A 53,052-nucleotide genomic window follows, 5' to 3' on the forward strand; every position below is an offset into this window, starting at 1 on the left:
GTGAAATTCATGTCCGACGACGGCATCGTGACCGACGAACTGGTGGCGACCGCCGGTGGCAAGCAATATGTGGATGGCGTGTACATGACCTTCGGCGCCGACCCGCGTCTGCTGCCGGACAGCAAGACGGTGGTTGAAGAGTTCCGTAAAAACGGCACCGAGCCAGAAGGCTACACCCTGTATGCCTACGCGTCGGTCCAGGCCCTGGCTGCCGGCTTCAACGGTGCCAAGTCCAACAAGGGTGAAGACGCCGCCAAGTGGCTCAAGGCTCACCCGGTAAAAACCGTGATGGGTGAAAAAGCCTGGGATGGCAAGGGCGACCTGAAAGTCTCCGACTACGTGGTTTACCAGTGGGACAAAGACGGCAAATACCACCAGCTGGAAAAGCAGAAGTAAGGCTGAGTACCACAGACCTAATGTGGGAGGGGGCTTGCCCCCGATGACGGTGTATCAGCCACCCGATGTATAGCTGACCCTCCGCAATCGGGGCCAAGCCCCCTCCCACAGGGGGACTGGGTTGTGATTGAGATCTGTCTTTTCCTCCAGAAGCGCCGCACACCTACCGGTGTGCAGGTGCTCACCGCGTGAGATTGCGTTATGGATGGTATTTTCCTGCAGCAACTGGTCAACGGCCTGACCCTCGGGTCGGTCTATGGCCTGATCGCCATCGGCTACACAATGGTCTATGGCATCATTGGCATGATCAACTTCGCCCATGGCGAGGTTTATATGATTTCCGCTTACCTCGCGGCGATCAGTCTGGCACTGCTGGCTTATTTCGGCATCGAATCCTTCCCGCTGCTCATTCTCGGCACCCTGATCTTCACCGTGGTCGTCACCGGCGTTTACGGTTGGGTCATCGAACGGGTCGCCTACAAACCGCTGCGCAACTCCACCCGACTGGCACCGCTGATCAGCGCCATCGGTATCTCCCTGATCCTGCAGAACTACGCACAGATCGCCCAGGGCGCCAAGCAACAAGGCATTCCGACCCTGCTGGCCGGCGCCTGGCGCGTCGATATCGGCAGCGGTTTCGTCCAGTTGACGTACACCAAGGTCTTCATCCTGGTCGCTGCCTTCGCCGGCATGGCCTTGCTGACCTACATCATCAAGTACACCAAGCTCGGCCGCATGTGCCGCGCTACCCAGCAAGACCGCAAGATGGCCTCGATCCTCGGCATCAACACCGACCGCGTGATTTCCTACGTGTTTGTCATCGGTGCCGCCATGGCGGCCCTGGCCGGCGTGTTGATCACCCTCAACTACGGCACGTTCGACTTCTACGCCGGCTTCATCATCGGCATCAAGGCCTTCACCGCGGCGGTACTCGGCGGCATCGGTTCCCTGCCTGGGGCGATGCTGGGCGGGATCATCCTCGGTATTTCGGAGTCGCTGTTCTCGGGGTTGATCAACTCTGACTACAAAGACGTGTTCAGTTTCTCCCTGTTGGTGGTGATTCTGATTTTCCGTCCCCAGGGCCTGCTTGGTCGCCCACTCGTGGCTAAGGTATAAACATGTCTGCTGCCAAATCGATTGATATCAAAAAAAGTGTGGTCGATACGATCCTCGCCGGGCTGATTGCGTTGATCGTGTTCGGTCCGATCGTCGGCGTGGTGCTCGACGGCTACAGCTTCAACCTGCAACCCGCGCGCGTGGCGATCCTGGTCGCCATCGTGATGGCCGGCCGCTTTGCCCTCAGCCTGTTCCTGCAAACGCCCAAGGGCGTGAAGATTCTGCAGGGCTTCGAGAGCAGCGGTTCGGGCGTCCATGTGCTGGCGCCGGACTACAAGTCGCGGCTGCGCTGGATCATCCCGGCGCTGATCGTGATCGCCATCGTGTTCCCGATCTTCGCCAACAAGTACCTGCTCACCGTGGTGATCCTCGGGCTGATCTACGTACTGCTCGGCCTGGGCCTGAACATCGTGGTCGGCCTGGCCGGCTTGCTCGACCTGGGTTACGTGGCGTTCTACGCCATCGGTGCCTACGGCCTCGCGCTGGGGTATCAATACCTCGGCCTGGGTTTCTGGACGGTGCTGCCGCTGGCGGCCATCGCGGCGGCGCTGGCGGGGTGCATACTCGGCTTCCCGGTGCTGCGCATGCACGGCGACTACCTGGCGATCGTGACCCTGGGGTTTGGTGAAATCATCCGCCTGGTGCTGAACAACTGGCTGTCGTTCACCGGCGGGCCAAACGGCATGCCGGTGCCTTCGCCGACCTTCCTCGGCCTGGAATTCGGGCGCAAAGCGAAGGACGGCGGGATTCCGTTCCATGAGTTCTTCGGCCTCGATTACAACCCCAACATCAAGTTCATGTTCATCTACATCGTGCTGTTCCTGGTGGTGCTGGCCGTGCTGTACATCAAGCATCGCCTGACCCGCATGCCGGTCGGCCGCGCCTGGGAAGCCTTGCGCGAAGATGAAATCGCCTGCCGCTCCATGGGCCTGAACCACGTGCTGGTCAAGCTCTCGGCGTTCACCATCGGCGCCTCCACGGCCGGTCTGGCCGGGGTGTTCTTCGCCAGTTACCAAGGCTTCGTCAACCCGTCGTCGTTCACCTTCTTCGAGTCGGCGCTGATCCTGGCCATCGTGGTGTTGGGCGGCATGGGCTCGACGGTAGGCGTGGTGATCGCGGCGTTCGTGTTGACCGTCGCGCCGGAACTGCTGCGCAGCTTCTCTGAGTACCGCGTGCTGCTGTTTGGCGTGTTGATGGTGGTGATGATGATCTGGCGGCCACGCGGCCTGATCCGGATCAGCCGTACCGGTGTGACCCCACGTAAAGGAGTGGCGCCATGAGCAAGGAAGTCATCCTGTCCGTGGAACATCTGATGATGCACTTCGGTGGCATCAAGGCCTTGAGCGACGTGAGCCTCAAGGTCGAACGCAACTCGATCTTCGCCCTGATCGGCCCCAACGGCGCCGGCAAGACCACGGTGTTCAACTGCCTCACCGGCTTCTACAAAGCCAGTGGCGGCAAGATCGAACTCAACGTGCGCGGCAAGCAGACCAACGTGATCCAACTGCTCGGCGAGCGCTTCGAGGCCATCGACTTCGTGTCGCCGAAAAGCTTCTTCAGCCGCGTGTACTACAAGATGTTCGGCGGCACCCACCTGGTGAACCGCGCCGGCCTGGCGCGGACCTTCCAGAACATTCGCCTGTTCAAGGAAATGTCGGTGCTGGAAAACCTGCTGGTCGCCCAGCACATGTGGGTCAACCGCAACCTGCTCGCGGGCATCCTCAACACCAAGGGCTACCGCAAGGCTGAAAGCGACGCCCTCGACCACGCCTTCTACTGGCTGGAAGTGGTCGACCTGGTGGACTGCGCCAACCGCCTGGCCGGCGAGCTTTCCTACGGCCAGCAGCGCCGCCTGGAAATCGCCCGCGCCATGTGTACCCGGCCGCAGATCATCTGTCTCGACGAACCGGCAGCGGGCCTCAACCCCCAGGAAACCGAAGCCCTCAGCGCGATGATTCGCCTGCTGCGCGACGAACACGACCTCACAGTGGTGCTGATCGAACACGACATGGGCATGGTGATGAGTATTTCCGACCACATCGTGGTGCTGGACCACGGCAACGTGATCGCCGAGGGCGGGCCGGATGCGATCCGCAACGACCCGAAAGTGATCGCGGCCTACCTGGGCGCGGATGAAGAGGAGCTTGTATGAACGGGCCTATCCTCGAAATGAAGGACCTGGACGTGTTCTACGGGCCGATCCAGGCGCTGAAGAAAGTCTCGCTGCACATCAACGAAGGCGAAACGGTCAGCCTGATCGGCTCCAACGGCGCGGGTAAATCCACGCTGCTGATGTCGATCTTCGGCCAGCCACGGGCGGAGTCGGGGCAGATCCTCTACAACGGCGTCGACATCACCCACAAGTCGTCCCACTACATCGCGTCCAACGGCATTGCGCAGTCGCCGGAAGGGCGGCGGGTGTTCCCCGACATGACCGTCGAGGAAAACCTGCTGATGGGCACCATCCCCATCGGTGACAAGTTCGCCCAGGAAGATATGCAGCGCATGTTCGAGCTGTTCCCGCGGCTCAAAGAGCGGCGTAACCAACGGGCGATGACCATGTCCGGTGGCGAGCAGCAAATGCTCGCCATCGCTCGCGCACTGATGAGCCGGCCCAAGTTGTTGCTGCTCGACGAACCGAGCCTGGGCCTGGCGCCGATTGTGGTGAAGCAGATCTTTTCCACCCTGCGCGAACTGGCGGCCACTGGGATGACCATCTTCCTGGTGGAGCAGAACGCCAACCATGCGCTGCGTCTGTCAGACCGGGCGTATGTGATGGTCAACGGCGAGATTCGCCTGACAGGCACCGGCAAGGAACTGCTGGTGAACGAGGAAGTGCGCAACGCCTACCTCGGTGGCCACTGACGCATAAACCTTGTGGGAGGGGGCTTGCCCCCGATGGCGGTGTATCAGTCAGAACACCTGATACTGACCCACCGCCATCGGGGGCAAGCCCCCTCCCACATTTGTTTTTGTGATGTTCACAAGTGCGATCCCAAATTGTGGAAAACAAATCCGGCCACCTTCCAAAGCGCGACAGATAGCCGCCGCAAATCGCTGTTTTGTCACAGTTTTGACTTGTCCCCATCCGCTGTGGAACCGGCTGTGGGTAACGTGGGAGTAGCTGGCTGAAAGCCTTTGATTACGTGGCCTGCAGCGTGATGGTTGTTTTTTGATCAGTGGCTTTTTGGCGACCTGCCGAGGGGTTTGTCAACCTGTTTAAAGACACAGGTATATGACCGGATTATGTCTGTCCAGCCTGTGGATAAGTCTGTGGTTAAACTCTGGAAAGACGTCCGCAGAGGCCGGAATGACTGGCCTGGAGCCATCGTTCGGTTTTTCCTCTCGTGCATGGGCCTACATACCGCCTCGTCCAGGTCAAGCAAAAAACTTTGCAAAACCGCCTGAAAGCCTTGTACACAGCGGCTCTGGGCTTTTTGCACTTGCCCCCAAAGACTGTGGGCGCAATTGTGGATAACCTGCGCGAATATGGCTGCAGGCCACGGTGTGTAAGGCTTTGCGTGGTTTGGTTAAAAACTGATCAGGCGTGCATGGCGTGATGTGCATAGCGGTTGCCGCGACGACGGTGTAAGGGCATTCTGCTGGCTTATTTTTTCCGATGCCCGCAAGGAGAACACCATGTCCAACACGCTGTTTATTACTGGCGCAACTTCAGGTTTCGGCGAAGCCTGCGCCCGTCGGTTTGCCGAAGCTGGCTGGAAACTGGTGCTCACCGGTCGTCGTGCCGAGCGTCTGAACGCGCTGGTCGAAGAGCTTTCCAAGCAGACCGAAGTACACGGCCTGGTGGTGGACGTGCGTGACCGCCAAGGTATGGAAGCGGCGATTGCCGGCCTGCCGCCCGCGTTCGCCAAGCTGCGCGGGCTGATCAACAACGCCGGCCTGGCCGTGGGCACCGATCCCGCGCCCAAGTGCAACCTCGACGACTGGGAAACCATGGTCGACACCAACATCAAGGGCCTGCTGACCACCACCCACCTGCTGTTGCCGCGCCTGATCGCCTATGGCCGCGGTGCCGGGATCATCAACCTGGGCTCCATCGCCGGCAGCTACCCGTACCCGGGCAGCCACGTGTATGGCGGCTCCAAAGCGTTCGTGAAGCAATTCTCGCTGAACCTGCGCTGCGACCTGCAAGGCACCGGCGTGCGTGTGACCAACATCGAGCCAGGGCTGTGTGAAAGCGAGTTCTCTCTGGTGCGCTTCGGCGGCGACCAGGCGCGCTACGACGCCACCTATGCCGGCGCCGAGCCGATCCAGCCGCAGGACATCGCCGACACCATCTTCTGGGTGCTGAACACCCCGGCGCACGTCAACATCAACCGCCTTGAGCTGATGCCGGTGAGCCAGAGCTGGGCCGGGTTTGCGATTGAGCGTGGGGCCAAGTAAGGGGTTAGACCGAGTCGCCTGTATCGGGGGCAAGCCCCCCTCCCACACTGAATTGGGTTCACACATCAATATCTGTGAACCACCTTCAAATGTGGGAGGGGGCTTGCCCCCGATGAGTCCCTGAAGGTCAGCCGAGAACCTTGACCAACCCCTGATAACAGGTCGCCAGGTGATACGGCGTGGTCGACGGCATATCCCGTCGGCTCACGCTGCCCTGGGAATCCAGGCATTCATTCCAGCCCTTGGCATGCAGGAAGTGCTGCTGCAACGCGAGCAACTGGCGCTGCAGCACGGCTTCGCTGCCCGGCCGCAAGGTCAGTGCGCGCAGGTATTCCGCCTGGGCCCAGATGCGTTGGGTGCCGTCGCGCACGCTGCCGTCCAGGGCAAGCATGCCGCTGACCGCGCCGGTCCGGTTATCCACACCCGTTTGCTCGGCATAGGCAAAGGCCCGCGTCAGCGAAGCATGCAGCGGCGTGCCGCGCAGCACGTCGGAAGACTCAAGCAAGAAGAACCACTCGAACTGGTGCCCCGGCTCAAACCAGTTGTCCACAGCGCCCAGCGGTTTTTCCATCATCACGCCGTGCTGGCGCTCGATGAAACGCTGCTGCATGGCCGTCGCCAAGGCCAGCAATGCGGTTTGCACCGCGGCGTCTTCACGCACCGCCAGGGTGGCGAGGAAGCCTTCCGCCAGGTGCATCAGCGGGTTTTGCAATGGGCCGGACTTGAGGGACGACCAATTACGCTCCAGCACCGCCTCGTACAGGCCATCGCCGCTGGCGAAACGTTGGGCGACCACTTCCAGCGCCGCATTCAACACCGACTCCACCAGCGGTTCGCGCACCTTGGCCCAGTAATGGGCGCAGGCGAAGATGATGAACGCGTGGGTGTACAGATCCTTGCGCTTGTCCAGCGGCTGGCCGGCGGGGTCGATGCTGTAGAACCAGCCGCCGTGCTCGGCGTCGTGGAAATGCCGTTGCAGCGAGCGGAACAACACGGCGGCGCGTTCTTCGGCAAAGGCTGCGCCGGGTTCGCCGATCAGGCTGGCGAACAGGTACAACTGCCGGGCACAGGCCATGGCGCGGTAGCGTTGCGGCGGCAGCGGCCGGTGGTCGGCGTCCAGCGCCTCGTAGGGCAGCGCCAGCTCGGCGTTCCAGCCCGGGCCCTGCCAGAGCGGCACGATCAGGTCATGGAAGTGCGTGAGCACGGCATTCAAGGAAGGCTGAAGGGCGGAGCTTGGAGCGATGGGCATCGGCTGGCGTCGTCACGGCAGGGGTGTAGGCGCGCATGGTAGCAGGCTTGGGAACGGTGGTGTCTGCGCCACCGCTATCGGGGGCAAGCCCCCTCCCACATTCGACCGAGTTCCAACTTTGGAATGCAAGCGAATGTGGGAGGGGCGGTGCGACGATTCGACTTGCCCCCGATGAGGCGCTTAATCGCGCCGCAAATCAGCCAGCCAGCAACCAAACCCCGGTCGCCGCCGAAGCCGCCCCGGCAACCCGCACCAACGGCGCCGCCGCAGTCGGCAGCCAGCGCACCACGGCATAACCGACAGCGTGCAACACAGCGGTGGCGCCGACAAATCCGGCGGCATACGCCCAAGGGCTGGACATGTCCGGCAGCTCCAAACCATGGGCCACGCCGTGGAACAGCGCGAACAAGGCCGTTGCCCCCAGCGCCACGAACAACGGCGGGCGCACCGCCAGCGCCACCGCCAGGCCCAGGGCCAGCACCGACGCGGCAATCCCGCTTTCCAGCGCCGGCAACGCCAGGCCTTCAAAGCCCAACAGGCCGCCGAGCAACAGGGTGGCCACGAAGGTGCAGGGCAGCGCCCAACGCGCCGCGCCTTTTTGCTGGGCGGCCCACAAGCCGACCGCCAGCATGGCCAGCAAATGGTCGAGACCGCCCAATGGATGACTGATACCCGCCACCAGGCCGTTGTCGCCGTGACCCGGGTGGGCGAAGGCCAAGGCGGGTGCGAGCAGCAGGGCGGCGGCAGCGAAGAGTTTTTTCAGGCGCATGGACAGGTTCCTTATGGGGTGATCAGGCCGCAGTCAGCAGGCCCTGGCGTTCGATGAAGGCGACGATCTCATCCAGGCCGACGCCGGTTTTCTGGTTGCTGAACACAAAGGGTTTACCGTTGCGCATGCGTTGGGTGTCGCTGTTCATCAGTTCCAGCGAGGCGCCGACCAAGGGCGCCAGGTCGATCTTGTTGATCACCAGCAGGTCGGATTTGCAGATGCCGGGGCCGCCCTTGCGCGGCAGTTTATCGCCGGCGGACACATCGATCACATAGATGGTCAGGTCCGACAGTTCCGGGCTGAACGTCGCCGACAGGTTATCGCCGCCCGACTCCACCAGGATCAGGTCCAGGCCGGGAAAGCGCCGGTTGAGTTGGTCCACCGCTTCCAGGTTGATCGAGGCGTCTTCACGGATCGCCGTGTGCGGGCAGCCGCCGGTTTCCACACCGATGATGCGCTCGGGCGCCAGGGCCTGGTTGCGCACCAGGAAGTCGGCATCTTCGCGGGTATAGATGTCGTTGGTGACCACCGCCAGGTTGTAGCGATCACGCAAGGCCAGGCACAGGGCCAGGGTCAGGGCGGTCTTGCCGGAGCCCACCGGGCCGCCGATGCCGACACGCAGAGGTTGTGTGTTCATGTGCTTCTCCTAGGAACGGAACAGGCGGCTGTACTGGCGCTCGTGGGCCATGCACGCCAGGGACAGGCCGAACGCGGCGCTGCCGAAATGGTTGGGGTCGATGTGGCTGGCGTCCTGCTGGGCGTGTTGCAGCAGGGGCAGCAGTTCACTGGTCAGGCGCTGGGCGGCCTGCTGGCCGAGCGGTAGGGTTTTCATCAGCACGGCCAGCTGGTTTTCCAGCCAGCTCCACAGCCAGGCGGCGAGGGCGTCGTCGGGGCTGATGCCCCAGGCGCGTGCGGCCAGGGCCCAGCCCAGCGCCAGATGCGGCTCGGCGTGTTGTGCGAGAAAATCACGGGCCGCGTCGTCCAGTTCCGGCAGGCCGTTGAGCAGTTGCTGCAGGGAGTACCCCATCTGCCGGCTCTCCTGATACAGCTCGCGGGTCTCGCGACTGGCGCGGTGTTCCTCGCACAGTTGCGCCAGCTGCGACCAATCGCCGGCCACGGCGGCGCGGCAATGCGCGAGCAACAGCGGCGCTTCGAAGCGGGCGAGGTTGAGCAGCAACTGGTCGCTGATCCAGCGGCGGGCGCCGGCCGCGTCTTTGACGCGGCCATTCTCCACGGCCATTTCCAGGCCCTGGGAATAGCTGTAGCCGCCAATCGGCAATTGCGGACTGGCCAGACGCAGCAGCGCCCAGGCTGGGTTCATAAACGCACGCCGAACTGATGCAGCTTCGGCGGGTAGTTGAAATCTTCATCGCCATGGCGTGAATGGTGGTGGCCGCCGCCGTAGGCCCCGTGTTCCGGCTGGAATGGCGCTTCGAGGGTTTCGGTCCGCGCGCCCAGCTGTTCAAGCATGGCCTTGAGCACGTAATCATCCAGCAGGCGCAGCCAGCCGTCGCCTACTTGCAAGGCCACGTGGCGATTGCCCAGGTGATACGCGGCGCGGGTCAGTTCAAATGCATTGCGACAGGTGACGTGCAGCAGTTGTTCAGGGCGCGCGCAGACGCGTACTACACGTCCGTCTTCAGCCTGTAGGAACTCGCCATCGTGCAGCGGCGGCTGGCCACGCTCCAGGAACAGGCCGACGTCTTCGCCGTCGGCACTGAAACAGCGCAGGCGGCTTTTGCTGCGTGCTTCGAAGTTCAGCAGCAACTCGGCGACCCAGAGGGCTTGCGGGGCGATTCGGCGGTGGATCACCAGCATCAGAAGGCTTCCAGCTATGAGCGATAAGAGAGCTAGAGCAAGGGGCTTGCCAATCCCGCGCAGGAGTAGGAATTCCCTGAAGGCGAGCGCAGCGATGCCACCGAATAGGGCGTCAGTCAGCGCCTTTATGCTTCAATTTGGTGCGCGTCTGGAGGTGTGGCACTGGATGGGGGCGTTGTGTGTGGATGTGGCGTGCGGTTTTGCATGAAATTTCTCTCATCTAATTCGCACTGGTGTTTTTTCAGATTTCTCCTACGCGGTATCCGGATTCCGCGTTCAAAAAGTTACGCGCTGTTTCTTTAGGATTTGCGCCGTCTTAACACCACGGCGATTCATCAATGTTCAAGTCACTTTTCTTTTTAATCCTTTTCAGTCTTTCCTGTGTCATCTCATCGGCCTCGGCCAACCTGAAACCCCAATCGACATTCGGCTCTTCGCTGCCTGGTGTCCCAACGTCTTCGGTGGCGAATGTGGTCGACCGCGCCCATGCCCTGCTGGGCACCCCGTACAAATGGGGGGGCACCTCGGCCGAGCAAGGGTTTGATTGCAGTAGTTTCCTGGTCTACCTGTTCAAGACCGAAGCCAACATTCACATCCCGCGCACGACGGCGGCGATGCACCGTTCAACGGCTGCGACCGTCAAGCGCAACGAGCTCAAGCCGGGGGACGCGGTGTTTTTCAAAGGTAACGGGCGCGGTCAGGTCAGCCATGTGGGGCTGTATATCGGCGAAGGGAAATTCATTCATTCGCCGCGGGCCGGCAAGAATGTGCGGATCGATTCGTTGAGCAACAACTACTGGAACAAGAACTACACCGGCGCCAAGCGTTTCCACACGGCGGGTTGACGGCTTACTCGGTGCTGCCGAGGCCCTGCCAGTGCTTGAGGCCAATGAAGATGAAGCGCAACTGCTGGGTGATTTTCGCCTGGGGCGTGAGGTGGGCGGGCAGCGCGTGGGCGGGCGGGTCGATGATGTCGGGCAGGGTGGCGAACACACTTTTGACGATCAGGTCGGCCATCACGTGCAGGCCGTCGGCGTCCAGGTGCTGGAGCTTGGGCATTAGGGTCAGGTCGGCGGCCAGGTCACTGGTGATGTCTTCGCGCAGGGCGCCGATGGCTTGGCGCACAGCCAGGCAGCCACCGTACTGTTCGCGGGCCAGGAACAGGAATTGCGAGCGATTGGCCGCGACCACATCGAGGAAGATCCGCACGGACGCATCGATAATGCCGCCCATCATGAATTCGTTGTGGCGCACCAGGCGGATCGTGGCACGGAAGGTCTGGCCGACTTCGCTGACCAGCACCAGGCCCAGTTGGTCCATGTCGGCAAAGTGACGATAGAACCCGGTGGGCACGATCCCGGCTGTCTTGGCCACTTCCCGCAGGCTCAGGCTGCCGAACCCGCGGCCACACTCCATCAGATGGCGGGCTGCGTCCATCAGGGCGAGGCGGGTCTGTTGCTTCTGTTCGGCACGGGGCAGCATGGCGGGCGGGCTTTGTCGGCAAGTACAGCGACGCACTCTAGCAAAACCGCTTCATAGACGTCGAACTTGGCAGGGCATTGCGGCGTGGATACGTGACACGTTGTGCAGAAAGTCAAAAGCCCGATCCAGGGATCGGGCTTTTTTCCGGGCCACCACAGGCTTAGCTCTGAGCTTGATGCAGGTCTTGCAGACGGTCGGCACCGCCTTCAGCAACACCTTCTGTATAGGCACGTTTGTTGGCGTGTTCAGCACCACCTTCAACCAGGCCTTTTTCTTCCAGGCGGTTGCGGCCGTTTTCGGTCACGCCTTCGGTGTAAGCGCGTTTGTTGGCTTGTTCCGAACCATTTTCAGCAACGGCGCCTTTGGCGTAGTCACGGTTCTCTTGTTCTTGCGACCCGCTACGGGCGAGGGTTTGGCTGAATTGAACGGCATCGGCTTTGGCTTGTGGGATCGCTTGTTCAGCGGCCGGCAGGGCAAAGGCACTGGATGCCAGGACGGACAGCAGCACGGTAGCGAGTACTTGGCGTTTCATGATGGGTTGCTCCTTGGGAGGGCGATTAAGTGGGTACGGGGCTAATGCTACTCTCGATAAGTCGATATAAAAGTTCATAAACCCAATGGTAATAATCAACGGAATTGATTGTTCCCATGGGAGGCTCTAAGTCGAGCCTCTCAAGCCCGCGGTTTTGCACCGTGCTGGGTATTTTCGACACGCGCTTGGGTAACAATGGTGCGTTGGCGTGGGATAAATCTGTCGAAGTGGTCAGAAAAATGGATTTTTTCCGGCAAAACGTTGATTGGGTTAAACCCCGGGAGGGTTTGCCAGTCCTAGCTGTATAAGCTGTCTCAAGGGCTGTGACTCAGCCAGTCGTATTCAGGAGCTCTGTGCAATGACGCGCACTCGTAAAATCGTCGCTTGGTGCTGCGCCAGCATCGTTCTATCAATCGCCGTGGTGGTGTTGTTTTTGCTGTTCTTCGACTGGAACCGCATCAAACCGCCGCTCAATGCCAAGGTTTCCGAAGAACTGCATCGTCCGTTCGCCATCAATGGCAACCTGGCGGTGGTGTGGCGCCGTGAACTGGACGAGGGCGGTTGGCGTGCCTGGGTGCCCTGGCCCCATGTCATTGCCGAAGACCTGAGCCTGGGCAACCCCGACTGGTCGAAAACCCCGCAGATGGTCACGCTCAAGCGTGTGGAGCTGCGTATCTCGCCATTGGCCTTGCTGGTGCAACGCGTGGTGATCCCGCGTATCGACCTCGTCGAACCGAGCGCCGAGTTGCAGCGCCTGGCCGATGGGCGCGCCAACTGGGTGTTCACATTCGATCCCAAGGACCCTAACGCCGAACCCTCCGCCTGGGTGGTGGACATCGGTGCCATCGGCTTCGACAAGGGCCACGTGACCCTCGACGACCAGACCCTCAAAACCCAACTGGACGTGATCATCGACCCGCTGGGCAAACCCATTCCGTTTAACGAAATCGTCGGCGATGCGGATGCCAAAAAGGTCTTGGAAAAAGGCGCGGCCCCCCAGGACTATGCGTTCGGCCTCAAGGTCAAAGGTCGCTACCACGGGCAGACACTCGACGGCAGCGGCAAGATCGGCGGCCTGCTCGCCTTGCAGGACGCGGCCAAGCCGTTTCCGCTGCAAGCCCAGGTGAACGTCGCCGACACCCGCATCGCCGTGGCCGGCACCCTGACCGACCCGCTCAACCTCGGTGCCCTGGACCTGCGCCTGAAACTCGCGGGCGCCAGCCTGGGCAACCTGTACCCGCTGACCGGCGTCACCCTGCCGGACTCGCCGGCCTATTCCACCGATGGGCGCCTGATCGCGCAACTGCATCAAGCCAGCGGCGCGACGTTCCGCTACGACAACTTCAACGGCAAGATCGGCGACAGCGACATCCACGGCAACCTGGCCTACGTCGCCAGCCAGCCGCGGCCCAAACTCAGCGGCACGCTGGTGTCCAACCAACTGCTGATGGCTGACCTTGCGCCCTTGATCGGTGCCGACTCCAACGCCAAGCAAAAAGCCCGTGGCGGGATGAGCAAGCAACCGGCGACCAAAGTGCTGCCGGTGGAAGCGTTCCGCACCGAGCGCTGGCGTGACATGGATGCCGACGTGGAATTCACCGGCAAACGCATCGTCCACAGCACCGACTTGCCCTTCACCGATCTCTATACGCACTTGGTGCTGACGGATGGCGAACTGAGCCTGCAACCCCTGCGGTTCGGCGTGGCCGGCGGCAAGCTCGATGCACAGATCCGCCTGAACGGGCGCATCACGCCGATGGAAGGCCGCGCCAAATTGACCGCGCGCAACTTCAAGCTCAAACAGTTGTTCCCGACCTTCGAGCCGATGAAAACCAGCTTTGGCGAACTCAACGGCGATGCCGATATTGCCGGGCGCGGCAACTCGGTGGCGGCGTTGCTGGGCTCGGCCAACGGTGACCTGAAGATGCTGATCAACGACGGCGCCATCAGCCGAGGCCTGATGGAAATCGTCGGGCTCAACGTAGGCAACTACGTCGTCGGGCGCCTGTTTGGCGACAAGGAAGTGAAGATCAACTGCGCGGCGGCCGACTTCGGCATCAAGACCGGGCTCGCGACCACGCGCTTGTTTGTGTTCGATACCGAGAACGCCATCGTCTATATCGATGGCACGGCGAACATGGCCTCGGAGCAGCTCGACCTGACCATCACCCCGGAATCGAAAGGCTTCCGCCTGTTCTCGCTGCGCTCACCGCTGTATGTGAACGGTCCGTTCATCAAACCGAATGCCGGCGTGAAAGCCATCCCCCTGGCACTGCGTGGCGCCGGCATGGTCGCGCTGGGCGTGATCGCCGGCCCGGCTGCCGGGTTGCTGGCACTGGTCGCGCCGAGCGGCGACGTGCCCAATCAGTGCGCGCCGTTGTTGCAGCAGATGAAGGAAGGCAAGGCGCCGAAGACCGTGAAAGGTTGATTCGGCGCAGTCGTAAGAAAGGGCGCCCCTAGGGGCGCCTTTTTTATGTCAGTGCTGTAAGTGTGCTCTTGGTCTTGCGTAGTTCATTTCTGAAACAGTAAATCCGCCCCTGATTCCCCTTATACCTCCTGCGGCGCCTTCTTATAGTCGGCGGTCACAGTCACTTGGAGGTGGACGCGATGCAGGAGCCTTATGTGTTTATCGCCATAAAGGGCGTAGCCGTGGGCGCTTTAGGTAGCCACACCGGTGAGCAAATAGGCTCCCTCCTTTACAAAGTTTCAGGGAGTGGGCAATGACGCTTGAGTCCATGGGGATAGTCTCGGGGGTTATTATGATGCTGAGTTTCCCTATATCTTTTTATGCTATGTATACAAAGCTGGAAGAGGCCGAGAGTTATTTGCGGTTCAGCACATTTATAGTGATGTTCAAGCACATGTTCAAAGCCGGATTGTTTGAGGGGAGGATGAAGAGACTCTTCGCTGTCGCCCTTGTTATTCTTATGCCCGCGGCTTTTCAATGGAGACGTTTAGTACTCGTTGAAGATGTGAAAGCTATTCCCATAAGACTCAAACTCTGGATGGTCATGCCCTTCCTGCTCACACTGTTTTCCATCACTGGAATGGTCCTGTCATGGCTACTGACTACCTGACGGTCATATCAGGAAAAAAAGAGGAAGTTGGCTAACCTGCCCCCCACAATAACCCGCTATCGCGAGAGCTATAGCGGGTTTGGCGTTACGTCGGACGGGGCTACCGAAGCGGCAACATCAACGTAATCGGCGAAAGTCCCGGACACGGTATAAATCCTGCGTACTTGGTATAGAAACTCGACAGGCGTTCGTTCAGCGGGTGAACAATCATTGCGCTCGACCCAATCGTATTGGAGGCGCTGATTGCCCGTTCAACTGCATCCTGCAGCAGGTCGATGGCATAACCCTGGCCTTGAGCTTCTTGAGTAATCCCCATGCGCCCCAGCAGTGTCACTGGATGCACGCTAGGTGAGTTGCGTTGATGGCTTTTCGGAACGACGCTCTCGCGTGCGATGGAACCGCTCGACAGGGTGTAGTAACCCATGACGATAGCGGTGTCCTTGCGACAGACGACGTAAACAACGGCCTGTTTGGCCGCTTGAGCCTTACGCGCCTGCCTGTGCAGGTAATCGTTGATCGACTGTTCACCCGAATCGAACTGATCCAGGGAGTGTTCATCGTTCAGCCTTTCTGGGGCTTTTAGCTCCACCGTTTGGGTCTTTCTAGAAGTTGTTGTAGGCACTTGTTACCTCGGATCGGGTTGGCGTCCATGGCCTGTTCAAATGCGTCAAATGCAACGTCGTCGAGAAGGAACAGGCGCTTTTCCAGGATGACCTCTTCTGCTTTTTGACAAGCAGCCTCCAAGATAAAGCTGGTTCGATCGCGACCGGACATTGCCGCTGCCAAATCGATCAGGTTCCGTTTTTTTTCGTCCGCTCTCATGTTGATTGGAACGGGCTTGGATTTTTCAACGCTTTCAATGATTGCAGTCATGTTTCTGTCCCACCTTGGAATGGTTACGTTTTTGCGTGGAGGCCTCCTTATCGCGTTAGTGCGTCAAACTTCTGCTTAGTGTTTTGCATGGGGGGGATACCTTTGAGATGTCTCAGTGATTCGCTTAATGTGATCTGTCGTTTGGGAGATCTAACGTTTGATAGTTGAGGCCATGATGGTGGCCTCAGGGAGCATGCTACCGCGCCGTGTAGCTAATGTCTACACGCGTGTATCTTATAGCTATACGTGTGTCAGTCCCATCACTCCCGCTCAGGAATACGCGACGATGCTGCTGAAGGAGGGACGCTGATGTCAGGAATAGTCGTTCCCTACCTGCTCGCGGGGATGGCCCTGTCATGGTTTCTGACGAACTGACGGTCAAAAGGGGAAGCGGTCTAATCCGCTTCCCCCTTTTTAGACGCGCAGTCATTTACAGACTTTCGAGAATATCCGCCATGTCATCCGCATGCTCTTCTTCCTGAGCCAGGATTTCTTCGAACAGGCGGCGGGTGGTCGGGTCTTTGTCACCGATGTACTGGATGATTCCACGGTAGCTGTCGACCGCAATCCGCTCGGCGACGAGGTCTTCGTAGACCATTTCCTTCAAATTGTTGCCGGCCACGTATTGCGCATGGGCGTTCTTCGATAGCAGGTCCGGGTTGAATTCCGGCTCGCCGCCCAACTGCACGATACGTTCGGCGAGTTTGTCGGCGTGTTCGGCTTCCTGGGTCGCATGTTCGAGGAATTCTGCAGCGGCGATCTGCGCCTTCACGCCGCTGGCCATGAAGTAGTGACGCTTGTAGCGCAGCACGCAGACCAGTTCGGTGGCCAGCGAGGCATTGAGCAGGCGAATGATCTCTTCGCGGTCGGCGTTGTAGCCTTCGGTCACGGCGCCGTTTTCGACGTTCTGGCGGGCGCGTTGGCGCAGGGTCGCAACGTCAGTCAGGTTTGCTGCAGTCATCTCAACCTCCTGGGGCTAATCCGGTTTTACGCCACGCTCTGTCGGCGTGATCGCTCCAAGTTGTGAGTCGTGGGCGGGGCAAAAAGTTTTATTGGATTTGCCGGCAGATGTCATCAGCCCGTCGCCGGATTGGGTTAGCCTGCGCTCATCCTTTCTTGATCAAGGACGTTCGCTTCATGTCGCAGTCGTTAGCCACGCGTTACCCCTTGGTGCTGGTGCCGGGCATGCTGGGGTTTGTGCGCCTGGGATTGTTTCCTTACTGGTACGGCATCGTCCCGGCGTTGCGGGCCGGCGGGGCGCAGGTGTTTGCGGTGCAGGTGGCGCCGCTCGATTCCAGCGAGGTGCGTGGCGAGCAGTTGCTCGCGCAGGTCGAGCGGATTCGCCGCGAAACCGGTGCCGACAAGGTCAACCTGATCGGCCACAGCCAGGGTTCGCTCACTGCGCGCTATGCCGCGGCCAAATGTCCGCAGTGGATCGCCTCGGTGACGTCGGTGGCCGGCCCCAACCACGGTTCGGAGCTGGCGGATTATTTCCACACCCATTACCCCCGGGGCAGCCTCAAAGGCCGGATGGTCAGCGCGCTGTTTCATCTGGTCGCCGCCGTCATGAGCCTGCTGGAGACCGGCTACCGAGGCCCGCGCTTCAAGGCCGACCTGCATGCCTCGCACCAGTCGCTGACCAGCGCCGGCGTGGCGGTGTTCAATCGTGAGTATCCCCAGGGATTGCCGCCGACATGGGGCGGGCAGGGCGCCGCAGAGGTCAATGGCGTGCGCTATTACTCATGGTCCGGCACCTTGCAGCCGGGTAAGACCGATCGCGGGCGCAACCTGCTCGATGGCACGAATCGCAGTTGCCGCTTGTTCGCCCGCAGCTTCGTGCGAGAGAAAGGCCAGTGCGATGGCATGGTCGGGCGCTACAGCTCACACCTGGGGACGGTGATCGGCGATGACTACGCCCTCGACCATTTCGATATCGTCAATCAGTCGCTGGGGCTGGTGGGCAAAGGCGCGGAGCCGATCCGCTTGTTCGTCGAGCATGCGCAGAGGCTCAAGGCGGCTGGGGTGTAGGAGATGCACCGCGTTATCGTTCATCGCGGGCAAGCCCCCTCCCACATTGGCCCGCGTTCGCCCTGGCGCCTCGGTCAACTGTGGGAGGGGGCTTGCCCCCGATAGCGATAGCTCAGGCAACGCCCAGCTTACGCCCGACCGGCGTAGTCCAGCGCTCCGACAAAATCACCCCGCCCAACGTCAGCAGCCCGCCCACCAGGTGATACAGCGCCAACGCTTCCTTCAACACCAGCGCCGCGATCAGCGCGGTAATCAGCGGCAGCAGGTTGAAAAACAACGTGGTGCGGCTCGGCCCCAGGGTTTTCACCGAGTGCATCCAGGCCAATGGTGCGAGCATCGAGGCCAACAGGCAGGCGTACAGCACCAACGGAATATTCGCCCAGCCCAGCCCGGCTTTTGCCGAGTACAGAAACAGCGGAAACAGCACCACCACGGCCACCAGCACCTGCAGATACAGCAACACCAACGGCGGCAGGCGCAGCTGCCATTTTTTCAGCAAGGTGCTGTAGACCGCGTAGGCCAGGGTGGCGACCAGCATCATCGCGTCGCCCAGGTTGACCCCGTGTTGCAGCAGCGTGCCCAGGCTGCCGGACGACACCACCACCGCCACGCCAGCGAACGACAGCACCGCGCCGCTCAGCGCGCCGAAGGTCAGGCGTTGGCCGAGGCTGATGATCGCCGCCGTCAACGCCATCAATGGCATCAGCGACAGGATGATGCCCATGTTGGTGGCGCTGGTCAGCGACGCGGCGTAATAGGCCAGGCTTTGATACACCGCCATGCCCAGCACGCCGAGGATAAAAATCTTGCCCAGGTTCGGGCGGATGATCGGCCACTGGGCAATCACCGGCTTGAGCATGAACGGGGTAAACAGCAGCGCCGCGAGCAACCAGCGGTAGAAGCCGATTTCAGCGGGGAAGATCGAACCCACGGCCAGTTTGTTGACCACGGTGTTGCCGGCCCAGATGAAAATGGCCAGCAGGGGATACGCGTATTGCATTGAAAACAACCCAAGGTGTTGGTGAGACGGGAGTATGGCGCAGTACCGACGGGCGAACATCCGTAGTCGGTGAAGATGTTACAAGGTTTGGCTACACTCCTCCGTAGGCCGCGCCCTCCGGTGCGGTAACAGGGAGAAAACTCCATGAAGATGCTGCGAATTCCGTTGTTGATGATGGGCCTGCTGCTGTGTTCCCAAGGCTTTGCCGCTACCGCCCAGCAAAATAAAATGACCACCTGCAATGCCGAGGCCACCACCAAGACGCTCAAAGGCGACGAGCGCAAAGCGTTCATGAAAACCTGCCTGTCGGCGCCCGCCGCCAATGATGCGAAGACGCTGACCCCGCAGCAGCAGAAGATGAAAGATTGCAATGCGTCGGCGAAAACCAAGGCGCTGACCGGCGATGCGCGCAAGACGTTCATGAGCACCTGTCTCAAAGGCTGATCGCGCGTTCGCGCTCGCTGAAGATCAAATGTGGGCGGCTGGCTGGGCCCCCCGGTCTACCTGAAGGGCCAGCCCGCTCCCACGCTTGATCGCATTGACTACCGATCCACTCGCTTGATTGCCTCAAGGCTGGCAGACTGCCCATCCTTTAACGCCGTTCGTTTTGAGGCTGTATGCCAACGTTTTCTCAGCGTCACGTGTTATTGCTGGCCAGTTACATCATCATTTTCGGCGGATTACTGCTGGTTCTGCCGCTGAAGTTGCTGCCCAGCCTGCTGGCCGGGCTGTTGGTATTTGAACTGGTCAACATGCTTACCCCTCAACTGCAACGGCTGATCGAAGGTCGGCGTGCGCGCTGGCTGGCCGTGGCCTTGCTCGGCACCCTGATCGTCAGCGTGTTGACCCTGATCTTTGCCGGCGCGATCAGCTTCCTGCTCCACGAAGCGGAAAACCCCGGGGCCTCCCTCGACAAATTCATGGGCGTGGTCGACCGCGCGCGCGGCCAGCTGCCGCCGTTCCTCGACGCTTACCTGCCCGCCAGCGCCGCTGAATTCCGGGTGGCCATCGGCGACTGGATCAGCAAACACCTCAGCGATCTGCAATTGGTGGGCAAAGATGCCGCCCACATGTTCGTCACCCTGCTGATCGGCATGGTGCTCGGCGCGATCATGGCGCTGCAGCGCATCCCCGACCTGACCAAGCGCAAACCCTTGGCTGCCGCGCTGTTCGATCGTCTGCACCTGTTGGTCCAGGCGTTTCGCAACATCGTCTTCGCACAAATCAAGATCGCTGCCCTCAACACCGTGTTTACCGCCGTGTTCCTCGCCGTGGTGCTGCCGCTGTGCGGGATTCACCTGCCGCTGACCAAGACCCTGATCGTGCTGACCTTCCTGCTCGGCCTGCTGCCGGTGATCGGCAACCTGATGTCCAACACCCTGATCACCATCGTCGCGCTGTCGCTGTCGATCTGGGTCGCGGTGGCGGCGCTGGGGTATTTGATCGTGATCCACAAGGTCGAGTACTTCCTCAATGCGCGCATCGTCGGCGGGCAGATCAGTGCCAAGTCGTGGGAATTGTTGTTGGCGATGCTGGTATTCGAAGCCGCGTTCGGCCTGCCGGGGGTGGTGGCGGGGCCGATTTACTATGCGTACCTGAAGAGTGAGCTGAAGCTCGGCGGGATGGTCTGAGGAGGGAGGACACTGCTCTGCTGTAGGAGCGAGCTTGCTCGCGAAAAACCCAAGAGCACCGCGCGCCGTCAGACAGCCCGCGTTATCGTTGGCGTCCTTCGCGAGCGAGCTCGCTCCTACAGGGGGGCAGTGCGACGGTATCAGCTGCCGTAGCGCTTACTGGCCTCGATCGCCAACCCGCTGCCGATACTGCCGAAGATATTCCCTTCCACATGCCGCGCATTCGGCAGCATCGCCGAGATGCTGTGGCGCAGCGCCGGAATGCCGCTGGAACCGCCGGTAAAGAACACCGTGTCCACCTGCGCCACATCCACCGACGCGTCGCTGAGCAATTGGGTGACGCTGTTGCGCACGCGCTCCAGCAGCCCGTCGATGGCCGACTCGAACAACGTGCGGCTCAGGTCTACGCTCAAGCCCGGCTCAACCCGGTCGAGCAGCACATGGCGGCTGTCTTCGTGGGTCAGCTGGATCTTGGTTTCTTCGACTTCCATCGCCAACCAGTGCCCGGCCCGCTGTTCGATCAGCTTGAACAGGCGGTCGATGCCGCCGGTGTCTTCGATGTCGTAGCGCATGCTGCCCAGGGCCAACTGGGATTTTTGCGAGTACACCGAGTTGATGGTGTGCCAGGTGGCCAGGTTCATGTGATGGCTGGTGGGCATGTACGCGCCGCTTTTCATGCGGCTGCCGTAGCCGAACAGCGGCATCATGCCGGCCAGCGAGAGTTGTTTGTCGAAGTCGGTACCGCCGATGTGTACGCCGCCGGTGGCGAGGATGTCGTCGTGGCGGTTGTCGTTGTGGCGACGGTCCGGCGACAGGCGCACCAGCGAGAAGTCCGAGGTACCGCCGCCGATGTCGACAATCAGCACCAGCTCTTCTTTTTCGATGGTGGACTCGTAGTCGAAGGCCGCGGCAATCGGTTCGTACTGGAACGAGATGTCCTTGAAGCCGATCTTGCGCGCCACGTCGACCAAGGTGTTCTCGGCTTCCTGGTCGGCCATCGGGTCGTCATCGACGAAAAACACCGGGCGACCCAGCACCACTTCTTCGAACTCGCGGCCGGCGGTGGCTTCGGCGCGGCTCTTGAGTTGGCCGATAAACAGCGCGAGCAAGTCGGTGAACGGCATCGCGGTGCCCAGCACGCTGGTGTCGTGCTTGATCAGCTTGGAACCCAGCAGGCTCTTGAGCGAGCGCATCAGCCGGCCTTCGTAGTTCTCCAGGTATTCGTGCAGCGCCAGGCGACCGTAGACCGGGCGGCGCTCCTCGAAGTTGAAGAACACCACCGACGGCAAGGTGATTTTGTCGTCCTCCAGCGCGATAAGCGTTTCCATGCCGGGGCGAATCCAGCCGACGGTGGAGTTGGACGTGCCGAAGTCGATGCCGCAGGCACGGGCTGGGGATGGGTTTTTCATGTCTATCGGGTTCCGGTTGAAAAACGGCCGCGCAGTGTATGCCACCCGCGTGCAGATGCGTAGGCCGACGATCTGTTAAATAGCCGGCGGCGCGCCTTGAAAGAGCGGGGTTTGCCCCCAACTTGTCCAGCATACGGTCGGCGGCTGCAAGGTTATTCGTGCGGTGCCGATAAACTACTCAGACGCATCCATCGGCTTGGGATTGAGTTCAGTCAATCCAAACGCTGCAAACCGGCGCATGCTGTGCCCTTGGCTGTGCGATATCGATGACGGAGGGTGACCCCCCAGATGGACTTTAAAGACTATTACAAGATCCTTGGCGTGGAGCCGACAGCGGACGACAAGGCAATCAAGGCCGCCTATCGCAAGCTGGCGCGCAAATATCACCCGGACGTGAGCAAGGAAAAAGACGCCGAAGCCAAGTTCAAGGACGCGTCCGAAGCCTATGAAGCGCTGAAAAGTGCCGACAAGCGTGCCGAGTACGACGAGTTGCGCAAATACGGCCAGCATGGCCAGCCGTTCCAGGGCCCACCGGGCTGGCAGAGCCGTGGCGGCTATGGCGGCGGCCAGGACACGGGCGACTTCTCGGACTTCTTCAGTTCGATCTTCGGCGGGCGCGGCGATGCGTTCGGCGGCGGTCAGCGCCGCAGTACCGGGCGCAAGGGCCAGGATGTGGAGATGCAACTGTCGGTGTTTCTTGAGGAGACGCTGTCGACCGAGTCCAAGCAGATCAGCTTCCAGGTGCCGCAATACGACGCCTCGGGCCGGCATGTCAGCAACACCACCAAGAGCCTGAACGTGAAGATCCCTGCCGGGGTGACCGACGGCGAGCGCATCCGCCTCAAGGGCCAGGGCGCTCCGGGCGTTGGCGGCGGGGCCAATGGTGATCTGTACCTGATCGTCAAGTTTGCGCCGCACCCCAAGTTCGAGGTCGAAGGCGAAAACCTGGTGATCACCGTACCGGTGGCACCGTGGGAGCTGGCGTTGGGCACCGAAGTCGCGGTGCCGACCCTGACCGGCAAGATCAACCTCAAGGTCCCGGCCGGCAGCCAGAACGGCCAGCGCATGCGCGCCAAGGGCCATGGCCTGCTGAACAAGAGTGGCCAGCGCGGTTACCTGTTCATCCAGCTCAAAGTGGTGATGCCCAAAGAAGCCACCGAGGAGGTGCTCGGGTTGTGGAAGGCGCTGGCCGACAGCGCCGCCTTCGATCCGCGCAAAGGCTGGAACGCCTGACCCGCCAGGGCGGCGGTCTTGCAGAGTTAGGCCCAGGCCCGTGGGGGCCATGAATAAGCTGCTCATTTTCACAATGAGGCGCTATTCATGGCCCACGCTCAAGCCCCGTTCCCTCCGGGCGATGGGGCGCCGCGCCAGCGTGGCGTAGGGCGCGTCAGAACAGAAAGTAGCGCTGCGCCATCGGCAGCACATCCGCCGGCTCACACCACAGCAACACGCCGTCGGCCTTGACCTGATACGTCTGCGGGTCCACCTCGATGTGCGGCAGGTAGTCGTTGTGGATCAGGTCGGTTTTCTGCACGTCGCGGCAGCCCTTGACCACTGCGATCTGCTTCTTCAGGCCCAAGGCTTGCGGCAAGCCGGCGTCCGCGGCGGCCTGGCTGATAAAGGTCAGGCTGGTGGCGTGCAGGGCGCTGCCGAAGCTGGCGAACATCGGCCGGTAGTGGACCGGCTGCGGCGTGGGAATCGAGGCGTTGGCATCGCCCATCAGGCTTGAGGCAATCGCGCCGCCCTTGAGGATCAGCGTCGGCTTGATGCCGAAGAACGCCGGCCGCCACAGCACCAGATCAGCCCATTTGCCGACTTCGATGGAGCCGACGATATGGCTGATGCCATGGGTGATCGCCGGGTTGATGGTGTACTTGGCGATGTAGCGCTTGGCCCGGAAGTTGTCGTTGCCGGGGCCGTCGCCGGGCAGGGCGCCGCGTTGTTTTTTCATCTTGTCGGCGGTTTGCCAGGTGCGCGTGATCACTTCGCCGACGCGGCCCATGGCCTGGCTGTCGGAGCTGATCATCGAGAACGCGCCGAGGTCGTGCAGGATGTCTTCGGCGGCGATGGTCTCGCGGCGGATGCGGCTTTCGGCGAAGGCCACGTCTTCGGCGATGCTCGGGTCGAGGTGATGGCAGACCATCAACATGTCCAGGTGCTCGTCGATGGTGTTGCGCGTGAACGGCCGCGTCGGGTTGGTCGAGCTGGGCAGCACGTTGGGGAAGCCGCAGGCCTTGATGATGTCCGGTGCGTGGCCGCCGCCGGCGCCTTCGGTGTGGTAGGTGTGGATGGTGCGGCCCTTGAGCGCGGCCAGCGTGGTTTCGACGAAGCCGGACTCGTTGAGGGTGTCGCTGTGAATCGCCACCTGCACATCGTATTGGTCGGCGACGTTCAGGCAGTTGTCGATGCTCGCGGGCGTGGTGCCCCAGTCTTCATGCAGCTTCAAACCGATGGCGCCGGCCTTGACCTGCTCGATCAGCGGCTCCGGCAGGCTGGCGTTGCCCTTGCCGGTGAAACCGATGTTCATCGGGAACGAGTCGCTGGCCTGCAGCATGCGCGCCAGGTGCCACGGGCCGGAGGTGCAGGTGGTCGCGTTAGTGCCGGTGGCCGGGCCGGTGCCGCCGCCGATCAGGGTGGTGACGCCGCTGGTCAGCGCTTCTTCGATCTGCTGCGGGCAGATGAAATGCACGTGGCTGTCGATGCCGCCGGCGGTGAGGATCATGCCTTCACCGGCGATCACTTCGGTGCTGGCGCCGATGGCCATGGTCACGCCGGGCTGGATATCCGGGTTGCCGGCCTTGCCGATGGCGTGGATGCGGCCGTTCTTGAGGCCGACGTCGGCCTTGACGATGCCCCAGTGGTCGATGATCAGCGCGTTGGTGATCAACGTGTCGACCACTTCATGGGCGAGCAATTGGCTCTGGCCCTGGCCATCGCGGATGACCTTGCCGCCGCCGAATTTGACCTCTTCGCCATAGACGGTGAAGTCCTGCTCCACTTCGACGAACAACTCGGTGTCGGCCAGGCGGACCTTGTCGCCGACGGTGGGGCCGTACATGTCGGCGTAGGCTTGGCGGCTGATTTTCATGTGTGTGAGCCCTGAGAAAAATGTGTTGAATGTGAAATCGCTATCGGGGGCAAGCCCCCTCCCACATGGGAATGCATTCCAACTGTGGGAGGGGGCTTGCCCCCGATGAGGCCCTAAAGGTCGCCCATGATCCGCCCGGCAAACCCGAACACCCGCCGCCCACCGCCGAAGTCGACCAACTCGACCTCACGGCTCTGCCCCGGCTCGAAGCGCACCGCGGTGCCCGCCGGGATATTCAGGCGCATGCCGCGGCTCAATGCGCGGTCGAAGGTCAGCGCGTCATTGGTCTCGAAAAAGTGATAGTGCGAGCCCACCTGGATCGGCCGGTCGCCGCTGTTGGCCACGCTCAGGCTGACGGTGCGGCGGCCGACGTTGAGTTCGATGTCGCCAGGCTGGATCTGAAATTCACCAGGAATCATGCAGGTTGCCCCAGGGTCTTGTAGTAGATGGCGGTCGGGCTGTAGCGCCCGTCCGGGCTTTGGCAGTAATCGGGCAGTTCACCGACCTTGGTGTAGCGCAGCGCCTGGTAGAAGGCTTCGGCCTCGGAGCCGGCTTCGGTGTCCAGGTACAGCAGGCCGCGCTTGTGTTGGCGCGCGGCGAGTTCCAGGGCGTGCATCAACTGGTGGCCCAGGCCATGGCGGCGGGCGCTGCTGTGGACCAGCAGTTTTTGCACTTCGGCGCGGTTCAGACCGTTGGCTTTCTGGCACAGCGCCAGTTGCACGCTGGCGATCACCCGCTCGTCGCGCACCACCACCCACAGCAACAGGCTGGCGTCTTCGATGCTCGCTTGCACGCCGTGCAAATACGCACGCGCCTGGGCCTCATCGAAGTCGGCCATGAAGCCGATCGACGCGCCGTGCCTGACCGCATCCAGCAACAGCTCGATCAAGCCCTGGCGATAGTGGGCAAAACTTTCAGCATTGACTCGACGCAGTTGCGCGGCGTTCATCGATCTCACTCCTGGGGCGGTTCGGCGCCCGGATTCAAGGTCAGTTGCATAAAGGTCAGATCGAGCCAGCGGCCGAATTTGATGCCCACTTGCGGCATCTGCCCGGTGGTGCTGAAACCCAGGCGCTCATGCAGGCGGAGCGAGGCCTGGTTGCCGCTTTCAATGGCGGCGACCATCACATGTTTGCCGCCGGTGCGCGCGCGTTCGATCAGGGTTTGCATCAGGCGTGGGCCGAGGCCTTTGCCGCGCTGATCGTTGCGCACGTACACCGAGTGCTCGACGCTGTAGCGATAGCCTTCGAAGGGGCGCCAGTCGCCGAACGAGGCGTAGCCCGTCACTTCGTCGTTGTCGACGGCGACCAGAATCGGGTAGCGCTGCGCCTGGCGCGCAGTGAACCAGGCCTGGCGGTTCGCCAGGTCCACCAGTTGCTCGTTCCAGATCGCCGTGGTGTTCAGCACCGCGTCGTTGTAGATGTCGCGGATCGCTGGCAGGTCTTGCTCGGTTGCATCACGAATCATGGCTGGGCCTCACGCGATGGGTTGGTGGACGGTCACCAGTTTGGTGCCATCGGGGAAGGTGGCTTCCACCTGGATATCCGGGATCATCTCCGGGATGCCTTCCATCACCTGCTCGCGGCTGAGCAGGGTGGTGCCAAAGTGCATCAGGTCGGCCACGGTACGGCCGTCGCGGGCGCCTTCCATCAGCGCGGCGGAGATGTAGGCGATGGTTTCCGGGTAGTTGAGCTTCACACCGCGCGCCAGGCGCCGTTCGGCGACGAGGCCTGCGGTGAAGATCAGCAGTTTGTCTTTTTCCCGTGGGGTCAGGTCCATGGTTCAAGGTCCTTCATAAAATGCATTCTTAAATACAATGGAGATCAAGTGTGGGAGGGGGCTTGCCCCCGATAGCAGAGTGTCAGGCCATGCATCTGTAACTGACCCACCGCCATCGGGGGCAAGCCCCCTCCCACATGTTGATCTTCATGTGCTCCAGATTCGCGGTGCCACGGCCTCTCGGCCCAGCACCGCCGGGCGCAACAGCCGCCATAAATCAATCAACCAGCCCCGCGCCAGCAGCGCCTCGCTGGCCAGGCAGCGGGCGACCAGCAAGCCGGGCAGTTGGGTCAGGTCGCCGCGCACCGCGTGGGGCAGGGCGCGGCAGTGTTCGAGTAATTCAGGCTCGATATCACCGGTCAGCAACAAGGTGGCGAATACCGGTTGTCCGTCCAGGCCGATCGGTGAGTCGAGCAAGCCATCGTCGCCCACAATGCGCTGGCGTTCGTGCCAGAGCAACTGGCCGTCGCGGCGGATATCCAGGTGCGATTGAAAGTGCCCGAGGTCGAAGCGCTCGCCGCTGGCCGGGCGGCCCAGGGCGACCACGTCCCAGTACAACAGCCGCGCATCGCCGTGCAGCGCGATGCGTGTGCTGAGTTCGGCCTGGGCGGCGCTGAACACGATGGTTTCCTGAGGCAGCCATTCCAGGGTGGCGCCGGCCTCGACGCTCAGCTCCAGTTGCTGAAACGCCGGGCCGCTGGCGCGGTACCACTTGGCCGCGCCAGGGCTGGTCAATTGCGCCCAGGCGCCCGCGGCGACGTGGGCGCGGATGTCCAGGCGGTCGCCGCCGGCTATGCCACCGGGCGGATGCACGATGATGTGCTGGCACACCTCGGGGCCTTCGGCGTACAGGTGTTTCTGCACGCGCAGCGGGCCGAGGTGGCGGCGCATCACCGGGCGCGTGGTGGCGCCGAAACGCGCGTAGCCGAGTTCCAGCTCGGCGTGCCAGCTGGGGGTGAACAGGGCAGTGGAAACGGGCAGGTTCATGGCGTGTGCTTATCGTTAGGACGCTACAGATTAGATGGTTACGAGACCGCGCACACCGTCGCGTTCCATATTTTCGCCGCGGCCTTGCTGGACGATTTCCCCGCGTGACATCACCAGGTATTGGTCGGCCAGTTCGGCGGCAAAGTCGTAGAACTGCTCCACCAACAGGATCGCCATGTCGCCACGGGCCGCAAGCTTTTTGATCACCGCCGCGATCTCCTTGATCACCGACGGCTGGATACCTTCGGTCGGCTCATCGAGAATCAACAGGCGCGGCCGGCTGGCCAGGGCGCGGCCGATCGCCAGTTGCTGTTGCTGGCCGCCGGACAAATCGCCCCCGCGGCGGTGCTTCATTTGCAGCAGCACCGGGAACAGTTCGTAGATAAACCCCGGCACTTCCCTGGCCTCGGCGCCGGGAAAGCGCGACAGGCCCATCAGCAGGTTTTCTTCCACGGTCAGCCGCCCGAAAATCTCGCGGCCCTGGGGCACGTAGGCGATCCCGGCGTGAACGCGCTGGTGTGGCTTGAAACCGGTGATGGCCTTGCCTTCCCAGTTCACCGCGCCCTCTTTGGCGGGCAGCAGGCCCATCAGGCACTTGAGCAGGGTGGTCTTGCCCACGCCGTTACGGCCGAGCAGGCAGGTGACTTCGCCGATCTGCACCTCGAATGAAAGCCCGCGCAGGATGTGGCTACCGCCGTAATACTGGTGCAACTTGTCGACTTGCAGCATTCTCAAAACCTCCTCAATTCCCTGTAGGAGCGAGCTTGCTCGCGAAAAACCTGAGGGCGCCGCGTGCATTCAGGCTGCCCGCGTTATCGTTAACGATTTTTGCGAGCAAGCTCGCTCCTACAGAAAAGCGAACTCAGCGCCCGAGGTATACCTCGATCACGCGCTCGTTTTCCTGCACCTGTTCCAGCGACCCTTCAGCCAGCACGCTGCCCTGGTGCAACACGGTCACGTGGTCGGCAATCGAACCGACAAACCCCATGTCGTGCTCCACCACCATCAGCGAGTGCTTGCCCGCCAGGCGCTTGAACAGTTCGGCGGTGAATTCGGTTTCGGCGTCGGTCATGCCCGCCACCGGTTCGTCGAGCAGCAACAGTTGCGGGTCTTGCATCAGCAGCATGCCGATTTCCAGGAACTGTTTCTGGCCGTGGGACAGCAGGCCAGCCGGGCGATGCACCGAGGCGGTGAGGCGGATGGTGTCGAGCACTTCATCGATGCGGTCCTTCTGTTCCCCGCTCAGGCGTGCGCGCAGGCTGGCCCACACCGACTTGTCGGTCTTCTGCGCCAGCTCCAGGTTTTCGAACACGCTCAAGGCTTCGAACACCGTGGGTTTCTGGAACTTGCGGCCAATGCCGGCCTGGGCGATCTGCACTTCGCTCATCGCAGTCAGGTCGAGGGTTTCGCCGAACCAGGCGTTGCCGTGGCTGGGCCGGGTCTTGCCGGTGATCACGTCCATCAGCGTGGTTTTGCCGGCGCCGTTGGGGCCGATGATGCAGCGCAGTTCGCCGACGCCGATGTAGAGGTTCAAGGCGTTGAGTGCCTTGAAACCGTCGAAGCTGACGCTGATGTCTTCCAGGGTCAGGATCGTGCCGTGGCGCGTATCGAGGCCCGTGCCGGCGGCCTGGCCGATGCCGATCGCATCGCGGCCGTTGCCGGTGTCGAGAATAGGTTCGAGCATAAATTCCGCCGTCGCAGTCACTCTCATTGTTCACCCCGTTTCTTCAACAGGCCGATCACACCCTTGGGCAAATACAGGGTGACGATGATGAACAACGCCCCCAGGAAGAACAGCCAGTACTCCGGGAACGCCACGGTGAACCAGCTCTTCATGCCGTTGACCACCCCGGCGCCGAGCAGCGGCCCGATCAAGGTGCCGCGCCCACCCAGGGCCACCCACACGGCGGCTTCGATGGAATTGGTCGGTGACATTTCGCTGGGGTTGATGATGCCCACCTGCGGCACGTACAACGCTCCCGCCAGGCCGCACAGCACCGCGCTCAACACCCACACGAACAGCTTGAAACCACGCGGGTCGTAGCCGCAGAACATCAGGCGGTTCTCGGCATCGCGCAGGGCAGTCAGTACCCGGCCGAACTTGCTGCGGGCCAGGCGCCAGCCGATGTACAGGCTGCTCACCAGCAACAGCACGGTGGCGGCAAACAACACCGCGCGCGTGCCCGGTTCGGTGATGCCGAAGCCGAGGATGCTGCGGAAGTTGGTGAAGCCGTTATTGCCGCCGAAGCCGGTCTCGTTGCGAAAGAACAACAGCATCCCGGCGAAGGTCAGCGCCTGGGTCATGATCGAGAAATACACGCCCTTGATCCGCGAGCGGAAGGCGAAGAAGCCGAACACCAGCGCCAGCAACCCCGGCGCCAGCACCACCAGGCACAGCGCCCAGAGGAAGTGCTCGGTGCCGACCCAGTACCAGGGCAATTCGGTCCACGACAAAAAGGTCATGAACGCCGGCAACTCGTCGCCGGAGGCCTGGCGCATCAGGTACATGCCCATGGCATAACCGCCGAGGGCGAAGAACAGGCCGTGGCCGCGGGACAGCATCCCGGCGTAACCCCACACCAGGTCGAGCGCGAGGGCGACGATGGCGTAGCAGAGGATCTTGCCCACCAGCGTCAGGGTGTAGGCCGAGACATGCAGCGCGTTGTCCGCTGGCAGCAGCGACAGCAACGGCAGCGCCAGCAGCACGCCGAGGATCAGCGCGCCGACGGCAATCGTCAGCTTGGGGCCGGCCTTTTGCGTGGCCGTGAGCATCAATGGCTGGTTCATCAGTCGATCACCCGTCCTTTCAGTGCGAAGAGGCCTTGCGGGCGTTTCTGGATAAACAGAATGATCAGCGCAAGGATCAGGATCTTGCCGAGCACGGCGCCGATCTGTGGTTCGAGGATCTTGTTGGCGATCCCCAGGCCGAACGCGGCCATCACGCTACCGGCCAATTGGCCGACACCGCCGAGCACGACGACCAGGAAGGAGTCGATGATGTAGCTCTGGCCCAGGTCGGGGCCGACGTTGCCGATCTGGCTCAGCGCCACACCGCCGAGCCCGGCGATGCCGGAGCCCAGGCCAAAGGCGAGCATGTCCACGCGCCCGGTGGGCACGCCGCAGCAGGCGGCCATGTTGCGGTTCTGGGTGACGGCGCGCACGTTGAGGCCCAGGCGCGTCTTGTTGAGCAGCAGCCACGTCAGCACCACCACGCACAGGGCGAAGGCGATGATCACGATGCGGTTGTACGGCAACACCAGGTTGGGCAGCACTTGAATGCCGCCGGACAGCCACGCGGGGTTGGCCACTTCGACGTTCTGCGCGCCGAACACCAGGCGCACCAGTTGGATCAGCATCAGGCTGATGCCCCAGGTGGCGAGCAGGGTTTCCAGGGGGCGGCCGTACAGGTGACGAATCACCGTGCGCTCCAGGGCCATGCCGATGGCGGCGGTGACGAAAAACGCCACTGGCAGTGCGATCAGCGGGTAGAACTCGATGGCGTGCGGCACGTAGCGCTGCATCAGCAACTGCACCACATAGGTGGAATAAGCGCCGAGCATCAGCATCTCGCCGTGGGCCATGTTGATCACACCCAGCAGGCCGAACGTGATCGCCAGGCCCAGGGCCGCGAGCAGCAGGATCGAGCCCAGGGACATGCCGCTGAAGGCCTGGCCGAGCAGCTCGCCCAGCATCAGTTTGCGCTTGACCTGGGCCAGGCTGGTCTCGGCGGCGGTATGCACGGCGGCGTCGGTTTCCACGCCGGGGGCGAGCAAGGTTTCCAGGCGTGTGCGCGCCAGCGGGTCGCCGGTGCTGCCGAGCAGACGCACGGCGGCCAAACGCACCAGCGGGTCGCTGTCCACCAGTTGCAGGTTGGCCAGGGCCAGGCTGAGGGCGCTGTGTACCTCCTCGACGGTTTCGGCGGCGACACGCTGGTCGAGGAATTTGAGCTGCGCCGGTTGTGCGGTTTTTTGCAGGGTCTGCGCGGCGGCCAGGCGTACCTTGGGGTCGGCGGCGAGCAGTTGCAGGCTGGCCTGTACGTTGTCGATCAGACCGCGCAGGCGGTTGTTCAGGCGCACGGTCTTGGTTTCACCGTTGACCGTCAGTTGGCCTTGTTGCAGCGCGTCCACCAGCTCGATGCGCGCCGGGTCGGGCTGGGCGGCCCAGTCCTGCAGCAGTTTGGCTTGTTGCGTCGGGTTGGCGGCGAGGAAGTCTTCGGCGTCGCCGGCGTGTGCGCCAACAGGCAGCAACAGTAGGGCCGTGAGGATCAAGCGGTAGAGGGCAGTGGGCATAACAAAATGTCCTGAGCATGCACGGGTCGGCTTTATGTGGGAGGGAGCTTGCTCCCGATAGCGGTGGGTCAGGCAATGCATGTGCTGACTGATCCACCGCTATCGGGGGCAAGCCCCCTCCCACATGTCGATCTGCGCTGGGGCTTAGTTACTTTTCACGGCGTAATCAGGTTTTTTGTCGTTGCCGGGAATGTACGGGCTCCATGGCTGTGCGCGGATCGGTTCCTGGGTCTGCCACACCACCGAGAACTGCCCGTCGGCCTGGATCTCACCGATCATCACCGGCTTGTGCAGGTGGTGGTTGGTCTTGTCCATGGTCAGGGTGAAACCCGACGGCGCGGCGAAGGTCTGGCCGGCGAGGGCTTCACGCACTTTGTCGACGTCGGTGGACTTGGCCTTCTCCGCCGCCTGCGCCCACATATGAATGCCCACGTAGGTGGCTTCCATCGGGTCGTTGGTCACGGCTTTGTCCGCGCCCGGCAGGTTGTGTTTCTTGGCGTAGGCTTTCCAGTCGGCGACGAATTTGGTGTTCACCGGGTTCTCTACCGACTGGAAGTAGTTCCAGGCGGCGAGGTTGCCCACCAGCGGCTTGGTGTCGATGCCGCGCAGTTCTTCTTCGCCCACCGAGAACGCCACCACCGGTACGTCGGTGGCTTTGAGGCCCTGGTTGGCCAGCTCTTTGTAGAACGGCACGTTGGAGTCGCCGTTCACGGTGGAGATCACCGCGGTCTTGCCGCCCGCCGAGAATTTCTTGATGTTGGCGACGATGGTCTGGTAATCGGCGTGGCCGAACGGGGTGTAGACCTCTTCGATGTCTTTATCCGCGACGCCTTTGGAATGCAGGAACGCGCGCAGGATCTTGTTGGTGGTGCGCGGGTACACGTAGTCGGTGCCCAGCAGGAAGAAGCGCTTGGCGCTGCCGCCTTCTTCGCTCATCAGGTATTCCACCGCCGGGATCGCCTGCTGGTTCGGTGCTGCACCGGTATAGAACACGTTCGGCGACATCTCTTCGCCTTCGTATTGCACCGGGTAGAACAGCAGGCCGTTGAGTTCTTCGAACACCGGCAATACCGATTTGCGCGACACCGAGGTCCAGCAGCCGAATACCACGGCGACCTTGTCCTGGGTCAGCAACTGCCGGCTTTTTTCCGCGAACAGCGGCCAGTTCGACGCCGGGTCTACCACCACTGGTTCCAGCATCTTGCCGTTCACACCGCCCTTGGCGTTGATCTCGTCGATGGTCATCAGCGCCATGTCTTTGAGCGAGGTTTCGGAGATGGCCATGGTGCCGGACAACGAATGCAGGATGCCGACCTTGATGGTCTCGGCGGCCTGCACAGTCCAGGTCATGCCCATGGCGACAATCGATGCCGATAGGGTGAAAGCCTTGAGCAAACTACGACGCTTCATGGTGCGATCTCCGGGGATTTGATTTTTTTAGTGGCAGAGTTGGAAGCTGAAGAGTGCATAGCAAGGCCTGTGCCTAAGGCCCGAAACCTCCACTTAAATCGTCACGCTGGGTGTCGCGGGCAAGCCTGGTGCACCGCTTTGGCTCGCGGTCGCAGGGTCGTGCAGGCGGGAGCCCCGAAAGAGGGCATGGAGATGCGGTGCCACGCTGCTGTCTGGGTCTTCCGGGATTCGCGCTTTGCATTCAATACACGGGAGAGCCACTGCATCGATGCGCGCTTTGACATGCTCGCGAAACGCGATGCAGTAATGGCCTCACTGGCGTGTGCGATTGGGTGTTTGTGACAGTACTTTTCGTACAGGGCCTAAATAAGTCATACCTATCTACCGTCTCTGAACGAGCGGTGTACTCCATCTTTGAAGGGGTGCGTCACGGCGATTATTTGCCAGGACGCACGCTTTCTTCGATGAGGTGAAACATGAATGACTTTACGGAACTGCCGCAACAAACCCCTGGACATATACCGGTCCTTCCGGCGCTCAGCCCGTTGTTTATGTCGGCCGACGATGCCGCCCGTTGGGCTTATGAGCGGATCGACTACTCGGTGGCCGACAAGGAATACGGGGGTGCCATTCTTAAACAAGGCAACCGCTACTTCGCCACGACGCCAATCGCTGACCAGCAGTTGACCTTCGATCATCGGATCTTGCTGGCCACGGATGCCGACGACAACTTCATCGCGCCCAACGGCTACAGTTGCGAGGCGCTTTACCATTCTCACCCGCCGAACCTGGAGCAGGTGAAAGCGAGAAACCCCGGGATTAGCGATGATCATGCTTCGATGATGATCAGTTTTTTTTCGCCTGCGGACCTGAGTTTTATCATTGAGCACCGCAGCTCGGTGCGCGCTCATTATTTGTGCGGCCCCGAGGGCTCGCTGCTTAAGTACACAACCTCGGGTTCGGCGGCGGAGGTCCTGCTGAGAAAGCGCCTTCTCGGCGAGGAGCCGTTCCCGGCTTCTGCGGATCGGGAGTCATTGATCTGGATGACCGCCGATGCCGGCGACCTGCGGGTAGTGGTGCCCAACCGCCAGTGGGGAGGCGTGCGTGGGCAGATGAAGCGGGGTTGGAGAGTCAATGCCGCCGTGACGCAAGTGACCCAGGAGCAGCCATTTTTCACCCAGGTATTCGCACAGCCTGAATTGGCCGTGATGGCGGCCCTAGCCCTGTCGGCGTCGGCGGCTGGCGAGTATGCCTTCGGGTTTGTACTGAAACACACCCAAAGCGAAAGTTACATCGCGACCTACCCCGAGCTCGCGCCCAGGGCATTGTTCTCTGCCACCGGGCTCTTCCCCGAGCAAGCCTCCGGCAAACTGAAGCTGCCCTCCAACTTTCGGCTCGAAGCCCTCTACTACCGCTCTAAAGCCACGCCAACGGACATCCCCGAAAACGAGTCCTGGTTGTATGCCACATTCCCGACCCCTGCGGAGCTGGTGGCGGCCATCGTGCAGTCAGAAGCGACCCGGGACATACAGAACAAAAGCCGAGGTTTGCGCCTTTACATCGAAACCTCGGATGACGCACTGCTTGAACTCAAGGTGCCAGCGCCCAGTGATGCCGGCGCGCTGGTCAACACCGGCGACGATGGCGTGCTCGGTGACAATGGCGCCCAGGCCGCGCTGAAGGCCGGCAGCCTCAGCCCGCGTGACTATGTGCGCCGGGTGATTGCCGCGACGTCGGTGTCAGTGGTCCAGGCCGGCTTGCTCTGGCGTGTCGTCGGCCCGCTGGACAACCGTTCGGCGGTGTTGAACGGTTTCTATCAGGCGGTATTGAGCCCGCCCTTTATTTCTGCCCACGACGCAGCGGTGTATGCCCACGAGCAGATCGGCCCAAGACGTGAGCGAACCTACGGCGGCTATGTACTCAAGGACAAAGAAGGCCGCTTCTTTATCACCCAGCCCCTGGCCAGCGACGCCAACCCGTTTGCCCTCAGGCTGTTTTTTCCGACGGAGCTACCCGGCCCGTTGATCCCTCCCGAGGCTTACGCGATTCACGGCCGCTACGGCTCCCACCCGGCGCTGTCGATGGTCGACCCCGGCTGGGTCAATCAGCGCAACTGGACGCGCGAAGACGCCCTCATCAACCTGCAGATTTTTGGCACCGCCCAAATCTACGATGTGATCCAGTCGGGGCGCCCGGCGTATATGTCGGCTGCCGAGGACTGCCTGCTGGCGTACACCCCGAGCGGCTCCACGCATGAGGCATTGGTGTCTGCCGGCGCTGCGCCGCAACCGGCCGGCAGCGTGCTGCAAAAACGTTTGGACAGCGGTCTGTTCAAACCCGCGCTGTGGGTCACCCGGTTGGCTGAGGCGGGTGACTTGCGGGTGATCCAAGGCAATGTGTTATGGGGCCCGCGTTCGCCGATCTACAAAGACTGGACGCCCTCTTTCGAGTACGCGCCCAGAACCGGCGCTCCCGACTATGTGACCTATGGCGCGCTGTTCGGCACGGCAGACGAAGCCGCCCGCGATCTGCATGCGCGGGTCCATGGGCGCAACCTGCCGGAGCAGGCGTACTTTGCGTTTATCCTCAAGCACCGGGACAAGGCGTTGTACCTGGCCACCGAGGTGGTGGGCGTCAATGAACGGGTCAAGCTGTTCAATCTCAACAGCGTGTTTGCACCGACAGAAGACAATGACTATCGGTTTCCCGCTGGGTTTTCGCTCTGCGGGCTGTTTCGTTCGCAGCAATGGCAACCGACCGGGCTGTCGCCATCCAGTGCCTGGCTGACCCGCTATTTTGTGATGCCGATGGTGTTGTACGAGGCGCTGTACGAGAGCCAGCGCAGAGGGGTGAAGTACAACGGCGGTAGAAACCTGCCGGTGTACTTTTCAACGCAGGAGGGAGCCCTGTTGAGATTCGTCGCGCTGCCATTTCGCGTGGGCGGCGGCGGGCCGGTGGAAAGTGCCTTTGAACAGGCCGCCAGCGCATTGGCCTCCGGTGAAAAGACGACGCAGACCTTTGTCAGGGAGTGGGCCAACAGCGGCGAGCTTTACGTGGTGCGTACCAGCCAATGCTGGGACCAGCAAGGGCGGGTGTCGCGCACCTGGACGGGTTACGAACACCTGACCCGCCGTCGCGTGGGGCCCGCGTTTGCCAACCCGGACGATGCGGCACGGTATGCCGCGGGCGTTGTCGGTGAGGGCCGGCGCCGCACCTATGGCGGCGTCCTGCTCAGGCTGCCCGATGGTGTGTTCGTCGCGACTGATCCGCTGGTGGTGCCGCCCCAGGGCTTTGCGCTGAACTGGATTTATCCTGACCCGGCGATCGCGCAAGGGCTGTACCCGCCGGGAAGTATCATCGTCGCGCGTTACCGCTCGGTGCTCAAGCAAGAGACACAGATACTGTTTTCGGCCACGCAAAAGGCGGTCTACCAGAGCATGTTGCCCACGAGCGTGCTGTCGAACCTGCTGTTCCGTGAAGTCCACATCAAGCGCGAATATGTGTTTGGCCCCGAGGGGGGCATCCTGCGTTATCAACTGACGGGGTCGGCGGAGGAGGAGGCGCTCAAGCTGACGTTGGCGCCGTTGAACCTGGTCAGGGGGGATGTGGCCGACAATGAAGTCGAACGGCAACTGCGCAGCGGAGCGCTGCTCCCGGTCGACTTCGTCACGCAGGTGGCGAAGGCCGGCGATCTGCGGGTGGTCAACGGCAACCGCCTGTGGGGCCACCCGCGACGGTTGAGCGGGCCGTTCGTGCCGGACTTGGCCGAGGTCGCGGCGCTGGCGATCAAGCAGGTGTTTGCCGATGCGCCGTGCGGTCCACTCTTTACCCAGGCTTACGACGCCGTGCGTCATGTGCAGCGAGTGTCGTCGCCCCAGGCACAGGTGCAGTTCGGTTATGTACTCAAGGATGCGCGGAAAAACCTGTACATGACGACCTTGCCGCTGGTGCGCGCCGATTACACGCGTTTCGAACAGGTCTTCGTCGATGGCCTGTTGCCCCAGGGGTATACGCTGGATGGCTTGTATCTGTGCGCCTCCACCGTGGCGATTGCGCCGGCGAGCGATGACATGGCGCTGAGTTTCTTCTCGCCCCAGGTACTGGCCGGCGCGGTCAATTTTCTCAGCAACCTGGCCGGCAACGGTGCCCTGCCGCTCTACCTGCTGTGCGCCGACGGCGCGCTGCTGAGGTATTCCTTGCGAAAGCACGAGGGGCAAGCGCTGAGCAGCGAGGCCCGAACGCTCGGACCGCAGTTGCTCGAAGGCGCCTCCAGCGTCGCCGACTACGTGCGCGGGCTCGCGACCAAGGGCGACTTGTATGTGCGTGTCAGGAGCACGGTGTGGGGCAAGGAACAAAGCGTCACCGCGCAGTGGCAACCCAAGGCCGCGCCCTGGCCCGCCCAGGACAACCCACACTTCCTGTCCTTTTGCGGGCCGCTGTTCGGTCATGCCGACGACGCCGCGCGCTGGGCCGAAAAACAGCTGGGCGGCTTCAAGGGCCGCGAATACCTCGGCGCCGTGCTGGCGCCGCCAAAGGCGCGGGGGCTCGTGGCGCTTGAGCCGGTGGAGGATCACCGTGCGTGGTTGGTGGACACGATTTCACAGCTGTTCTGGTTCGGTCATCTCGGCTTTGATATCACCCCCGATCATCCGCTGTTCTTCTACACCATCAAAGCGCTCCAGGCGTTTTACAAAGTCATCCCTTTGGGCCTGAATCTATCGGCGCTGGATCAGCGGTTGCTGGACAATTTTGCCGACAAAAATGATCTGCGCCTGTACCTGGACATCATCCGCAGTAACCGTCCGGTCGCCGAGAGTGTCTACCTGGCGTGTCGCGGCGGTGCGCTCCTGAAGTATGTGCCGGGTTTCACGGCGGACGAGACGCGACTGCTGAGTGTCGACTCGTCGCCTTCGCCCAGCGTGCTGGTCAGCGGCTTGCGCGCGGCCGGCACGTTGAGTGTGTTGGAAACCGATACCTTCTGGACGCGACCGGGGGCGCTGGGGGCGGAATGGCAGGTCAAGGACGTACTCGCCGAGCCGGACCCGCAAGCCGTGCTGTACGGCCGGGACAAAGACGAACTCTGACAACGGCGCGGCGCTGACCAAGCCGGCCGCCGTGGATCGCCCGGTCCCCGGCGGCACTTGACCGGCACCCGGGCGTCAAACCCGCGAAGGCTGCGCAAACAGCCGCGACAGCAGCAGGCGATCGAGCGCCCACACGACGATCAGCGACGCGCCCACCAACGGGAAGGCGATCGCCAGCCCGAGCATGATCACCATCGCGGTTTTCCACTTCGGCAGGTCATGACGCAACGGCGGCACTCCGAGGCCGCCCACCGGCCGCCGTTTCCACCAGATCACCACGCCGCTGACGGCACTGAGCAGGATCATCAGGCAGATCAGCAGCACGATCAGTTGATTCACCCAGCCGAACATCTTGCCCTCGTGCAACATCACCCCGGTCTCGGTCGCCCGCGCCACGCCGTTGTAGTGTTCCCAGCGCACATCGGCGAGGACCTTGCCGGTGTACTGGTCCACATGCAGGGTGGCGTCATTGCGCGGGTCGTTGGCGAACACCGAGACAGTGAATACGCCCTCGGCGGTGGTGGGCGGGGTGATGCTGTAGCCGGGCTCGACCTTGCGCGAGGTGGCCAGGTCGACCACCTGTTGCAGGCTGATGGTGGGCGCGGCGGGGGCGGCATGCATCGCGCCGTGGTTCATGTGTTCGGCATGGTCGCCGGACACCGGCATCGGTGTGTTTTCCATGGCCCAGGGCACGGTCTGTTGCGTCGCGGTGTTGAGCACGCGCGCCTGTTGATCGGAGGTCGGCACGTTGTTCCACATCGCCGCCGGGAAGCGGTTCCACAGGTCGGCGTATTGCTTGCCCCAGAAGCCGGTCCAGGCCATGCCGCTGAGCAGCATCACCAGCAACAACGCCGCGCCCCAGAAACCGGTGACGACATGCAGGTCGCGCCAGAACACACGGCCACGGGTGTTGAAGCGCGGCCACAGCACCCCGGACGATGACTTGCCGCGTGGCCACCACAAGTACATGCCTGAGATCACCAGCATCACGCCCCAACCGGCAGCGAGCTCGACCAGGCGGTCACCCACGGTGCCTATCATCAACTCGCCGTGCAGGGCGCGTGCGATGGCTTGCAGGTTGTTTTTCGCGTCCTGCGTGCCGAGCACGGTGCCGCGATACGGGTCGACGAACACCGTCATTTCGCGGCCGCCGTCGTGCATGACGAACTGTGCGCTGCTGGTGGCGTCGGCCGGTGGCAAGTATTTGCTGAGCGTGCCCTGGGGGTAGGCGGCCTTGGCGCGTTGCAGTTGCTCGTCGGCGCTCAGTGCGCGTTCGGCGGCGGGGACGGTGAGCAGGTGGCCGTACATCAGCGGGTCGAGCTGGGGCTTGAACAGGTAGATGATGCCGGTCAGGGCCAGCAGCACCATGAAGGGCGCGACAAACAGCCCGGCGTAGAAATGCCAACGCCAGGCCAGGTTGTAGAAGGAGATTTTTTGTGTGCTCATCAGGGGGGGCTCCGCAAGGTTTTGTTTTTTTGGGGTCAGTTACACCGCCATCGGGGGCAAGCCCCCTCCCACATTTGAAGTGCATTCCAAGTGTGGGAGGGGCGGTGCGACGATTCGACTTGCCCCCGATGCTTTTAGAAGCTCATGTCGACCTTGGTCCAGAGCGTGCGCCCCGGCTCCTTGATGGCCTGCGGATCGTTGGCCGGGTAGCCGAACCCGGCGTTGCCGGCCAGGTTCAAATGCTCGGCGTAGGCTTTGCCGAACAGGTTGTCGACGCCGGTACTGACCTTGAAGTTTTTATTGATGCGGTACGCCGCATTCAGCGAGAACACGCCAAAGCCGCCGCTCTTGTCGTAGTCCTTGCCGACCACGTTGCCTTTGTTCTGATCGATGCGGTTTTGCGCGGCGACCACTCGCCACAGGGCGCCGGCGCTCCAGTCGTCCTCGCTGTAGGTCAGGCCCAGGCGCGCATCCAGCGGCGGCATTTGCGGCAGGGGCTTGCCGTCGCTGCTGTTCTTGCCCCAGGCGTAGGCGAGGGTGGCGTCGGCCTTCCAGTTTTGGGTCAGCTTGTACGCCGCACCCAGTTCGCCGCCCATGATCCGTGCGTCGACGTTGCGCGCCTGGGACGTGGTGCCCATCATTCCGGTCCGGTAGTCGAACAGGATGAAGTCGCGTACCTGCCCGACGTAACCCGAGGCCCAGGCTTCGAGGTCGGCGGTCTTGTATTGCGCGCCGAAGTCGAGCTGGGTGGTTTTTTCCGGTTTCACGCCATCGAACGCGTTGACCGAACCGGCCGCGCCGGTGTTGGGGGAAAACAGTTCCCAGTAGTCCGGGAAGCGTTCGGCGTGGCCTAGCCCGGCGTAGAGCGTGGTCGGGGTATCTGCCAGGTCGTGCTCGTAACGCATGAAGCCCGAGGGCAGGGTGTCGGCGCGGGTGTCGTCGGCGGTCGGGTTGGCGCGTGCCGACATGCCTGAGCCGATGGTCTGGCGGAAGTCTCGGGCCGAGGCGCGATCCAGGCGCGCGCCGGTGATCAGGCGGTCGCGGTCGGCGGCGTACCAGGTCAGCTCGCCGAATACGCCGTAGTTATGGAAGTTGGCGTCCTTGTTGCGCGGCAAATCCTTGTAGGTGTCGACGCCCATGCTGCTGCGCTGGCGGTGTTCGTTGGTCTGCGCATCCAGACCGCCGATCAGTTGCAGGTCGGCCCAGCGCCAGGTCGCCTTGATCCGCGCGCCGAGGGTGCGGCGGTCGACGTTGGAGGCCATGGGGCCTGCCATCATCCCGGTGCCCGACGGGACGCGCAGGCTGTAGTTGTCCATGACGTGGTCGGCGTAGTTGTAGTAGACCTGGGCCTCGACCTTGTCCAGCACCTCGCCGATATTGGATTTTTCGAAGCGCAGCCCCAGGCTTTCGCGCAGGAACTGCGAGCCATCCATGCCGCGCCCGGCGTAGCGCGCCTCGCCATCGCCGCGGCCGGCGGTGAGTTCGAGCAGGGTGTCGGCGTCGGGGGTGAAACCGACCGCGACGTCACCGTTCCACTTGTCGTAGCGCGAGGCGACGGTGTCGTTGTTGCCGTCCTTGTAGTCGTCGGCGTGCGCCTGGTTGCCGATCACCCGCACGTAACCCAGGGGCCCGCCGGCAGCGGCGTCGATGACTTTGTCGAAGCGCCCGTTGGAGCCGGCCAGCACGCTGGCGTTGAGCCGCGTGCCCAGTTCGCCGAAATGCTCGGGCTCGCGCTCGAACAGGATGGTGCCGGCCGACGCGCCCGGGCCCCAGAGCACGGTTTGCGGGCCTTTGATCACGGTGAGTGTGTCGTAGGTTTCCGGGGAAATGTACGAAGTGGGCGCGTCCATCCGGCCCGGGCAGGCGCCGAGCATCATGCTGCCGTTGGTGAGGATGTTCAGGCGCGAGCCGAACATGCCGCGCAGCACCGGGTCGCCGTTGGTGCCGCCGTTGCGCACCAGGGCGAAGCCGGGGATGGTCTTGAGATAGTCGCCGCCATCGCTGGCGGGCACCGGCTGGCGCGGGTCTTTCGGGTTGGTGACCACGGTCAGCGGCGAGCTGGGGGCGATCGCGGTGATCACGGTGGGGCTCAGTTCGTGCTCGGCGTGCTCATCGGTATCGGCATGGGCCTGTGGCATCAAGAGCGCGCCGCACAGAACGGCGAACACGGGAGTGCTTCCCAAACGGGTGTCAGCAGAAAACCTGGACATGAAAAATTCCATCTATCAATCGTAAACAACACGGCCAGCAGCCTGTGGCTGTCTGTCTAACGTCGGCCGGGGTGAAGTAACGGTGTCAAGTGCTTACGCGGCGATGGGTGGGGCACGGCTGCGCGCGCCGGGGAAAATGCTCTGCCGGGCATGGCCCAGGCGCGGTGAGGGGATGAGGGCGTTGGCCGGCGATGGGGCGCCGAGGGTGAGGTAGGACACGCTGCCGGGCAGTGCCGGGCAACTGAAGAGCAGGCTGCAATAGCCGCACTTTTCCCAGAGGACGTGGTGTTCGTCGGGGGCTTGTTTTTGAGGCGGACGGTGTTGCGGTTCGCCGTGGCACTCGGGCATGTCCATGGACATGCTCATGGACATACCGGCGTGCTGATTCATCGGCATCGCTTGGGAAATCAGCGGACCGATAAAGATCATCAGCATGGCGAACAGGCTGATCCAACTGCCGCGCTTAAGGCTCACGGGCCTGCGGCGCGGCGCGGACAACCTGGCGCGAGGGGCGCCCATCGAGTGTTGGCCTACTCGCCGTGTTTATGCTCGTGGGGCGCCATCGGCGGGACTTTCTGCACGGACACTTGCACCTCGACGTCCCCGGCTTTTTCGAAGGTCAGGGTCAGTGGGAAGTGCTTGCCGTCGGCCAGTACGCTGCGGTCTTTGAGGCCCAGCAACATCACGTGATAGGCCATGGGCGCGAAGGTCAAGTCACCCTTGGCCGGCACGGCAACGCTGGGCACTTGTTGCATCTTCATCAATGCGCCTTGCATCACATGCTCATGCAGTTCGGCTTTGTCCGCCACCGGCGTCTTGGCGCTGAGCAGGCGGTCCGGGGTTTCGCCGGTATTGTGAACCACAAAGTAGGCCGCGACGGTCGGCGCGTTGGGGGGCAATTCCTGGGACCAGGGATCGCTGACCAGCAGGTCGCCGGCCTTGAAGTCGTCGGCATTGGCAGCACTGAACACCGGCAGCAGCAATGCGGCCAGAAGCAGGGAAGATTTGAGCATGGCAGTTCTCCAGAACGGTTCTAAACGCAGTTCACTTGCGAAGACCATCAGACCGTTGGAGAGGCGCGCGGGTTAAGGCTCGGCCATTGCTGGCGCGGCGTCGGGGACTGCAATGACGGCGGCGGCAGGCTCTGCGCCGCCTCGAACCGCGTGACATACAACTGCGGCACATGCCCCGGCAACGCCACCAACGGCGCCGAGCCCGAGCAACACCAGCAATGCTGCATGGCGGAATGATCGTCCTGCGCCGGTGCCGGAATGTCCAACTTGCCCAGGGCAACGGTTTTCAGGCTGGCGCCATTGGACGAACAGAAACTGCCCCACAACAGTTGCTGCGCGGGGTCCTTGGACTGCTGCATCGCCCCGGCCAGCGGCATGGCAAAGGCGTTGAACAGCACTGCAAAGCAGGCGATCCAGACGATTGCAAAGCGTTGACGGGCCATGGCGGACAATCCGTAGGGTTAAACGATCAGGCGGGTATTTAGCCTGATCGGGGGGGATAAGTAAAAAGTGGCGGTGTGGTTTGGTGTCGCAGTGTGTCAGAGCGCGGTGGCGTGAAGCTTGAGGCCCAGCGCTTTCATGACTTTCATGATAGTCGCGAACTCGGGATTGCCAGTGCTGGAGAGGGCTTTGTACAAACTTTCTCGTCCCAGGCCGGCGTCGCGAGCGACTTGGGTCATGCCTTGGGCGCGAGCGATATCGTTCAACGCTGTGCGAATCAACAGACCGTCGCCAGCATCTTCTTCAAAGCAAGCATCCAGATAGGCGGCCATCTCAAAAGGAGTCTTAAGGTATTTTGCGGCATCGAAACGGGTAAAGGATTCGCTCATAAGTCACTCCTTGCGGCCAAGATTTTTTGCCATGTGTATTGCACGCTGGATGTCTCGGCTTTGTGTTGATTTGTCGCCGCCCATCAGCAGCAGATAAACCACCTTGTCTCGGAGAGTGAAGTAAACCCGATACCCGGGGCCTTGGTGGATTCGCATTTCGCAAACGCCCTCTCCTACAGCCTCACAGTCGCCGAAGTTTCCTGCTTGCGCCATGCGCAGCCTTGTCACAATGCGTACTTTTGCGAGCGGATCGCGCATTGCTTCGAGCCATTTGACAAACTCAACGGATTCTTCGAACTCAATCATCGCAAATCGTATTTCTTGGGATACAGGATGGCAAGTTGCGACGCGCTGCAACTGCAGTGCATCCCCATCGCGGAAGCGGGTGCAAAACCGCGAGAGGGGAGGTTAGGGCGGGAGCTTTTGGCTGAACTAGCCGGCTGGTTCGGAGTTGGTCGTAAGGTGAATCGTCTTTCTGCTGGGTAAACCAAACAGTGGGTGTTTTGGCTAGGTCTTCGTACAAACAGAAACGTGCGACACCTTGTTTGAGGTTGCTGGTCGCAAACGTGATCGCTAGTCTGCGGACATCGATGCAAACTCAGCGATCATGCGACTGCTACGCCGTTGAACGGGAGCAAGTTCCCACATTGGCGAGGTGTCGTTTAGCGAGACGATATTGCCTGTAGCACCGCAGCCACGGCTGTAAATTCTCGATCCGCCGTAGCCAACACCGGCCGCCTCAACACCAACACCGGCACCCCTCGCTCGCGCGCCACTTCCAGCTTCGGTTCGGTGGCGGTGCTGCCACTGTTCTTGCTGATCAGCACATCGATCTTTTGTCGTTCGAACAACGCACGCTCGTCTTCGATCAGAAACGGCCCACGCGCGCCGATGACTTCGCAGCGTTCATTGCCCGGATACACCTCCAACGCGCGCAGTGTCCAGAATTGCTCCTGCGGGATCTCATCAAGATGCTGCAACGGCTCGCGGCCCAAGGTGAACAGCGGGCGCTTGAAGGGTTTCAGGGCCTCGATCAGCTCGGCCCAGTCAGCGACTTCGCGCCAGTCATCCCCCGCTTGCGGTCGCCATGCCGGGCGGCGCAGGGCCCAACACGGCACACCGCACAACCGTGCTGCCTGGGCGGCGTTTTGGCTGATCTGTGCCGCATACGGGTGGGTGGCGTCGAGGATCAGGCCGATGTGTTCGTCGCGCACGAACTGCGCCAACCCTTCAACCCCGCCGTAGCCGCCGACACGCACCTGGCAGGTGAGGTCGGTCGGCACGCGGCCCACACCGGCCAGACTGTAGATATGTTCGGGGCCGAGGGTGCGGGCGATGGCGAGGGCTTCGGTGACGCCGCCCAGTAGCAGGATCGGTTTCATAGGGGCTTGATCACGTCCAGCAGGGTGATCGGCAGCGCCTGGCGCCAGGTGTCGAATTCACCGAGCGGCTGGGCCTGGGCCACGTGGAGGCGGGTCAGTTCGCCGCCGTGTTGGGCGCGCCAGGCCATCAGGGTCATTTCGCTTTGCAGGGTCACGGCGTTGGCGACCAGGCGGCCACCGGGGCGCAGGTGCTGCCAGCAGGTCTCGAGCACGCCGTCGCGGGTGACGCCGCCGCCGATGAAGATCGCGTCGGGCGTTTCCAGGCCGCCGAGGGCCGCGGGTGCGGTGCCGCGCACCAGTTGCAGGCCGGGCACGCCGAGGGCGTCGCGGTTATGTTCGATCAGGCCTTGGCGGCCGGCATCGGCTTCAATCGCCAAGGCGCGGCAGCTCGGGTGGGCGCGCATCCACTCGATGCCGATGGAGCCGCTGCCCGCACCCACGTCCCAGAGCAATTCGCCGGGCAGTGGCGCCAGGCGGGCCAGGGTCATGGCGCGCACGTCGCGCTTGGTCAGTTGGCCGTCGTGTTTGAATGCCACATCCGGCAGGCCGGCGAGGCGCGACAGGCGTGGGGCATCGGCGTCGGCCAGGCAGTCGATGGCGACCAGGTTCAGATCGGCGACCGCAGCGTGCGGCCAAGCGTGGGCCACGCCATCGACACGCCGCTCAGCCGCGCCGCCCAGGTGTTCAAAGACGCTGAGGCGGCTCGGCCCAAAGCCGGATTCAGCCAACAGCGCGGCAATCGCGGCAGGGCTCTGCCCATCGTTGCTCAACACCAGCAAGCGCACGCCGCTGGCCAGATGTGCATTCAACGCCGTCAAGGGCCGGGCCACCACCGATAACGTCATCACGTCCTGCAACGCCCAGCCCAGGCGCGCCGCCGCCAGCGACACAGAGGAGGGCGCCGGCAAAATCAGCATCTCTTCAGCCGGCACCTGCCGCGCCAGGCTGGCGCCGACGCCGTAGAACATCGGGTCGCCGCTGGCCAGCACGCACACCGGTTCACCGCGTCGCGCCAATAGCGGCGCCAGGGAAAACGGGCTCGGCCACAACTGGCGTTCGCCGCGCACGCACACTGGCAACAGGTCCAATTGGCGCTGGCCACCGATGATCCGCGCGGCACGCAACACGGCGTGCCGGGCGTTTCTGCCGAGCCCTTTGAAGCCGTCTTCACCGATGCCTATTACCGTCAGCCAGGGCGACATATGAATTCCTTGAACGACATCCGACGGGCAGGCTTTTCATGCCGTCGGACAAAGCAGGCATAATACCGCGCCTTGACCCGCGAACCGGTAGCCCCGTGAACCCAATCCCTGCTCTGAACACCTTGCGCCCCTCGGCTTGCCCGGGGTTGCTGCGTATCGTCCAGGCGTTGGACGGCGGCATTTGCCGGATCAAACTGGCCGGCGGCGCGATCAGCGCCGCACAAGCCCATGCCGTGGCGGACGCGGCCCAGGCCTATGCGGGCGGGGTGATCGAGGCGACCAACCGCGCCAACCTGCAGATCCGCGGGATCGGTGCCGAGCAGCAGGCTTTGATCGCGATGCTCCTTGCCGCAGGCCTCGGCCCCAGCACCGCCGCCGGTGACGACGTGCGCAACCTGATGCTCAGCCCCAGCGCCGGTATCGACCCGCAGATGCTGTTCGATACGCGCCCGCTGGCCGACCAGATCCTCGCCACCCTGCAAAACCACACGCGCTTCCACGAGCTGTCGGCCAAGTTCGCGGTGCAACTGGATGGCGGTGAAGCCCTGGCGATGCTCGAACATCACCATGACCTGTGGCTGTCGGCCTTTGAGCAGGGCGGCGAAACACTGCTCGCGTTCGGCCTGGCCGGCTGCCCGGGGTTGGATGCGCCGTTGGCGGCCGTGCGCTTGGAGCAGGGGCATGCCTTGGTGGTGGCGGTGTTGGAGCGGTTTCTGGACCTGGCCACGCCGGCGCAAACACGCATGCGTCATCTGCCTGTGGATAACTTCCTGGTCGGGCTGGACCTGCCGTTATTGCCGGTCGATGGCTTCAAGCGCCCGGCCAGCGGGGCGTGGCTGCACCTGGGAAGTTATCCACAGCGTCAGCACGGTCGGGTCTACGTGACCGCCGTGACGCCGCTGGGTCGACTCGACGCCTCCATGCTCAAGGGCGCAGCGCAACTCGCCGATGAGTATGGCGACGGCACGCTGCGCTTTACCCCCTGGCAAGGCCTGCTGCTGCCCAACGCCAAATGCCAGGATGCCGCCGCGATCACCGCGCGCCTGGAACAGCTGGGCTTCCTCTGCTCGGCCGACCAGCCGCTGGCGCAGCTGATCGCCTGCACCGGCTCCAGCGGCTGCGGCAAAGGCCTGGCCGATACCAAGGCCGACGCGATGCAACTGGCCGCGCTGCGCCCCGGCCACGCGGTACATCTGTCTGGCTGCGCGCGTTCCTGCGCCGCCGCGCACATCGCGCCGGTGACCTTGCTGGCGGTCAGCCCCGGCCATTACGACGTCTATTTTCGCGAAGCAGCCCAGCCCGGTTTCGGCCGGCTGCACGCGCGCACTCTTTCTATTGAAGCGGCGGGCGCCCTGCTGCGCGCTCACCCACGGAGCAACACCGATGATTGATTACATCCGCGACGGTCAGGAGATCTATCGCAACTCCTTCGCCATTATTCGCGCGGAAGCCAGGTTGGAGCGCATCCCGGCCGACCTGGAAAAACTCGCGGTGCGCGTGATTCATGCCTGCGGCATGGTCGAGGCGATCGACGGCCTGCAGTTCTCCGCAGGCGCAGGCAAGGCCGGGCGCGAGGCGCTGGCCGCGGGTGCGCCGATTCTGTGCGATGCGCGGATGGTGTCCGAAGGCGTGACCCGTGCGCGGCTACCGGCCAACAACGAAGTGATCTGTACCCTGCGCGACGAACGCGTGCCGGCGTTGGCGCAGAAGCTGGGCAACACCCGCTCCGCCGCCGCCCTGGAACTGTGGCGCCCGCACCTGGCCGGCAGTGTGGTGGTGATCGGCAATGCGCCGACCGCCTTGTTCTACCTGCTGGAAATGCTCGACGCCGGCGCGCCGAAACCGGCGTTGATCCTTGGCTTCCCGGTGGGCTTCGTCGGCGCCGCCGAATCCAAGGCGATGCTGGCCGCCGACAGCCGTGGCGTGCCGTTCGTGATCATGCAGGGCCGCCTGGGCGGCAGTGCGATGGCGGCCGCGGCGGTCAATGCCCTGGCCACGGAGGTCGAATAATGCCGGCACGCGGACGTTTAATCGGCCTGGGCGTCGGCCCCGGCGACCCGGAACTGATCACCCTCAAGGCCCTGCGCCTGCTGCGCGAATCGCCGGTGGTGGCGTACTTCGTGGCCAAGGGCAAAAAGGGCAACGCCTTCGGCATCATCGAAGACCACCTGGTGGCGCAGCAAACCCTGATGCCGCTGGTGTACCCGGTGACCACCGAAGCGTTGCCGGCGCCGCTGTCCTATGAACAGGTGATCAGCGATTTCTACGACAGCGCCAGCCAGGACGTCGCCGCGCACCTGGACGCCGGCCGCGATGTGGCGGTGATCTGTGAAGGCGACCCGTTCTTCTACGGCTCCTACATGTACCTGCATGACCGCCTGGCCGAGCGCTACGAAGCGCAGGTCATCCCCGGCGTGTGTTCGATGCTCGGTGGCGCCTCGGTGCTCGGCGCGCCGCTGGTGTATCGCAACCAGAGCCTGTCGGTGCTGTCGGGGGTGCTGCCCCATGAAGACCTCAAGCGTCGCCTGGCGGATGCCGATGCGGCGGTGATCATGAAGCTGGGGCGCAACTTCCCCAAGGTGCGCCAGGTGCTCGAAGAACTCGGCCTGGCCGAGCGTGCGCTGTATGTGGAGCGCGCGACCATGGCCAACCAGAAAATCGTCCCGCTGGATCAAGTCGAGCCGATGTCCTCGCCGTATTTCTCGCTGATCATCGTGCCCGGTGAACGGTGGCAAGGTTGATGCGCCCGGCGATCGTCATCCTCGGGCAGGGCAGCCTGGCCACGGCGCGCAGGATTGCGCAGGTGTATCCGGGCGCGGTGATCCACGGCCTGCTGGGCCGGGTCGACGGCGCGGACCAGAGCTACCGCGAATTCGGCGCGACCCTGCGCCAGCTCTATCAGCAAGGCACGCCGCTGATCGCGCTGTGCGCCGCCGGTATCGTGATCCGCACCCTGGCGCCGCTGCTGCTGGAAAAAGGCGAAGAGCCCGCCGTACTGGCCGTGGCCGAAGACGGCAGTGCGGTGGTGCCGTTACTCGGTGGCCTGGGCGGGGTGAATGACATGGCGCGGGAGATTGCCGCGGCGTTGGGCGTGGCCGCCGCGATCACCACCAGTGGCGAGCTGCGTTTCGGCACGTGCCTGCTCAACCCTCCGGCCGGTTATCAACTGGCGGACCTGGAGCTGGGCAAGCGCTTCGTCAGCGACCTGCTTGCCGGCGAAAGCGTGCGTATCGAAGGCGCGGCGCCGTGGCTTGACCAGGCCAACCTGGCGCAGGACCGACAGGCGCGCCTAGCGATCCACGTAGGCAGCGCCGAGCGCGTGCCGGCGGCCAACGAGTTGCTGATTTATCCACAGAGCGTGTGCGTCACCTGCAAGCCCGGCGCGCAATTGGCGCAGCGTGTGCGTGGCGCGTTGCATGCCTCGGGGATTGCCCTGCAGTCACTGGCCTGCCTGTTGGCCAGCGATACCCAGATGGCCGAACCGTCGTTGCACGAAGCAGCGTTGGAATTAGGCGTGCCGCTGCGTTTCGCCGAGGTGGAGCAAGCGGCGGACATCGTTGTTTCGGTCGCCGAGCAGCCCTTGGACGTGTCCCAGGTCGGTCGCCCGCGTGGCCGCCTTGCGGTGATCGGCCTTGGCCCTGGCGCCGCCGACCTGATGGTGCCGGCGGTGAAGGCCGAACTGGCGCGCTGTACCGATGTGCTGGGGTACGAAACCTACGTCCGCATGGCCGGGCCGTTCCGCGACGATCAGGTGCAGCACTGCACCGACAACCGTGAAGAAATGCAGCGCGCCCGCCACGCTTTCGCGCTGGCCGCCCAAGGCCGTTCGGTGGTAGTGGTGTCGTCCGGCGACCCTGGTGTGTTCGCCATGGCGGCGGCGGTGATCGAGGCGCTGCACGAGTCCGACGACCCGGCCTGGCACCAGGTCGAGCTGGAAATCCTGCCGGGTGTTTCCGCGTCCCTGGCCACCGCGGCCCAGGCCGGCGCGCCGTTGGGGCACGACTTCTGCGTGATGTCGCTGTCGGACAACCTCAAGCCCTGGTCGATCATCGAGCAGCGCCTGGACCTCGCGTCCCAGGCCGACCTGGCCCTGGCGTTCTACAACCCGATCTCGCGTGCGCGGCCGTGGCAACTGGGGCGTGCCCTGGAGATTGTCGCGCAACACCGCAATGCCGCAACGCCGGTGGTGCTGGGCCGCGATATCGGGCGGCCGGGCCAGACCCTGCGCGTGACCACGCTGGGGCAACTGACCCCGGAACAGGTGGACATGCGGACCATGGTGCTGATCGGCTCGTCCACCACCTGCGCGTTCCCGCGCGCCGGCGGCGGTGAGTGGGTGTACACGCCGCGCTGGTATGGCGAAAAACCGGCCTCCTGAAAAGCGCCGCGCGAGCGCCGGAAAGCTCCGAATGACGCTGGGTGAACACCTGCCGTGATTCGGGGCTTTTTCTTTTTTTATCGATGAAATCCGGAACTGCCCGTGGGGCGCCCAACGAATGCTGGGCTGCGCTGCGCGAGCGCTGCCGGCAAGGGATGTTTGTCGTGTGGAAAGCCCGTCGGCGCCTGGACTAGTGTGGACACACGCCCCATGTGGGGTGCTTGTGGAGAACTGAAAATGGAGCGACATCACAGAAGGATCAACAGCACCAAGCGGCGCAAATTGATTGCCGCCTATAAGCTGCCCGGCGCGCCGGGGACGCACGCGGCTTTACCGCTGGATACCGAGGACGGCTGCAACGCGGCGGTGGTCAACAATGGCGTGATCTCGTTCGCCGACGGCCTGAGCGGCCTGAACCGCGAATACATCCGCAAAAGCTATCTGTTGGCCAGCAGCTACGTCAGCGATGTCTTGAAGATCAGTCGCGGCACGGAGGGCTGGTACGACGAATTTATCAAGGTGATGATCAGCCTGGGCTGGCTGCCGGTGCGCAGCCGGTTCGAGCGGGTCTCAAGCGCCGGCAAGGGGCTGACGGTGCAACTGGCGGCGCTGAATATCATCGCCACCCTGCTGGCCTCGACCTCACTGGCCGGGCCTCTGCTGACGGCGCTGCCGAAACTGGCCGCCGATGCGCTGGAAACATTGAAACAGATGCCGGCGTCATTCGAGCTGTTCAAGCGCAACAGCAGCGTGCATCAGGGGGGCGATTTTGGCTTGGCGTCCTGCGCCGAAACCGACGGCGAAGTCATGATGGTGCTGGTGACCTACAGCTCCCATGGCGTCAGCAAGCACGTGGGGCTGCCTTTTCTTGAGTGGGACAGTTCCTCGTTCGAGGCCTTCAGCGGGCAAACCTGCCTGGTGCTGAATACCTCGGTGGTCAACGAAAAAACCATCCAGTTGATGCGTGAGAGTGCGGGCGACAAGGTGCAACTGGCGATCGCCAAATACCGGATCTAAGGCACCAGGTAGCCGCGCACCCCGGTAAAGATGATTTGTGCGGCCAAGGCGCACACGAACAAGCCCATCAAGCGACTGACAATCTGCAAGCCCTGGTCACCGAGAATCCGTTCGATACGGTTGGACAAATACAGCACCACGCCCACCGTGAAGCTGGCCAGGGCGATGCTGAGGATGGCGGCGATTTTGTCGTCCCAATGGGGCTGGCTGACGCCCATCACCAGCAGCGCCCCGATGGTGCCGGGGCCGACGGTGAGGGGAATGGTCAGCGGCACGATGGTCACGTCCTGCTGCACGTTATCGGTCTGCACCGCCGACTTGCCCTGCGCCATGCCCAGGGCCGAGATGAACAGCACGCTGCCGGCGCCGATGCGGAAAGCGTCCACGGTGATGCCGAACACGCTGAAAATCACCCGGCCGAACAGGTAGAGCAAGACGCTCGACACCAGCGTCGCCAACGCCACTTTCCAGGCCAGGCGTCGCCGTTCCTTGCTCGAATAGCCGCGGGTCAGGCTGATAAAACAGGACAACACGAAGAACGGGCTGTAGAGCACCAGCATCTTCAGGTAAACGCTGAATAACACGTGGAGCATGGGGGTGGCTCGCGACAGAAGGAGATTGGCGGAGTCTATCAGGCGACAGAGATCAAATGTGGGAGGGAGCTTGCTCCCGATAGCGGTGTGACCGTCAGCTTATTTGTAACTGTTCCAGCGCTATCGGGAGCGAGCTTGCCATCGCCGGCTTTCAGTCGATGCGTAGGTGACTGGTCCACCGCCATCGGGGGCAAGCCCCCTCCCACATAGGATCTGTGGTGTTCATCCATTGTGTGGCAGACGCAGGCTCAGTGTGGGAGGGGGCTTGCCCCCGATGGCGGTGTGACCGTCAGCTTATTTGTAACTGTTCCAGCGCTATCGGGAGCGAGCTTGCCATCGCCGTCTTTCAGTCGATGCATCGGTGACTGGTCCGCCGCCATCGGGGTGTACAGACGGAGACATCCTTTACAAACGAGACCGGGGACATCCTTTACGTTTCTGGGTGCTGGACAGCCGGCTTGCACTGCTGTCTAGCCTACCCAGTGGATAGTTACATAGGTACATGTCCCACACGTTGTCGTCCACTTCTCGCAGTCCAACGGACTCTCCTACCAGTGACT

The 53,052-nt window shown here is 62.7% G+C and carries 52 protein-coding genes and 1 pseudogene (1 of these 53 running past the window's edge); 19 read left to right on the top strand and 34 right to left on the bottom strand.

The genetic code is table 11. The features are described from left to right. The 6 genes from C8K66_RS23920 to C8K66_RS23950 form a co-directional block, all read left to right on the top strand. Window positions 1–396, top strand: the end of a protein-coding gene (locus C8K66_RS23920) for a branched-chain amino acid ABC transporter substrate-binding protein (RefSeq protein ID WP_057003686.1). Its footprint begins 741 nt before the window's first position; the window shows 396 of its 1,137 coding nt (coding positions 742–1,137); the start codon falls outside the window, past its left edge; its stop codon occupies window positions 394–396. 201 nt (window positions 397–597) lie between these two features. Next, entirely contained in the window at window positions 598–1,512 is a 915-nt protein-coding gene (locus C8K66_RS23925; RefSeq protein ID WP_003236186.1) for a branched-chain amino acid ABC transporter permease, read from the top strand. 2 nt (window positions 1,513–1,514) lie between these two features. Further along, complete coding sequence (gene livM / locus C8K66_RS23930) at window positions 1,515–2,792, top strand: high-affinity branched-chain amino acid ABC transporter permease LivM (protein WP_017849725.1); 1,278 nt, start codon at window positions 1,515–1,517, stop codon at window positions 2,790–2,792. Next, window positions 2,789–3,664: an ABC transporter ATP-binding protein gene (locus tag C8K66_RS23935; RefSeq protein WP_102618784.1), complete on the top strand. Its 876-nt coding sequence runs from the start codon at window positions 2,789–2,791 to the stop codon at window positions 3,662–3,664. The genes livM and C8K66_RS23935 overlap by 4 nt, the downstream gene beginning before the upstream one ends. Further along, a complete protein-coding gene (locus C8K66_RS23940) occupies window positions 3,661–4,377 on the top strand; it encodes an ABC transporter ATP-binding protein (protein WP_017849723.1) in 717 nt (238 codons plus the stop codon). The genes C8K66_RS23935 and C8K66_RS23940 overlap by 4 nt, the downstream gene beginning before the upstream one ends. A gap of 774 nt (window positions 4,378–5,151) precedes the next feature. Then, window positions 5,152–5,916 carry an SDR family oxidoreductase gene (locus tag C8K66_RS23950; RefSeq protein ID WP_017849722.1) on the top strand — a complete coding sequence of 255 codons (765 nt, stop codon included), beginning with the start codon at window positions 5,152–5,154 and terminating at the stop codon, window positions 5,914–5,916. Between the two features lie 127 nt (window positions 5,917–6,043). On the opposite strand, the gene C8K66_RS23955 is transcribed toward C8K66_RS23950, so the two are convergent. From C8K66_RS23955 to ureE, 5 genes are all read right to left on the bottom strand, one after another. Next, window positions 6,044–7,165, bottom strand: coding sequence for an AGE family epimerase/isomerase (locus C8K66_RS23955; RefSeq protein ID WP_108526114.1), 1,122 nt, complete (start codon window positions 7,163–7,165; stop codon window positions 6,044–6,046). A gap of 196 nt (window positions 7,166–7,361) precedes the next feature. Beyond that, the gene (locus tag C8K66_RS23960) at window positions 7,362–7,934 is read right to left on the bottom strand and encodes a HupE/UreJ family protein (protein WP_108526116.1); all 573 of its coding nucleotides are present in this window, start codon (window positions 7,932–7,934) and stop codon (window positions 7,362–7,364) included. Between the two features lie 22 nt (window positions 7,935–7,956). After that, the gene (ureG, locus tag C8K66_RS23965; RefSeq protein ID WP_017849719.1) at window positions 7,957–8,571 is read right to left on the bottom strand and encodes an urease accessory protein UreG; all 615 of its coding nucleotides are present in this window, start codon (window positions 8,569–8,571) and stop codon (window positions 7,957–7,959) included. A gap of 9 nt (window positions 8,572–8,580) precedes the next feature. Then, window positions 8,581–9,255, bottom strand: coding sequence for an urease accessory protein UreF (locus C8K66_RS23970; RefSeq protein ID WP_108526118.1), 675 nt, complete (start codon window positions 9,253–9,255; stop codon window positions 8,581–8,583). Then, complete coding sequence (ureE, locus tag C8K66_RS23975; RefSeq protein WP_046384879.1) at window positions 9,252–9,752, bottom strand: urease accessory protein UreE; 501 nt, start codon at window positions 9,750–9,752, stop codon at window positions 9,252–9,254. Before ureE ends, C8K66_RS23970 begins: the two co-directional genes overlap by 4 nt. 338 nt (window positions 9,753–10,090) lie before the next feature. On the opposite strand from ureE, the gene C8K66_RS23980 reads away from it, so the two are divergent. Continuing rightward, entirely contained in the window at window positions 10,091–10,597 is a 507-nt protein-coding gene (locus C8K66_RS23980) for a C40 family peptidase (RefSeq protein WP_026140377.1), read from the top strand. Window positions 10,598–10,601: 4 nt separating this feature from the next. On the opposite strand, the gene C8K66_RS23985 is transcribed toward C8K66_RS23980, so the two are convergent. Both C8K66_RS23985 and C8K66_RS23990 read right to left on the bottom strand, forming a co-directional pair. After that, on the bottom strand, window positions 10,602–11,234 hold the full coding sequence (locus C8K66_RS23985) for a TetR family transcriptional regulator (protein WP_046384878.1): 633 nt from the start codon (window positions 11,232–11,234) through the stop codon (window positions 10,602–10,604). Between the two features lie 160 nt (window positions 11,235–11,394). Further along, complete coding sequence (locus C8K66_RS23990; RefSeq protein ID WP_102618686.1) at window positions 11,395–11,766, bottom strand: hypothetical protein; 372 nt, start codon at window positions 11,764–11,766, stop codon at window positions 11,395–11,397. A 358-nt stretch (window positions 11,767–12,124) separates the two neighbouring features. Here C8K66_RS23990 and C8K66_RS23995 point away from each other — a divergent pair, with 358 nt between their 5' ends. Both C8K66_RS23995 and C8K66_RS24000 read left to right on the top strand, forming a co-directional pair. Beyond that, window positions 12,125–14,194 (top strand): AsmA family protein, encoded by a 2,070-nt coding sequence (locus C8K66_RS23995; RefSeq protein ID WP_108526120.1) that lies wholly within the window; start codon window positions 12,125–12,127, stop codon window positions 14,192–14,194. A gap of 292 nt (window positions 14,195–14,486) precedes the next feature. Continuing rightward, the gene (locus C8K66_RS24000) at window positions 14,487–14,843 is read left to right on the top strand and encodes a hypothetical protein (protein ID WP_046487343.1); all 357 of its coding nucleotides are present in this window, start codon (window positions 14,487–14,489) and stop codon (window positions 14,841–14,843) included. Window positions 14,844–14,943: 100 nt separating this feature from the next. Here the strand turns inward: C8K66_RS24000 and C8K66_RS24005 are convergent, their stop codons facing one another. From C8K66_RS24005 to C8K66_RS24015, 3 genes are all read right to left on the bottom strand, one after another. Next, window positions 14,944–15,432: a GNAT family N-acetyltransferase gene (locus C8K66_RS24005; protein ID WP_046487345.1), complete on the bottom strand. Its 489-nt coding sequence runs from the start codon at window positions 15,430–15,432 to the stop codon at window positions 14,944–14,946. Continuing rightward, on the bottom strand, window positions 15,423–15,716 hold the full coding sequence (locus C8K66_RS24010) for a DUF1778 domain-containing protein (RefSeq protein WP_057006071.1): 294 nt from the start codon (window positions 15,714–15,716) through the stop codon (window positions 15,423–15,425). Before C8K66_RS24010 ends, C8K66_RS24005 begins: the two co-directional genes overlap by 10 nt. A gap of 430 nt (window positions 15,717–16,146) precedes the next feature. Continuing rightward, window positions 16,147–16,677, bottom strand: coding sequence for a bacterioferritin (locus tag C8K66_RS24015; protein WP_057006070.1), 531 nt, complete (start codon window positions 16,675–16,677; stop codon window positions 16,147–16,149). Between the two features lie 176 nt (window positions 16,678–16,853). On the opposite strand from C8K66_RS24015, the gene C8K66_RS24020 reads away from it, so the two are divergent. After that, window positions 16,854–17,744, top strand: coding sequence for a triacylglycerol lipase (locus C8K66_RS24020; RefSeq protein WP_046384873.1), 891 nt, complete (start codon window positions 16,854–16,856; stop codon window positions 17,742–17,744). Between the two features lie 112 nt (window positions 17,745–17,856). On the opposite strand, the gene C8K66_RS24025 is transcribed toward C8K66_RS24020, so the two are convergent. Next, a complete protein-coding gene (locus tag C8K66_RS24025) occupies window positions 17,857–18,744 on the bottom strand; it encodes a DMT family transporter (RefSeq protein ID WP_057006068.1) in 888 nt (295 codons plus the stop codon). A 144-nt stretch (window positions 18,745–18,888) separates the two neighbouring features. Between C8K66_RS24025 and C8K66_RS24030 the strand changes: the two genes are divergently transcribed. Next, window positions 18,889–19,188, top strand: a complete 300-nt coding sequence (locus C8K66_RS24030; RefSeq protein WP_017849707.1) for a PsiF family protein — start codon at window positions 18,889–18,891, stop codon at window positions 19,186–19,188. 173 nt (window positions 19,189–19,361) lie between these two features. Then, window positions 19,362–20,375 (top strand): AI-2E family transporter, encoded by a 1,014-nt coding sequence (locus C8K66_RS24035; RefSeq protein WP_046384871.1) that lies wholly within the window; start codon window positions 19,362–19,364, stop codon window positions 20,373–20,375. A 140-nt stretch (window positions 20,376–20,515) separates the two neighbouring features. On the opposite strand, the gene C8K66_RS24040 is transcribed toward C8K66_RS24035, so the two are convergent. Then, window positions 20,516–21,784 carry an Hsp70 family protein gene (locus tag C8K66_RS24040; protein ID WP_017849705.1) on the bottom strand — a complete coding sequence of 423 codons (1,269 nt, stop codon included), beginning with the start codon at window positions 21,782–21,784 and terminating at the stop codon, window positions 20,516–20,518. 288 nt (window positions 21,785–22,072) lie between these two features. Between C8K66_RS24040 and C8K66_RS24045 the strand changes: the two genes are divergently transcribed. Continuing rightward, the gene (locus C8K66_RS24045; protein WP_017849704.1) at window positions 22,073–23,017 is read left to right on the top strand and encodes a DnaJ C-terminal domain-containing protein; all 945 of its coding nucleotides are present in this window, start codon (window positions 22,073–22,075) and stop codon (window positions 23,015–23,017) included. 154 nt (window positions 23,018–23,171) lie between these two features. Here the strand turns inward: C8K66_RS24045 and ureC are convergent, their stop codons facing one another. The 12 genes and pseudogenes from ureC to urtA all read right to left on the bottom strand — a co-directional run bounded on the left by ureC (window position 23,172) and on the right by urtA (window position 33,337). Then, complete coding sequence (ureC, locus tag C8K66_RS24050; RefSeq protein ID WP_057006066.1) at window positions 23,172–24,872, bottom strand: urease subunit alpha; 1,701 nt, start codon at window positions 24,870–24,872, stop codon at window positions 23,172–23,174. A gap of 113 nt (window positions 24,873–24,985) precedes the next feature. Next, on the bottom strand, window positions 24,986–25,291 hold the full coding sequence (locus tag C8K66_RS24055; protein ID WP_017849702.1) for an urease subunit beta: 306 nt from the start codon (window positions 25,289–25,291) through the stop codon (window positions 24,986–24,988). Beyond that, window positions 25,288–25,821: a GNAT family N-acetyltransferase gene (locus C8K66_RS24060; protein ID WP_017849701.1), complete on the bottom strand. Its 534-nt coding sequence runs from the start codon at window positions 25,819–25,821 to the stop codon at window positions 25,288–25,290. The genes C8K66_RS24055 and C8K66_RS24060 overlap by 4 nt, the downstream gene beginning before the upstream one ends. A gap of 5 nt (window positions 25,822–25,826) precedes the next feature. Continuing rightward, window positions 25,827–26,339: a GNAT family N-acetyltransferase gene (locus C8K66_RS24065; protein WP_108526122.1), complete on the bottom strand. Its 513-nt coding sequence runs from the start codon at window positions 26,337–26,339 to the stop codon at window positions 25,827–25,829. Window positions 26,340–26,348: 9 nt separating this feature from the next. Further along, window positions 26,349–26,651, bottom strand: coding sequence for an urease subunit gamma (locus C8K66_RS24070; protein WP_010213535.1), 303 nt, complete (start codon window positions 26,649–26,651; stop codon window positions 26,349–26,351). Between the two features lie 147 nt (window positions 26,652–26,798). Further along, window positions 26,799–27,638 carry an urease accessory protein UreD gene (locus tag C8K66_RS24075; RefSeq protein WP_102618695.1) on the bottom strand — a complete coding sequence of 280 codons (840 nt, stop codon included), beginning with the start codon at window positions 27,636–27,638 and terminating at the stop codon, window positions 26,799–26,801. A 30-nt stretch (window positions 27,639–27,668) separates the two neighbouring features. Next, a complete protein-coding gene (gene urtE, locus C8K66_RS24080) occupies window positions 27,669–28,367 on the bottom strand; it encodes an urea ABC transporter ATP-binding subunit UrtE (protein WP_046485661.1) in 699 nt (232 codons plus the stop codon). Window positions 28,368–28,389: 22 nt separating this feature from the next. After that, window positions 28,390–28,476 (bottom strand): annotated as a pseudogene (locus C8K66_RS31390) (outer membrane lipoprotein carrier protein LolA); the annotation flags it as partial. Between the two features lie 24 nt (window positions 28,477–28,500). Continuing rightward, window positions 28,501–29,349, bottom strand: a complete 849-nt coding sequence (gene urtD, locus C8K66_RS24085) for an urea ABC transporter ATP-binding protein UrtD (protein ID WP_046485662.1) — start codon at window positions 29,347–29,349, stop codon at window positions 28,501–28,503. Continuing rightward, a complete protein-coding gene (urtC, locus tag C8K66_RS24090; RefSeq protein WP_108526124.1) occupies window positions 29,346–30,425 on the bottom strand; it encodes an urea ABC transporter permease subunit UrtC in 1,080 nt (359 codons plus the stop codon). Before urtC ends, urtD begins: the two co-directional genes overlap by 4 nt. Beyond that, window positions 30,425–31,927 carry an urea ABC transporter permease subunit UrtB gene (urtB, locus tag C8K66_RS24095; RefSeq protein WP_017849695.1) on the bottom strand — a complete coding sequence of 501 codons (1,503 nt, stop codon included), beginning with the start codon at window positions 31,925–31,927 and terminating at the stop codon, window positions 30,425–30,427. The genes urtC and urtB overlap by 1 nt, the downstream gene beginning before the upstream one ends. Before the next feature lie 144 nt (window positions 31,928–32,071). Then, the gene (gene urtA / locus C8K66_RS24100) at window positions 32,072–33,337 is read right to left on the bottom strand and encodes an urea ABC transporter substrate-binding protein (protein ID WP_104904031.1); all 1,266 of its coding nucleotides are present in this window, start codon (window positions 33,335–33,337) and stop codon (window positions 32,072–32,074) included. A 476-nt stretch (window positions 33,338–33,813) separates the two neighbouring features. Between urtA and C8K66_RS24105 the strand changes: the two genes are divergently transcribed. Continuing rightward, a complete protein-coding gene (locus C8K66_RS24105; protein WP_108526126.1) occupies window positions 33,814–38,421 on the top strand; it encodes a DUF4329 domain-containing protein in 4,608 nt (1,535 codons plus the stop codon). Between the two features lie 75 nt (window positions 38,422–38,496). On the opposite strand, the gene C8K66_RS24110 is transcribed toward C8K66_RS24105, so the two are convergent. From C8K66_RS24110 to cbiE, 9 genes are all read right to left on the bottom strand, one after another. Next, the gene (locus C8K66_RS24110; protein WP_046485667.1) at window positions 38,497–39,867 is read right to left on the bottom strand and encodes a PepSY domain-containing protein; all 1,371 of its coding nucleotides are present in this window, start codon (window positions 39,865–39,867) and stop codon (window positions 38,497–38,499) included. A 134-nt stretch (window positions 39,868–40,001) separates the two neighbouring features. After that, window positions 40,002–42,077: a TonB-dependent copper receptor gene (locus tag C8K66_RS24115; RefSeq protein WP_026140374.1), complete on the bottom strand. Its 2,076-nt coding sequence runs from the start codon at window positions 42,075–42,077 to the stop codon at window positions 40,002–40,004. 93 nt (window positions 42,078–42,170) lie between these two features. Next, window positions 42,171–42,596, bottom strand: a complete 426-nt coding sequence (locus C8K66_RS24120) for a DUF2946 domain-containing protein (protein ID WP_108526128.1) — start codon at window positions 42,594–42,596, stop codon at window positions 42,171–42,173. An 11-nt stretch (window positions 42,597–42,607) separates the two neighbouring features. After that, window positions 42,608–43,090, bottom strand: coding sequence for a copper chaperone PCu(A)C (locus tag C8K66_RS24125; protein WP_046384861.1), 483 nt, complete (start codon window positions 43,088–43,090; stop codon window positions 42,608–42,610). Window positions 43,091–43,137: 47 nt separating this feature from the next. Next, window positions 43,138–43,533 (bottom strand): DUF2946 domain-containing protein, encoded by a 396-nt coding sequence (locus C8K66_RS24130; RefSeq protein WP_046485671.1) that lies wholly within the window; start codon window positions 43,531–43,533, stop codon window positions 43,138–43,140. Between the two features lie 96 nt (window positions 43,534–43,629). Beyond that, window positions 43,630–43,920, bottom strand: a complete 291-nt coding sequence (locus tag C8K66_RS24135) for an addiction module antidote protein (protein ID WP_046485673.1) — start codon at window positions 43,918–43,920, stop codon at window positions 43,630–43,632. A 3-nt stretch (window positions 43,921–43,923) separates the two neighbouring features. After that, a complete protein-coding gene (locus C8K66_RS24140; RefSeq protein ID WP_108526130.1) occupies window positions 43,924–44,226 on the bottom strand; it encodes a type II toxin-antitoxin system RelE/ParE family toxin in 303 nt (100 codons plus the stop codon). A 356-nt stretch (window positions 44,227–44,582) separates the two neighbouring features. Then, window positions 44,583–45,302 carry a cobalt-precorrin-6A reductase gene (locus C8K66_RS24145; RefSeq protein WP_108526132.1) on the bottom strand — a complete coding sequence of 240 codons (720 nt, stop codon included), beginning with the start codon at window positions 45,300–45,302 and terminating at the stop codon, window positions 44,583–44,585. Continuing rightward, complete coding sequence (cbiE, locus tag C8K66_RS24150) at window positions 45,299–46,504, bottom strand: precorrin-6y C5,15-methyltransferase (decarboxylating) subunit CbiE (protein WP_108526134.1); 1,206 nt, start codon at window positions 46,502–46,504, stop codon at window positions 45,299–45,301. The genes C8K66_RS24145 and cbiE overlap by 4 nt, the downstream gene beginning before the upstream one ends. Window positions 46,505–46,542: 38 nt before the next feature. On the opposite strand from cbiE, the gene cobG reads away from it, so the two are divergent. The 5 genes from cobG (at window position 46,543) to C8K66_RS24175 (ending at window position 51,899) form a co-directional block, all read left to right on the top strand. After that, entirely contained in the window at window positions 46,543–47,895 is a 1,353-nt protein-coding gene (gene cobG / locus C8K66_RS24155) for a precorrin-3B synthase (RefSeq protein WP_046384856.1), read from the top strand. Beyond that, window positions 47,888–48,514, top strand: a complete 627-nt coding sequence (locus tag C8K66_RS24160) for a precorrin-8X methylmutase (protein WP_046384855.1) — start codon at window positions 47,888–47,890, stop codon at window positions 48,512–48,514. Before cobG ends, C8K66_RS24160 begins: the two co-directional genes overlap by 8 nt. Continuing rightward, a complete protein-coding gene (locus C8K66_RS24165) occupies window positions 48,514–49,245 on the top strand; it encodes a precorrin-2 C(20)-methyltransferase (RefSeq protein ID WP_017849677.1) in 732 nt (243 codons plus the stop codon). The genes C8K66_RS24160 and C8K66_RS24165 overlap by 1 nt, the downstream gene beginning before the upstream one ends. Then, window positions 49,245–50,882, top strand: coding sequence for a precorrin-3B C(17)-methyltransferase (gene cobJ / locus C8K66_RS24170; RefSeq protein ID WP_108526136.1), 1,638 nt, complete (start codon window positions 49,245–49,247; stop codon window positions 50,880–50,882). The genes C8K66_RS24165 and cobJ overlap by 1 nt, the downstream gene beginning before the upstream one ends. 237 nt (window positions 50,883–51,119) lie before the next feature. Then, the gene (locus tag C8K66_RS24175) at window positions 51,120–51,899 is read left to right on the top strand and encodes a hypothetical protein (protein WP_046384853.1); all 780 of its coding nucleotides are present in this window, start codon (window positions 51,120–51,122) and stop codon (window positions 51,897–51,899) included. Here the strand turns inward: C8K66_RS24175 and C8K66_RS24180 are convergent. After that, on the bottom strand, window positions 51,896–52,492 hold the full coding sequence (locus C8K66_RS24180; RefSeq protein WP_017849674.1) for a MarC family protein: 597 nt from the start codon (window positions 52,490–52,492) through the stop codon (window positions 51,896–51,898). The genes C8K66_RS24175 and C8K66_RS24180 overlap by 4 nt on opposite strands. Between the last annotated feature and the right edge of the window lie 560 nt (window positions 52,493–53,052).

The sequence above is a fragment of the Pseudomonas sp. GV105 genome (genome assembly GCF_003058185.1).
In the GTDB taxonomy this organism is placed as follows: domain Bacteria; phylum Pseudomonadota; class Gammaproteobacteria; order Pseudomonadales; family Pseudomonadaceae; genus Aquipseudomonas; species Aquipseudomonas veronii.

What these genes read in the sequence shown, in the direction of transcription:
- ureC (WP_057006066.1), bottom strand. Translation starts at nt 24,872, where the DNA reads ATGAAAATCAGCCGCCAAGCCTACGCCGACATGTACGGCCCCACCGTC.
- C8K66_RS24000 (WP_046487343.1), top strand. Translation starts at nt 14,487, where the DNA reads ATGACGCTTGAGTCCATGGGGATAGTCTCGGGGGTTATTATGATGCTG.
- C8K66_RS24105 (WP_108526126.1), top strand. Translation starts at nt 33,814, where the DNA reads ATGAATGACTTTACGGAACTGCCGCAACAAACCCCTGGACATATACCG.
- C8K66_RS24040 (WP_017849705.1), bottom strand. Translation starts at nt 21,784, where the DNA reads ATGAAAAACCCATCCCCAGCCCGTGCCTGCGGCATCGACTTCGGCACG.
- C8K66_RS24025 (WP_057006068.1), bottom strand. Translation starts at nt 18,744, where the DNA reads ATGCAATACGCGTATCCCCTGCTGGCCATTTTCATCTGGGCCGGCAAC.
- C8K66_RS23970 (WP_108526118.1), bottom strand. Translation starts at nt 9,255, where the DNA reads ATGAACCCAGCCTGGGCGCTGCTGCGTCTGGCCAGTCCGCAATTGCCG.
- C8K66_RS24035 (WP_046384871.1), top strand. Translation starts at nt 19,362, where the DNA reads ATGCCAACGTTTTCTCAGCGTCACGTGTTATTGCTGGCCAGTTACATC.
- C8K66_RS24020 (WP_046384873.1), top strand. Translation starts at nt 16,854, where the DNA reads ATGTCGCAGTCGTTAGCCACGCGTTACCCCTTGGTGCTGGTGCCGGGC.
- C8K66_RS24010 (WP_057006071.1), bottom strand. Translation starts at nt 15,716, where the DNA reads ATGACTGCAATCATTGAAAGCGTTGAAAAATCCAAGCCCGTTCCAATC.
- ureG (WP_017849719.1), bottom strand. Translation starts at nt 8,571, where the DNA reads ATGAACACACAACCTCTGCGTGTCGGCATCGGCGGCCCGGTGGGCTCC.
- C8K66_RS24065 (WP_108526122.1), bottom strand. Translation starts at nt 26,339, where the DNA reads ATGATTCGTGATGCAACCGAGCAAGACCTGCCAGCGATCCGCGACATC.
- C8K66_RS23940 (WP_017849723.1), top strand. Translation starts at nt 3,661, where the DNA reads ATGAACGGGCCTATCCTCGAAATGAAGGACCTGGACGTGTTCTACGGG.
- urtE (WP_046485661.1), bottom strand. Translation starts at nt 28,367, where the DNA reads ATGCTGCAAGTCGACAAGTTGCACCAGTATTACGGCGGTAGCCACATC.
- C8K66_RS23935 (WP_102618784.1), top strand. Translation starts at nt 2,789, where the DNA reads ATGAGCAAGGAAGTCATCCTGTCCGTGGAACATCTGATGATGCACTTC.
- livM (WP_017849725.1), top strand. Translation starts at nt 1,515, where the DNA reads ATGTCTGCTGCCAAATCGATTGATATCAAAAAAAGTGTGGTCGATACG.
- cobJ (WP_108526136.1), top strand. Translation starts at nt 49,245, where the DNA reads ATGCGCCCGGCGATCGTCATCCTCGGGCAGGGCAGCCTGGCCACGGCG.
- urtB (WP_017849695.1), bottom strand. Translation starts at nt 31,927, where the DNA reads ATGCCCACTGCCCTCTACCGCTTGATCCTCACGGCCCTACTGTTGCTG.
- C8K66_RS23990 (WP_102618686.1), bottom strand. Translation starts at nt 11,766, where the DNA reads ATGAAACGCCAAGTACTCGCTACCGTGCTGCTGTCCGTCCTGGCATCC.
- C8K66_RS24145 (WP_108526132.1), bottom strand. Translation starts at nt 45,302, where the DNA reads ATGAAACCGATCCTGCTACTGGGCGGCGTCACCGAAGCCCTCGCCATC.
- C8K66_RS24140 (WP_108526130.1), bottom strand. Translation starts at nt 44,226, where the DNA reads ATGATTGAGTTCGAAGAATCCGTTGAGTTTGTCAAATGGCTCGAAGCA.
- ureE (WP_046384879.1), bottom strand. Translation starts at nt 9,752, where the DNA reads ATGCTGGTGATCCACCGCCGAATCGCCCCGCAAGCCCTCTGGGTCGCC.
- C8K66_RS24120 (WP_108526128.1), bottom strand. Translation starts at nt 42,596, where the DNA reads ATGGGCGCCCCTCGCGCCAGGTTGTCCGCGCCGCGCCGCAGGCCCGTG.
- C8K66_RS24160 (WP_046384855.1), top strand. Translation starts at nt 47,888, where the DNA reads ATGATTGATTACATCCGCGACGGTCAGGAGATCTATCGCAACTCCTTC.
- cbiE (WP_108526134.1), bottom strand. Translation starts at nt 46,504, where the DNA reads ATGTCGCCCTGGCTGACGGTAATAGGCATCGGTGAAGACGGCTTCAAA.
- C8K66_RS23980 (WP_026140377.1), top strand. Translation starts at nt 10,091, where the DNA reads ATGTTCAAGTCACTTTTCTTTTTAATCCTTTTCAGTCTTTCCTGTGTC.
- C8K66_RS23985 (WP_046384878.1), bottom strand. Translation starts at nt 11,234, where the DNA reads ATGCTGCCCCGTGCCGAACAGAAGCAACAGACCCGCCTCGCCCTGATG.
- C8K66_RS23995 (WP_108526120.1), top strand. Translation starts at nt 12,125, where the DNA reads ATGACGCGCACTCGTAAAATCGTCGCTTGGTGCTGCGCCAGCATCGTT.
- C8K66_RS24175 (WP_046384853.1), top strand. Translation starts at nt 51,120, where the DNA reads ATGGAGCGACATCACAGAAGGATCAACAGCACCAAGCGGCGCAAATTG.
- C8K66_RS24180 (WP_017849674.1), bottom strand. Translation starts at nt 52,492, where the DNA reads ATGCTCCACGTGTTATTCAGCGTTTACCTGAAGATGCTGGTGCTCTAC.
- C8K66_RS23950 (WP_017849722.1), top strand. Translation starts at nt 5,152, where the DNA reads ATGTCCAACACGCTGTTTATTACTGGCGCAACTTCAGGTTTCGGCGAA.
- C8K66_RS23955 (WP_108526114.1), bottom strand. Translation starts at nt 7,165, where the DNA reads ATGCCCATCGCTCCAAGCTCCGCCCTTCAGCCTTCCTTGAATGCCGTG.
- C8K66_RS23925 (WP_003236186.1), top strand. Translation starts at nt 598, where the DNA reads ATGGATGGTATTTTCCTGCAGCAACTGGTCAACGGCCTGACCCTCGGG.
- C8K66_RS24130 (WP_046485671.1), bottom strand. Translation starts at nt 43,533, where the DNA reads ATGGCCCGTCAACGCTTTGCAATCGTCTGGATCGCCTGCTTTGCAGTG.
- C8K66_RS24060 (WP_017849701.1), bottom strand. Translation starts at nt 25,821, where the DNA reads ATGAACGCCGCGCAACTGCGTCGAGTCAATGCTGAAAGTTTTGCCCAC.
- C8K66_RS24055 (WP_017849702.1), bottom strand. Translation starts at nt 25,291, where the DNA reads ATGATTCCTGGTGAATTTCAGATCCAGCCTGGCGACATCGAACTCAAC.
- C8K66_RS24125 (WP_046384861.1), bottom strand. Translation starts at nt 43,090, where the DNA reads ATGCTCAAATCTTCCCTGCTTCTGGCCGCATTGCTGCTGCCGGTGTTC.
- C8K66_RS24110 (WP_046485667.1), bottom strand. Translation starts at nt 39,867, where the DNA reads ATGAGCACACAAAAAATCTCCTTCTACAACCTGGCCTGGCGTTGGCAT.
- urtD (WP_046485662.1), bottom strand. Translation starts at nt 29,349, where the DNA reads ATGAGAGTGACTGCGACGGCGGAATTTATGCTCGAACCTATTCTCGAC.
- C8K66_RS24165 (WP_017849677.1), top strand. Translation starts at nt 48,514, where the DNA reads ATGCCGGCACGCGGACGTTTAATCGGCCTGGGCGTCGGCCCCGGCGAC.
- C8K66_RS24115 (WP_026140374.1), bottom strand. Translation starts at nt 42,077, where the DNA reads ATGTCCAGGTTTTCTGCTGACACCCGTTTGGGAAGCACTCCCGTGTTC.
- urtC (WP_108526124.1), bottom strand. Translation starts at nt 30,425, where the DNA reads ATGAACCAGCCATTGATGCTCACGGCCACGCAAAAGGCCGGCCCCAAG.
- C8K66_RS23960 (WP_108526116.1), bottom strand. Translation starts at nt 7,934, where the DNA reads ATGCGCCTGAAAAAACTCTTCGCTGCCGCCGCCCTGCTGCTCGCACCC.
- C8K66_RS24075 (WP_102618695.1), bottom strand. Translation starts at nt 27,638, where the DNA reads ATGAACCTGCCCGTTTCCACTGCCCTGTTCACCCCCAGCTGGCACGCC.
- C8K66_RS24070 (WP_010213535.1), bottom strand. Translation starts at nt 26,651, where the DNA reads ATGGACCTGACCCCACGGGAAAAAGACAAACTGCTGATCTTCACCGCA.
- C8K66_RS24135 (WP_046485673.1), bottom strand. Translation starts at nt 43,920, where the DNA reads ATGAGCGAATCCTTTACCCGTTTCGATGCCGCAAAATACCTTAAGACT.
- cobG (WP_046384856.1), top strand. Translation starts at nt 46,543, where the DNA reads ATGCCGTCGGACAAAGCAGGCATAATACCGCGCCTTGACCCGCGAACC.
- C8K66_RS24030 (WP_017849707.1), top strand. Translation starts at nt 18,889, where the DNA reads ATGAAGATGCTGCGAATTCCGTTGTTGATGATGGGCCTGCTGCTGTGT.
- C8K66_RS24015 (WP_057006070.1), bottom strand. Translation starts at nt 16,677, where the DNA reads ATGACTGCAGCAAACCTGACTGACGTTGCGACCCTGCGCCAACGCGCC.
- urtA (WP_104904031.1), bottom strand. Translation starts at nt 33,337, where the DNA reads ATGAAGCGTCGTAGTTTGCTCAAGGCTTTCACCCTATCGGCATCGATT.
- C8K66_RS24045 (WP_017849704.1), top strand. Translation starts at nt 22,073, where the DNA reads ATGGACTTTAAAGACTATTACAAGATCCTTGGCGTGGAGCCGACAGCG.